The following is a 56497-nucleotide window of genomic DNA, read 5'->3' as shown; positions in this document are numbered from 1 at the left end:
TACACCAGCGCCCCGGGCGGTCTCACGGCGGCGCTGGCGGACGACCACCGGGCGACGGAGGAGGTGCTGCTCGCCTCCGGCCTGCCGTACAGCCTGCTGCGCAACGGCTGGTACCACGAGAACTACACCGAGAACCTGGCGCCTGTGCTGGAGCACGGTGCGGTGGTCCAGGCCGCCGGCGACGGCCGCGTCTCCTCGGCGGCGCGCGCCGACTACGCGGCCGCCGCGGTCGCGGTGCTGACCGGCGAGGGCCACGAGAACACGACGTACGAGCTGGGCGGCGACGAGGCGTGGGGCTTCGCCGAGTACGCGGCCGAGCTGAGCCGTCGGACCGGCCGGGAGATCGCCTACACCCCGGTCTCCGGTGAGGCCCTCACCGGCATCCTGACCGGTGCCGGGCTGCCCGGCCCGCTGGCCGCGATCCTGGCCGGCGTGGACGCCTCCATCGAGAAGGGCGAGCTGGTGATCACCAGCGGCGACCTGGCCCGTCTGACCGGCCGCCCGGCCACGCCGCTCGCCGAGGCGATCACCGCCGCGCTCAAGGGCTGATCCGACCCGGCACCCTCGCCTGTCATGACCGTATGGCGATACGGGCATGACAGCGAGGGCGCTCGGCGCTACCTTCGTTCTGGCGTGCGTGGGTGGGACGGGCTCCCGCGTGCGGCGTGGCGACAAGGAGGGGCCGTGGCCGGGACGTCCAAGGGTGAGCACCGCATAGGCCTGCTGAACGGCTTCGCCGCCTACGGCATGTGGGGCCTGGTGCCCCTGTTCTGGCCCCTGATGAAGCCCGCCGGGGCGATGGAGATCCTCGCCCATCGCATGGTGTGGTCCCTGGTCGTCGTCGCCGTCGCCCTGCTCTTCGTACGGCGCTGGTCCTGGGCCGGACAACTGCTGCGCCAGCCGCGCCGGCTCGGGCTCGTCGCCGTGGCCGCCGCCTTCATCACCGTGAACTGGGGCCTCTACATCTGGTCCGTGAACTCCGGGCACGTGGTCGAGGCCGCCCTCGGGTACTTCATCAACCCGCTGGTGACCATCGCGATGGGCGTGCTGCTGCTGAAGGAGCGCCTGCGGCCCGTGCAGTGGGCGGCGGTCGCGACCGGTCTCGCCGCCGTCGTCGTCCTGACCGTCGGCTACGGCCGCCCGCCGTGGATCTCGCTCGTCCTCGCCTTCTCCTTCGGCACCTACGGCCTGGTCAAGAAGAAGGTCGACCTCGGCGGCGTCGAGTCGCTGGCCGCCGAGACCGCGATCCAGTTCCTGCCCGCCCTCGGCTATCTGCTGTGGCTCGGCGCGCACGGCGACGCGAGCTTCCTGAACGGCAGCGCCGGACACGCCGCCCTGCTCGCCTCCACCGGCCTCGTCACCGCCCTCCCCCTGGTCTGCTTCGGCGCGGCGGCGATCCGCGTGCCGCTGTCCACCCTGGGCCTGCTGCAGTACCTGGCCCCCGTCTTCCAGTTCCTGCTCGGCGTCCTGTACTTCCACGAAGCCATGCCACCCGAGCGCTGGGCCGGCTTCGCGCTGGTCTGGCTGGCGCTGCTCCTGCTCACGGGCGACGCACTGCGCTCCGCACGCGGACCGAGGAAGCCTGTGGAGGTACCCCGGGTGGACACACCCGGCGCGACACCTGTGGAGGCCTAGCCCCCGCCACACCCTCAGCGCGTACGGGTTGCCAGCACCGTGCACTAGGCTGATCAACTGCCTTGAACGCAGGGCGACAAGGCGACAGCGTTACGGGGATCGGGCGACGGCGCGATGGACTTGGCACAGCCGGCAGCAGCCGCCGCCTGGGCGGCGACGGGGGCGATGGGGCCGAACGCGGCCTACCGCAACCAGACATTGCAGTACGGCGACGCCGCCTCCTCCGCGTACGCGGCCGTCTACGGCTCCCTCAGCCGCCGCCGCATCCCGGTCACCGCCGTGCCCGCCCGCGTCCGCAGCGACATCACACCCGAGGTCCGACTGGCGAATTCACCGTCCTCACGGTGACGTCCGAACTACCCGTAGGCGGCTTCTCGCCCGACACGCCCGTGTTCCGCGGTCCGGGCAAGAGCGAGACGGCGTGGGCTCCGATCCTGGAGAAGGAGACCCCGCGGCTGCCACTTCAATCATCCGGAGCCCCTGACGGTCCGGGAGCTGAGGAAATTCTTCAAGAACCGCCACACCAGTCTGGAGCCAAACGAATGACCAGTACATTCGTCCTCCGTCCCAACGTGCCCGGACGGACGGCGAACGCCAACCTCGCCGTACAACACGTGTACGCCCCGGGCGACGGCACGGTCACGGTCCATCTGGTCGTCGCCGCAGCCATCGAACAGACGATCACGCTGGAAATCGGGATCTCACTTCTCGGTTCCCCGTGTGAACTTCACAAAGGAGAGCGATGACTAAAGTGGAATTTTACGTTTCGGCCGACGTCGAGGCCGACGGCCCGGTGCCGGGACCGTTCTCGATGTCCAGCTTCGGCCTGGCGGTCGCGGGTGTCCACGACGGCGCAGGGTTCCACGTAAGCGACCCGACCGAGCGTACTTTCTATGCGGAACTAAAACCGATCAGCGACGACTACGATCCGGAGGCACTGGCGGTCAGCGGCTTGGATCGCGGCAGACTGGCCCGGGAGGGACAGACCCCCGCCCAGGCCATGAACGCTGCGGCCGACTGGCTCGCGGCCGTCTCGGACGAACTGTCCGCCACTCCGGTGTTCGTCGCCTACCCGCTGGGCTACGACTGGATGTGGATGTACTGGTACTTCATGCAATTCGCCAGCAATGGCTCCCCCTTTGGTCATTCCCGCTGCCTGGATCTCAAGACCCTGTACGCGGCCAAGTCCGCCTCGCCGATCACTGCGTCGACGAAGCGCTCGATGCCCCGGCATCTGCTCTCTTCGCACCCTCATACGCACAATGCGCTGGACGACGCGATCGAGCAGGCTCAGCTGTTCCAGAACGTCATGCGGTGGAACGGAGTCCAACCCTAGGTCGAGAAGCATCCAGACGGTCGCCCGGATCGAAGCCGCAAGCACCCCGAGTCGCTGTTACGTTGACCACCATGTCGACGCAGACACCCGCCGAGTCCCCCGTCCCGCTGCACTGGAAGCTCGTCATCGACGCCTCCGACCCGCACGAGCAGGCCGACTTCTGGGCCGCCGCGCTGCACTACACGGCCGAGGACAACAGCGCCCTGATCGAGCGACTGCTGGACCAGGGCGCGTTGCCCGGCGAGGCCACCGTCGAGTACCACGGCCGGCCCGCCTTCCGTGACCTCGTCGCCGTACGGCATCCCGACGACCCGTACGACCCGCAGACCGGTACCGGCCTCGGACGGCGGCTGCTGTTCCAGCGCGTGCCCGAGGCGAAGACGGGGAAGAACCGGCTCCATCTCGATGTGCACGCCGGTGCCGAGCGGCGCGCGAGCGAGGTGGCACGACTGGAGGCGCTGGGCGCGCGGGTGCTGCGCGAGGTGAAGGAACCCGCGGGTGAGTGGGTGCTGATGGCGGACCCGGAGGACAACGAGTTCTGCGTGCAGTAGCCCGTGGCCCTGCCGCCCGGCTACTGCTGCGTGGCGCGGGCCGCCCGGTCGGTCAGGCGGACCATGCGGGCGCGGGCCGACTCCAGCGGACGCAGGTCCTCCGCGGCGGGGCCCGGCTCAGTCGTGAGCTCCGTCCACAGCTCGATCAGGTCCCGGCCCAGCCGCAGTCCCTCCTCGGGATCACGGACCGCGCGCCACGCGGTCGCCGCGCTCAGCACGTTGCCGTAGGCGGCCTCGGCGTACCGCTCCTGCCGGCGCAGCCGGGCGAGGTCCAGGGACAGCTGGAAGGCACGGGCCGTGTCGCCCCCCAAGTAGGCGATGTACGCGGCCAGTTCCCGCAGATGCAGCACCTCGGCATGGCGGGGGCCCAGCACGGTGGACGCCTCGGTGACCGTACGGTCGGCGAGTTCCGCCGCCGCCTCGATACGGCCGGCCCGCACGGCTTCGTTGATCCGCGTCATCGGCTCGGTGAGCAGCTCGGCCCCCTCCGCGGTCTCGGTCACGGGCCCGTCTCCGAGCACCTCCTCGGCAACGGCGTCGAACCCGCGGGCGGGAGTGTGGGTGGGGGCGGGGGCAGGGTCGGCGAGGGAGGCCATGAGGGTGGAGGCCGGGAGTGCGTACGCCGTGGAGGCCGAGGGAGCGGGGGCGTCGGCCCTAGGCCCCGGCCCGGACTCCGGCGCCTCCTCGACCGGCATGACCGGCGCGGGACCGAACTGTCCCGTCGGCACGTGCACCATCCACGCCGGCAGGGGCTCCGGCTCCTCCACAAGCGGCACGTCCCGAGCGCGGTCCGCCGCAGCCACGCCTGCCGGTGACACCACGTCGGCCGCGCCCGCCGCGGCCACGCCGACGGGTGCCGCCACGTTCACCGCGCCCGCGCCGCTCGCCGCGTTCGCCTTGTGCGCCGCGGCCACCCGTACGGCCCGTCCCGTGACCCGGCTGGAGCCGTCCGCCGAGACCTCCAGGGGGACCACACAGCCGGTGCGGTCGTCGTGGATGGTGGCGCGTATGGGGGCGCCGAGGCTGATGGCCAGGCGCTGGAGGTGGTTGAGGACGGCCTGCTGGATCTCCTCGCCCGGCGCCGCGATCACCGACGTTCCGCCCACCGACGCGCCTCCCGCGCCGAACACCCGCACGGCCACCGCCGCCGGATGCACCGCGGGCTGCTGCACCCGCTTCTTCTCGAAGCTGAGTCGGGCCATCGGTTTTCCCTCACTCCCCCGGCGTGGCGATCCGGTCGCACCCCTTGTCTCGTACCAACCAGTCTGTCCCCCGGGTACGGCTCCCGCGTAACCACGACGTCACAGGCTCGTCCCAGATACGGAGGCCGCCCGGCCGGCAGCGGTCACCTCCGCGGGCCGGGGGCCGGCGAAGCGCCCGGCGCGGGGGCACGGTTCGGGGTGGCTGGGCCGCCCGCCGGGGACGCCGTCCGCCGGGACACCGTCTGCGCCGCCGACAGTGCGTGGAGCTGCGCAGGTGACGCCGCGGAACGCAACCGGGCCGCCACGGCCGACGGCATACGCGCGCCGGCGGAGAGATCGCCCGAGACCTGCGAGCGGAGCATGCCGACCCGGGCCAGATGGGCCTGCTGCTGTTCCGGGGACAGCGACGCCGCGCTCGTCTCCACAGCCGCCCGCACGGCGGCGGGATGTGTGGGTACAGGCGCGGCACCACGTGCGGGTACCCGCTGCGGATCGAATCCCGCGGCACGCAGCGCGGCCGCCCGCGCGCGCAGGGTGGGTGGCGCGGACTCTGGCGTGCGCGCCACCGGCCGGTCCCTCCTGGCGCCGTTTCCCGGCGCGAGCGGCGTTCTGGCCGAGAGGGTGCGCCAGCTCACGGTCCCGGTGAACTCGTTGACGGTCACCTCGACCCGCGGCCGGGCGGGGCGGCGGCGCAGGCGTGCGGCCTCAGCCCGGCGGCGGGTGTGCTCGCCACCCGGGGGGCCGACGTGGTCAACGGCCCTGGGCATGGGGGGTTCCCGTCGGTGTCTGAGCGGTGGACCGTGCGCGAGCACGTTCGGCGAGGCGGCCCATACGGGCGCGAGCCGCCTCGAGTTGCGCGGGATCGGCTGCCGCGGGGCCGCCGCCGGCGGCCAGTTCGCCCCACAGGGCGATCAGTTCCTGGCCTAGGGCCAGTCCCAGCGCGGGATCGCGCACACCACGCCAAGCCGCGGCGGCGCTCTGCACGTTGGTCAGGGCCCGCTCGTCGTTGTGGCGTCGGCGGATCTGGGCGACCTCCATGGACAGGGCGAAGGAGCGGCGCGCGTCACCCGCCAGGAAGGCGATGTACGCGGCCAGTTCGCGCAGTTGCAGCACTTCCGGGTGGTCTGCGCCCAGCGCCTGCGCGGCCGACGCGATGGTCTGCTCCGCCATCGCCGCGGCCGACTCGATCCGGCCCATGCCGACCGCCTCGTTGATCCGGCGGACCGGCTCCGCGAGGAGCGACGGGGCCGTGGCCCCTGCGGGCACGGCATCCTGCGGGGGCGGCGTTGCGGCGTGCGCGACCGGCGCTCCCACGGGTGCGAGCGAGGCGGCCTGCGCGGAAGTGACCTGGGCAGCAGGGGCCGCTTGCGCGGGCATCGCCGCCTCGGCGGGCGCTGGAGCGGGCCCGGGAGGGGCCGCCTGCGCCAGCGGATCGGCCTGCGCGAACGCCGTGGTCTCGGCGGCCGCGCCGTAAGGAACGGGCTGCGGGGCCACGGGGGATGCCGCTGGGGCTCCTGTGTCTGCTTCCGCCACGGACTGCTCGGGCGCCGGATCCGGCACGGCCCGCAGGACACGCGTCGCCTTGCCCGGCCCGGGGTGCGGATCATCCGGTACGGCGGCTGGCACTGCCGCAGCGGGTGTCGCGGCCTGAGACATCGCCGGCGCGCCGGCCGTGGTCAGCGAGATCGGCCCGGCCAGCAGGACCGGCTCTCCCGCGAAAGCGCTTGAGCCGTCGGCCGCGACCTGGATCGGCGTGCTGTACCCGATCCGCTCGTCGTGAACCGTCGCGGCAACCGCGTACCCGGTCGCGAGCACCAGGCGGTGCAGGTAGTTCAGCACCGCGTCCTGGGTGGTCTCGCCGGGTCCCGCGGTCACCGGCAGGCCTCCCACCGTGGCACTTCCGTCGGCCGAGACGTGAACCTCCATGGGGCGCAGCCCGGGTGAGGACGGCTGTTCCTGTCCAGGCCCGTCCTTCTGCCGCTTACGACCGCTGCGACTGAATCTGGACATCGGTTACCTCACTGGGCGGAAGAGTCGGAGGACGAGCCGGCGGACGCCGGCGACGTATCAGCGCTCGGCGGTGTCGCGGCCACGACGACCATCACGTCGTCCACGCGCCATGGTGCCCCGGCGACTGAACGTACCAGCTTGACGTAGGCATTCAGCCGCGGTCCGGTGCCGGTCCAGCCGTCCCGGCCGTGCGCGGTCCCGCGCACGACGAGGGACCGGTAGGCGACCGTCTTGCTGTCCCGCGGCGCGTCGTCCTCCAGTTCGCTGCTCACGGTCACGGTGGTCCAGGCGTGGTGCTTGGCCCAGGTGTTCCATTCGACCCCGGGGCCGCTCGCGGGTTGGTACTGGCGCTCATCGGCCGCCTTGCGTTCCGTGAACCAACGGGAGGCGCGGAGCACCGCGTCGTGTGGGCTGGTGTCGTACTTGGTGTCGTAGCTGTATGCCAGTTCGGCCCATGCTTTGGCCACGACACTGGCGTCGGTGCCGTTCACGTTGCCCGGGTGCGCGACATGCGCGTCGGGGCCCAGGGCCTTACCGGACGGCACGGGGGCCTTGGGGACGAAGGAGGGTCCCGCCGACGCCGTAGCACCGTGCTTAGCGTCGTCCACGCGGTGGTCGGGCAGTCCACACGCCGACAACAGGGCGAAGCCGGAGACAGCTGTGAGCAGGCCAGCCACCGAGCGCTGCCCGGCTCCTGCGAAGCGTGTCCTCATCATCTCCTCGCCTCCTGTCCCGTCACTTCAGTCCCAGCCACGGTGCGGGATCCACATATTGCCCGTTCACCATGACCTCGAAGTGGGCGTGCGGACCGGTCGAGAAGCCGGTGGAGCCCACCGCTCCGACCTGCTGTCCGACCCTGACCTGCTGTCCCACGGAGACGCTGATGGCCGACATGTGGTTGTACGTCGTGGAGATCTGCTTGCCGTCGATGGTGCCGTGTGAGATCACCACGCGGTTTCCGTAGCCGTTGGCCCAGCCCGCGGACGTCACCTTGCCGTCCCGGGCCGCGAGGAACGGCGTGCCGGCCGGCACGCCGAAGTCGATGCCGGTGTGCAGCTTCCACACATGCAGGATGGGGTGCATTCGCATTCCGAACGGCGAGGTGACCGGCGGGTTTCCGCTCAGCGGCATCGCCATCCTCTGGCCGTCGGGCAACTTGCCGCCGCCCTGCGTGTCGCCGACCGACTCGTACTTGGGTATCAGCGACTTGATTCGGACAACATAGTTCTGCGTCTCGGTGTACGGCGGCATGCCGTGGAACTGCCGGATCCGGTCCGGCCCCGCGTTGTACGCCGCCAGTGCCAGATCCAACGTCTCCCCGGATGCCTCTCCGTGTGCCTTGTATCCTTCGACGTCCTTGGCGAGAAAACAGTCGTAGCGCCCCTGCGCCATGATCGCGTCGGCGGCGTCGAAGGGCGAGGCGACACCGTTGCCGTCCTCGTCCTTGCCCCAGGTCGTCCAGGTGCCGGGCATGAACTGTGACAGGCCTTGAGCCCCCACCGGCGACACCGCGTCAGGGCGCCAGCCTGACTCGGCCTCTATCTGGGCGGCGATGACAGCCGGCTTGATGACGTCACACTGGGCGCCGGACTTGAGGATCCACGGAACGTACTCGGGTTTCACCGCACCGCTCTTCAGACCTCCACTCACACCATTGACGTCGGCCTGGGCGTCACCGCTCCCGTTGCCACTGGCCCCGACTATGAGGATCAGCGGCAGGACGACCGCGGCAACGCTGCCGCCCACCACCCAGGCGGCCACTCCTCCCCCGTTGTTCGACATCCGCTCCCCCTGCGTCAACTTGCGTCGCCCAGAGACCTGTTGAGTCTCACCGGACACAGACCGGATCCGAGTATCCAGCCGGTCACAAATTTGCACCAAGGCCTCACCCAGTGCTACCTGTCACTCTTTCATCGGCGAAAATCAGGCGGCGAAGCCACATCGCACCACGGGGGAGCGGAGTTGACTGTGCGAATGAGCCCACCGGGCGGCCCGGAGATCTGGATTCGCGGACCTGTCGCCAGCGCGCCCTCACAGCCGAACCCCCTTACGCAAGGCACACAAGTGGCGTTCCCCAAACGGACGTTAGCCTGGGTGGCAGCGCACGGCGGTGCTGGCGCCTCCACGCTGTCGGCGGTCTTCGGAGGAATCGACCTGGGACGTTCCTGGCCCAGGCCGGACCGCGGCGAACCGGACTCAGTGGTGCTGGTGGCCCGCACGCACGCCGCCGGGCTGCAAGCCGTGTCACGCGCACTCGACCTGTTCCGGCGCGGTGAGCAGCCACCCGGCATCGAGTTGATCGCCGTCGCCCTGATCGCTGATGCGCCAGGACGGCTGCCCCGGTCACTGCAGCAGCGGATCAAGGTGATCGGTTCGGTGGTGCAAGTCCACCGGGTGCCATGGGTGTCCGCCTGGCGTACCGGAGACCTCACAGTGCCCGCCCCGAGGGATACATCCGGGCTGGCCGCTCTGGTCGCCCAAGACGCACGCGCGAGGAGCAACGGATGAACGCGGGACTGCTGATGGCCGGCGACTACACCCCGCCGTCCACGGCCACCACCCCACTGGACACCGTCCTCGGATACCTGGCCTGGCTGGTCACTGCGGCGGGCGTGGCGGGCTTGATGATTGTCGGCACCCGCATGGCCATCGCGCTGAAAACAGGTGACGCCGAAGAGCATCTGAAGGAGTTCCTCATCGTGCTCGGCGCATGCGTCATCGCAGCCTGCGCGGGTCCCATCGTGCAGTTCGTGGGCCTGGACTTCTGGAACATCAGCAAGTGACAGAGCTAGGCAGCGGCTCGGAGCGACCGCCGGCTCGCCCTCTGCCCAGACACCTCGCCGGGCAGCGGAGGATCACTACGGCTGTCTGCTGTAAGCCACTTGGCTCTCAGGGCTCACTAGATCCTTATAAAGCAATGCACTTGACGCTCGAACAGTTACTCGGCCGCACGGCCGACCCGATCGGGGAGAGTTCATGATCCAGGCGCTCGCAGTCAAGGCGCACACCTACCTCATTCTCGCGGACGGCGGTGTCCCGCAACCCAGCCGAAACGCCCCTCCGAAGCTCACCGACAAGGTGAATACGGTCCTCGGTCTTCTCGCCTGGGTCGGTACCGCTGCGGGCGTGGCAGGTGTGCTGATCACCGGCGCGATGATGGCGGTCTCCATGCGCCGTGGCGAGGGCTCGGAGCACATGGGCCGACTCGGGATGGTTCTCGGTGGGTGTGTCCTGGTTGCCACCGCTGGTCCCGTCGTCCAATTCGTCTTCACCTGACCCGACTCAGACTCGACGGAAGGAGTGAGGCATGTTGAATTCCGGCCGGCCTCGCAGGGGCAGCGGAGAGTGGGAGCAGCCGTTCTGGCAGCAACGGGGCTGGATCCTGTCGGCCGGATTCCTTCTGGTGCTTGTGGTCCTCGGCGCCTTCGCTCTGATGACTCACGGCAGCGGCGGAACACGTGGCCTTGCCCATTCCCCTACGCCCAGCGGGACCAACGCCCAGGGCGGCGGGGGCGGAAGCCAAGGTGACCGGCCCGCCGGATGCCACACCGACGACAGCGACCAGGCGAGGCCCACGGCACCGCCGAAGGACGTCTCCTGGAAGGCCAACGGCACGGACCTCGTACCGGTGTCCAGGACTGCGGGTCCACTCAAGTTCGACGGCTCCATCTGGTCCTGTTTCGCCCATACGCCCACCGGCGCTGTGTTCGCCGCTCATGCCATCGGCGACCACTTTGCCTTCCCGGGATGGCGTGAGGTCGTCGAGCGGCAGGTCGTACCCGGCCCAGGGCGTGACGAGTTCGTCGCCGAGCGGTCCAAGGACAAGGACCAATCCCTGTCCGGCCAGCCACGCGGCATCACTTACACCGGCTTCTCGGTCCTCTCCTACAACAAACAGCAGGCGACGGTGATGCTCCTGGCAGGTGTGCCGGGCGCCAGCAAGTACGGGTCTCTATCGATGACGCTGCGCTGGCGGGACGGGGACTGGAAGGTGGTTGCCGACTCGGACGGCACCATCTTCAGCGGTGTATCGCGTGTGGACGGCACAGACGGCTTCGTCACCTGGGGGGCCTGAGATGGCAGGGTGCCACAGCATAACCGGATGCATCGGCGACGTCATCACGAAACCCATCGAAGCGGGCGGCCAGGCAGTCGCGGGCGGCGCGGTGAAGGCTTTCGCCGACGCGATCGGTACGGCTACCTCGGAGACGCTGCAGGCCCTCAACGGCGTCTGGATGGACATCACCGTCGGGGATCCCAGCAACAGCTCCACGAACATTCACGACGTGACCAGCTGGCTGGTCGGGTATGTAGCCGTGGCGAGCCTACTCATCGCCGCGATCAAGATGGCCCTCGACCGCAAGGGGCAGCCCATGAAGCAAGCCTTCACGGGAATGTGGAAGGTCCTTTTGGTCGGCGGGCTCGCGGTGCCCGTGGTACGCGCACTCACCGACGCCTCCGACGCATACGCCCGGGACATCTACGCGAAATCCGACCTCGGTGAACGGGCGGACAGGATACTGGGCGTGGCGAACCTAAGTGCGCCCGGCCTGATTCTGATCTTCGGCCTGCTGGTCATGCTGTCGTCCTTCGTGCAGATATGCCTCATGTACATCCGCATCGGTGTGCTGATCATGCTGGTGGGCACGCTGCCGCTAGCTGCCGTCTCGTCCATGACCGGGTGGGGCGAGGGCTGGTGGAAGAAGCACATCGGCTGGCTCTCGGCCTGGGTGCTCTACAAACCTGCCGCCGCATTGATCATCTATTCGGCGACGGCCCTGACTCACAGTGCGGATGAGCAGAAGAACAACCCGGGGCACCTCAACCAGACCATCGCCGGCATGGGCATGCTCATCCTCTCGGTCTTCGCCCTTCCCGCCCTGCTGAAGCTGATCGTCCCCGCCACAGCCGCGCTCGGCAGCACGTCCGGCGGCACGGTCACGCTCAACGCCGTCAACAACCTGGCCAGCGGGGCCGTCAGCATCGCCTCCGGCGGCATGGGCGGAGGCGCGGGCAGCCCCGGCCCGAAGGGCTCGCCGTCCGAAGGGGGCGCTGCCCCGGCTCCTGCCCCGACCGCGGGCGGCGGCGCGGGGGCCGGCGGCTCCGCGGGTGCCGCGGGCGGAGCGGCTGCCGGTGCCGCGACCGGGGGCGCCACCGTGGCCGTGCAGGCCGCCGCCGTGGTCGCACAGACCACGGTCGCCGCGGCGTCCGAGGTGGTCAACTCCCTGGACGACAACGACGGGATGAAGGGCCACAACCAGTAGCACCCCGCCGGCCACTCCTCGGCGGCCAGGTCCCACGAACCGGGGCCCGACCGCCTTCCTCCCAGCGCTGAAGCCGGACTCCCCCCACCGCTGAAGCCGGAAGACCAGAAGAAGGGAACCCATGTCCTTCGACGCCCTGACGCGTCCCACCTACGGGAACTGGCGACGCCCGCGCCGCCCCGGTTTCGGCCCACTCGGGCTACTCGGAACCGTGGTCGCCTTCGGCGGTCTCGTCGTGGCGCTGCTGGCTTCGCTGGTCTCCCTCGCGGCGGCGATCGTGGTGCTCATCCCCACGGCCTTCGCCCTCGCCCCACTGGCGCTGCGCACGGCGGACGGCCGCAACATCTACCAGCTCCTCACCCTGCGCATCGGCTGGATGAAGCGCAAGGCGAACGGTTCCACCACCTACATCTCCGGGCCCCTCTCCCGGCGCCCCGGCGGCCGGTTCCAGCCCCCGGGCCTGCTCGCCCGTACCAAGATGCACGAGGGCCGGGACGCCTACGACCGCCCCTTCGGCGTGATCCACCACCCGGGCCGCAACCTGTACACCCTGGTCCTGGCCTGCGAGCCCGACGGCGGCTCACTCGTCGACCCCCAGCAGGTGGACATCTGGGTGGCGTCCTGGGGTGACTGGCTGTCGCGGCTCTCCCACGAGCCAGGTCTGCGCGGCGCCCAGGTCGTCGTGGAGACGGCCCCCGACACCGGTACGCGGCTCGCCGCGGAGGTTCTGCCCCGTATCTCCCCCGACGCACCCGCGGCCGCCCGCGCCGTGATGGAGGAGGTCGTCGAGCGCTACCCGACCGCCTCCTCGGAGATGCACACGTACATCGCCCTCACCTACGGCCCGGCCGGCGGCCCCAAGCGGGACGCCGACGACGTCATCACCGACCTGTCCATGCGGCTTCCCGGGCTGCTGTCGGGGCTGATCGCCGCGGGCGGCGGTGCCGCGTACCCGCTCTCCGCCGAACGCATCGCCGAGGTGGTGCGGGTGGCCTACGACCCCGCCGTCGCACCTGACGTCCTGAGCGTCCGCGCCGAGCAGACGACCACCGGTGTGGAGTGGGAGGACTCCGGCCCCGCAGCCGCCGTCGAGACCGTCTCCGCGTACAAGCACGACTCGGGTGTCTCCCGCACCTGGATGTTGACGCTCGCCCCACGCGGCACCGTCCGCTCCAACGTGCTGCGCGGTCTGCTGGAGCCGGCGCCCGGCACCCGCCGCAAGCGGGTCTCGCTGGTCTACCGGCCGATCGATCCAGCGACCTCCGCCCGCATCGTGGAGGCCGACCGCCGGGCCGCGCACTTCATGGCGTCGTCGCGCGGTGGCCTGGTCCAGGCCCGCGCCAGCTCCGAGATCCGGGCGGCCGAGCAAACCGCGGCCGAGGAGGCCTCCGGGGCCGGACTGGTCGAGTTCTCCCTGATGGTGACGGTCACCGTCGACAACGAGGACGAACTCCATGACGCGGCGATCACCGTACGCAACCTCCAGGCGTCTTCCCGCATCCTGATGCGCCCGGCCGACCGCATGCAGGCGTCCGCGTTCACCTGCACCCTGCCGGTCGGCATCCTGCCCTGGCAGCACACCCTCGTCCCATACCAGATCAGGGAGGCTCTGTGAGCGGCAAAGAACGGCGTCCGCAGCGCCCTTCCGTGGCCCCACCGCGAGGCTGGTACGGGCCGGGTGGCGGCCAGGTCGGCCATCTCGACCCGCCCACGATGTGGCGCGCGACGACCGTGCAGGCGTGCGGTCTGTGGCCGTTCGCCGCGGGTTCGGGTGCCCCGATGACAGGCGTGCCCCTCGGCCAGCACCTGCACACCGGTGCGACCGTGTGCGGCGACCCCATCTCCTGGTTCACCCGGGCCCGGTACATCTCCAACCCGTCGCTGTTCATGCTCGGCATGCCGGGTCTGGGCAAGTCGACGCTGGTCAACCGGATCCTGATCGGGCTCGCGGCGACCGGCGTCACCCCGCTGGTGCTGGGTGACCTGAAGCCCGACTACGCCGACACCGTGCGGGCCCTCGGCGGCCAGGTGATCTCCATCGGGCGCGGTGTGGGCGGCATCAACGTGCTCGACCCCGGCGCGATGGGCCAGGCCGCAGCGAAGATCGGCGGCGAGGCGGGGAAGGTCCTGGCCGCCGAGGCACACGGTCGTGTCCTCAACATGGTCGCCGCCCTGATCACGATCGTGCGTGGCCGGCCGATGGACGACCACGAGCAGTCGGTGCTTTCAGCCTGCCTGCACTACCTGGCCGAACGAGCCAGACCCGGCCGCGCCCCCCTTCTGCCCGACCTGCTGCGGGTGCTGGACGAGGGCCCCGACCGGGTGCGCGCGGTCACCCTGGACCGCGGAAACGTCACCCGCTACCAGGAAGCCGTCGACCCACTGCACCGCTCGCTGCTCGGTGTTCTCGACGGCCCGCTGGGCGACACGTTCGCCTCCGAGACGTCCACCAGGATCGACCCGGCCTCGCCCGCCGTGTGCGTGGACATCTCCCGGATCGGCGAGGCCGACACCCAGCTGACCGCGGCGGCGATGCTCGCCGCCTGGTCCGACGGGCTCGGGACGGTGGCCGCCGCGCACGCGCTCGCGGACGCCGGACTCGCCCCGCAGCGCTGGTTCTTCACCGTTCTGGACGAACTGTGGCGACCACTGCGCGCAGCCTCCGGCATCGTCGAGCGCATCGACGCCCTCACCCGCCTCAACCGCTCCCTCGGTCTAGGCGACGCCAAGATCACCCATACCCTCAAGGACGCCGAGGCACTGGGCAGCGAGGCCGACCGGGCGAAGGCACGCGGTTTCGTGGAGCGGGCCGGCATGGTCGTGTGCGCGGGACTGCCACGCACCGAGATGCGCGAACTGGGCGAGATCGTAGGGATGTCGGAGCGGGAGATCGAGCTGGTCTCGTCCTGGTCGTCACCGCCCGGCTGGGCCAGCACCGGAGGCCACGAGGAACCGCCCGGCCGAGGCCGTTTCCTGATCAAGGTCGGTGGCCGTCCCGGTATCCCGATCAAGGTGTCCATCACCGACACGGAACGCAACCTGCACAACACCAACACCCGCTGGACCGGGAACGGACTGAACCTGTCGAAGCGGACGGAGGCCTCGAGATGAGTGCGCCGCGCCCCACACGCAAGGGCAACTCCTCCGGGGACGACCTTCTGCCCTGGATCATTCCGGGCGGCGCCGCCCTCGTCGGCGGTGCCTTCGCGGGCGCCTGGCTGGGCGGCACGCTGGGCGCCGCCGTGTCCGGCGCGGGCTGGAACCCGCCGCCGTTCTCGCTGAAGACGCTGCAGACCCTGGTCGAGCACGGCCCACAGGGGTTATGGCCAAGCACGTCGAGCGGAGCGGTGACGGCCGGCATCGCCACGGTCTTCGGCCTCTTCGTCGCCCTCGTCGTGCTGCTGATCGTGCTCCTTCGGCGCCGCACGTCCCGCCCCAGCGGCCTTGCCGGCCGCAAGGAACTGGCCGGCCTGCTGCCCAAGGGGGCTGCGGCACGCGCCCGTGACCTGCGGCCGTCCCTGTCCAAGGCGGCCAAGGTGCTCCCCGACGAGTCGGGAAACCTGCTGGGCAATCTGGAGCCCAACGGCCCCGAGCTGCGCTCCAGCTATGAGGACGTGGAACTGGACCTGATGGCACCGCGCGCGGGCAAGTCCACCGGCATCGCCGTACCCCGCGTCCTGCGCGCCCAGGGCAGTGTGCTGCTCACCTCCAACAAGGCGGATGTCTACAGCGTCACCCGAGCCGAACGCGAACGCGTCGGCCAGGTCTGGGTGTTCGACCCGCAGGGCATCGCGCACACCCCGCGCGCGATGTGGTGGGACATGCTCGCCGACGCCACCACCATCGAGGGCGCGCGGCGCCTCGCCGGCCACTTCGTGGGCGCGGTCAACGACGACGCCTCCAAGCGGGACTTCTGGATCTCGGCCGCACAGAACACCCTCACCGCCCTCTTCCACGCCGCCAACCGTGGTGAACGAGGGGTCGGCGAGGTACTCGCCTGGCTCGCCGACCCGGCCGACCGCACCCCGATCGACCTGCTGCGCGACGCGGCCATGCCCGCCCTCGCCGACCAGTTGCAGGGCACCGTCCAGGGCGCCGTCGAGACCCGGGACGGCATCTACGAGACGGCCCGCCAGTGCGTGGCCTGCCTCCTGGACCCGGCCATCGCCGCCTGGGTGACGCCTGATCCGCGGATGCCGCAGTTCCGGCCGGAACAGCACGTCCTGTCCAAGGACACCCTGTACCTCCTTTCCAAGGACGGCGGCGGGTCGGCCGCGGGCGTCATCGCGGCGGCCGCGGACTCGGTCCTGCGCGCCGGCGTGGTCGCCGCCGAGCGCCTGGGCGGCCGTCTCGACCCGCCGATGACGGCGGTCCTGGACGAGGCCGCCAACGTCTGCCGCATCTCCGACCTGCCCGACCTCTACTCCCACCTCGGCTCGCGCGGCATCAACATCGTGACGTTGCTGCAGAGCTACCGGCAGGGCGTGCGCGTCTGGGGCGAGGCCGGAATGGACGCGCTGTGGGGTGCGGCCACCATCAAGCTGCTGGGCGCGGGCCTCGACGACGCCGACTTCGTCGAGAAGGTCTCCCGCCTGGTGGGCGAGCACGACGTGTCCACGGTCAGCTACTCCAAGAGCAAGGACGGCCGCTCCCGGTCCACCTCGTACCGCCTGGAGCGCATCCTGCCCGCCGACCGTATCCGTGCCCTGCCCAAGGGCACCGCTCTCCTCCTGGCCACCGGCATCAAGCCGGCGCTGATCCGGCTGCGCCCCTGGTACGCCGAGCCCGGTGCCGACCGTATCCAGGCCGCCGCCCAGGCCGAGGTGAAGGCCATCACCGCCCGCGCCGCAGAGAAAGCATTCCGATGACCACAGCACAGGAACAGCCGGCGGCACCGCCGTTCATCCTCTACCTGGACGGCGCGGAGTACGCCGAGGAAATGCGCAACCTGGCCCTGTGGGTGGCCGACCTCCTGCTGCCCGTGTACGGCCGCGAGGTCACCTCTCAGCAGCCCTGGTGCTCCCGCTGGTGGGAGCACCTGGAGGCCGTCGCCCGGCTGCACGCCCTGTGGCTCGCCTGGCAGGAGTACACCGACCCGGCGGCGGGCGTCTCCGGCCCCGCCCTGTGGCACCGGGACCATCTGGGCCCCGTACTCTCCGAGCTGCGCTCCCCCACGGGCCCGTTCGCGGGCTGCAAGGAGGGAAGCCACCGGGCGAAGGCGGTTCCGGTGGTGGAGGCGTACGACGGCTGACACCGGACAATCGCTGCTTGGTCCCGGCGGCCCCGCGTCGGCCGGTGACGTGCAGCAGGGACGCGAGGGAGATGACGCATGGCTGCCCGGAGACTCCGCAGAAGACCAGTCGTCTCCCCCGCGCTCCGAGCACAGGCCCGCGCGGGCACCGCGCCCGTGATCGCTGGGACGCGGGCGTGAGGTGGACGCCCGGGGCGCCGCGAGCGAACGCTGTGACGGCGGAGTCCGCTGCGGAACCGCACACGCCGCGGTTGGTGCGCCAGGGATCGACGGTACGGCCCCAGCGGTCAAGTCCCCGGGCCTGCCGAGCGGTTCCCGGACCTGGCCCGGCCGCCGGCCTGGTCCCGCTGGTGACCGGCAGCGGCGGAACGGGGTCGGTACGGGCTCCCGGCCCGCGTCGTGCGGCCCCGGGTTCCCCGAACCCGGCCCCGGGCCGTTCGCCTTCACTCATGCCGCCGACCGGCGACTCACGGACGTGGATGCCGGACGATTCGTACGGCCCGAATCCCCGTCGTGCTTTCGGCCCCGGCCCCCGCCTGGTTCGCCCTTCACAGTCCCGGCGCCCTACCTCCGCGCGGGCGGAGTGCATCAGCGCCGTGCCGCCGACGGCTCGCCGAACTCCCCCGCCATGTCGACGTGCTGAGTGCGGTGGACTCGCACGGCGTCGACGGCGAGCATGAGACACGGATGATCAAGATCACAAAGCAGCCGGAACCGGCCTGGGAGAGGAACATGACGCACGATCAGACAGGTTTGGCCTTCGCCTACGAGCAGCTGTACTCGGCGGCGGCTCGGATGCTGTGGTCGCAGGAGACCCCGGATTGGCGCTGGACGGAACAGGATTCAGAGTTCGGGTGGCCGCCCGAGAGGTGCGCTGCCTGGCAGGCGCTGGAGGACTGCCTGCTTGCAGGGGAGACGGAGGAGCCGAGGGTCGGTGAACCGTCCGACCCCGCACGGCACCTCATCACGCGCCGTGCGCCAGGCGGTGAGGACCGGCCCCTCGGCTTCCAGGAAGCCCACGAGGACTGGACGACCCGTCTGAACGCCGACCCCGGGTATCTGGTGGATGAACAATTGCAGCCTGGCGCCTGCGTCATGACCACTCCTGGTCGGCACTTGCGGACCGTCTCCGCGTTGCGTGAACTCGCCTACCGGCTGGCCCCCGGTCGGCCCCCGGTGACCATCGGCCCCGAGGCCGCACGGTTGAGCACACTCGCCCATGAAGCAGCCAACGCACTTCGCGCTCCCCTGGGCACATCCGCCTCCCCCCCCTGGGCGCCAGGGACCGAGCCTTGGGTCATCCCCGCTTCCCACACCGTCAGCGACGTGCCCGACCTGCCGATGCGCCTGGAAGACCTGCGAGCGGCGGCATGGCGGGCGGCCGAGGCCGTCCCAACTCCAGAGGAGCTGAAGGCGAGTGGGGACTTCTCTGTGATGTTGGAGGCTTCGATCGCCGCGTCCGACGTCCTCGCCCTCCTCCAAGGCCGTCCTGCACCCATCTGGCGCGAGCACGTCGACGGAATCGACCCTGCGCATGACCTGGTATGGGGTTCGTCCACGGACAGCGGGCAGCGACAGCCCAAGAGCATGGAGATTCGGGCCGAAGACTGGGCCCAGTCCTTCGCCAGCGGGCCCGCGCCCTGGACACCCACCGAGTACCGGTACCCGCCTGAGCGTCACTTGGGCGCGCAAGAGGTGGTCCTTTCAGCAACCCGCGCGGTCGTCTTCGCCGAGCTGCTCGACGAGCTGGCCGCCCGCCTCCGCCCGGGGCTGCACACCGGCCGAATCCATTACAGCGTCTATGACCTGTGCTACTTCATCGACAAGCGCTTCCGGCGTGAGCTCGGCGCTCACATCGGACTGTGAGGGCGCGGCCCATGTCAGACGAACGGCGTCAGAGGATCCTCGTGCTGTGCGATCTGAGCGGCATGGGGCTGGGCGGTGTGCCCGTCTTCAACGAACAGATCAGCATGGCCCTCGCAGCCCGCGGCCACGACGTCACTCTTCTGACTGTCACGCCGGTGAACGACGGCCACGAGGGGGTGAAGCTCCACACCGTGGAACCGCCGAAGGGACAAGTCGAGGGACGCCATTGGCTGGAACAGCAGTGCGCCACGAAGCGCCCGACAGTATTCGGGCTGCCAGACCCGAACCAGCAGCCGTTCGACCTCATCATCGGTCACTCACGCTTTTCGGGCCCGGCTGCCGTAGCCATCCGCGACAGCTGGTACCCCAACGCACGGGTCGCTCACTTCCTGCACACCAGCCCTGAACGGCTGCCCTTCTTCAAGTACGTTGGCGATGCCGGGAAAGCGACGGAGAAGGCGGCTCGGGACTCGGGCATCGAGCGTGTGGTGATGGCCCGCGTCGACGTGGTTGTGGGAGTGGGACCCCTGCTGACAGACGAAGCCAAGCGGCTGGCCGCCACGAACCAACAGGTGCCGAGTGCGCACGAACTCGTCCCGGGCACCGTGATCGAACCCCTCGTCCAGCACGCTCAGCGGCAGGAGGGCCCCCTTCAACTCCTGGGCCTGGGACGAGCAGGCGACACTCTCAAAGGATTTGAGGACGCAGCCCAAGCCGTGAAACTGCTGAACGCCCGCGGGTTAGCCGCTCATCTCACGATTCGCGGTGCTCCAAAAGAAGACCTTGCGAGGCTCCAGGAAGAACTCAGGGAACATGGCGGCGAGCACGTGACCGTGCTGCCGTTCTCCACGCACCGTGATGCGCTCAAGAACGACATCCGGCAGGCCGACGCCCTCATCATGCCCTCCAAGCACGAGGGTTTCGGCCTGGTCGCCACGGAGGCACTGGGCCACGGCGTCCCCGTACTGGTCAACGAGGACAGCGGCGCCGCACGCTTCCTGCAGGACGCGAACCGGGTGCCTTCACAGCTGGGCGCTCCCTGCGTAGTCCCCGAGCCCGCCAACCCGGCCCACCGCATCAGGGCATGGGCGAAAGCCATCCGGCAGCTCAAGGAGCAACTCCCCCAACGCACCGAGGACGCAGCCCAGCTGCGCGAGATCCTCAAGTCGTACTCCTGGGAACACGCGGCCGACTCCCTCGTCCAGGCCTCCACCACCGCTCCCGCCCCTGCCACAGGGCCCGGAGCACCGGAGCAGGCACGCGCCACGGTGCAAGGACCCGAGGGAACGGTCGTCCAGACGACTACCCAGACGATCCAGACATCCCAAACCATAGAAACAACGCAGGCAACGCAAACCACCCAGTCCACCGCCCCCCAGTCCCCCCTCGCCAAGGCCGCAGCGCTCACCTCACGCGGCCGGAGCACCACCGGCGTCACGCCGCAGGGGACCAAGGGTGTCGGGGGCCCGGGGCAAGGGCCCGCCAACGCCGCCCGGCCGCAGCCGCAACAGCCGCCCAAACCGCAGGGTCCTTCGCGATGACCGCTCACCCGGCCTGACGGCCCCCGCGCCGTCAGGCCGCATGGGTGATCGCCCCACACGACGAGGAAGAGGAAGCGCGCGATGCAGTGGACGGTCCACGGTGAACGCACGATCCATGACACCCCCTGGGTGCGCCTGTGCTCCCTGGACGTCGAGCAGCCCGATGGCGCGCGGGTCGACTACCACGTGGTGCGGCTGCGCGATGTCGCGGTGCCGGCCGCCGTCGACGACCGGCAGCGCGTCCTGATGATGTGGCGCCATCGCTTCGTCACGGACACCTGGGCGTGGGAGCTGCCCATGGGCCTGGTCGAGGACGGCGAGGAGCCCGTGCAGGCGGCCGCCCGGGAGCTGGAGGAGGAGACGGGGTGGCGTCCGGGATCACTGCGGGAGCTGGTGTACGCGGAGCCCGCGGCCGGCATCACCGACGCCCGTCACTTCGTGTTCCTTACGGACGACGCGCGCCGGATCGGGGCCCCCACCGAACGCAATGAGTCCGACCGCCTGGAATGGATCCCGCTCTCCCGGGTTCCCTCGATGATCGCCCGCCGTGAGATCGTCAGCGGCGCCACGCTGGTCGGTGTCATGGCCCTGCTGGTCGGCGGGGACCAGCAGCCATCGGACGGCGGCGCAGGGCACAGCACCACGGAATGACATGACACCTCGGAGGGAACACCACATGCACAGCAAGCGGATGACCGTCGCGGCGACCGCCCTGGCCGGGGCGTTGCTCGCCGGTTGCGGCTCCGGGAACGGCGGTTCGGGCAGCGGTACCGGGCAGCAGGGGTCCGGAGGGGGCGGGGGCGCCGCGCCGGTGAAGCTCTCCGTGCCCTCCGCCTACGACGGCGGCAAGGGCTGGGACCAGCAGATCGACTGGGTTCCGAAGGACACTCTCGCCGAAGCCGACCCAGTGGCGACGGACGGCGAGTCGGTCGCCTACATCATCCGCTCCGGTAGTGGCTACGCGGTCCAGGCGCGGGACGGTGCCACGGGCAAGGTGCGGTGGACGAGTGCGCCCTTCCGGACGCCGCCGGTGGACGACTCGAACGCTCAATGGGCCATGCCCACGCCCCGGCTGACGGCGGTCCGGCAGGGCGGTCGCGCTTACTTCGCCGCCTGGGCGGTCGGGCAGAAGCCCGGTGACGCTCTCACCGAGAGTCAGGAGGTCACGCAGGTGGGCATCTACCCCGCGGATGCCTCCGGCAGTTCGGTGAAGCCGCTGCACCAGGTCTCCGTCCCCGACGACAGACCGCGATCGGACTTCGTCCAGGTCCGGGACAGCGGGACGGGGCTGCTGATCACGTGGCAGTCCTCCGTCCAGAAGAGCGTGGCCGTCGACGCGGTGACCGGTGCGGTCAAACGGTACGACGGCGACTTGAGCAAGGTGCTTCCCCACTGCCCGCAGAACTGCGTGGGTGACACGGTGGTGGGCGTCACCACGAAGGGTCCCGTCGTGAGCGGACCGTCGGGCGGCCTGACCGTGCCCGGCGGATGGACCGGCGAGGACATCGCCCCCAAGGGCGTTGACGGTGCCGGCTCCGGCACCGTCTTCGGTGTCCGTAACGGCATGTTCGTCGCCTACTGGCGGCAGGCGGCCGACAACGGCGGTTCCGTGTGGTCCGCGCACGACATGGAGAGCGGCCGGCTGCTGGCGAGCACGAAATGCGCAGAGAGCGACGACGCCAATCCCGGCCCGACCGTCACCTCGCCGAACGGCGCGTACATCGCCTCCAATTCGGTCGTCTTCGACGTGAAGAAGGGCAAGGGGCTGTGTCTGGCCGGTGACAGCGCGCAGCGCACCCTTGAGATCACCGCCCTCGCCGACGACGGCACCGCCTACGCCGTGAACGACGTCTACGACGACATCGACGCATCCAGGGAGATCTCCACCAAGCCCGCCGCCGCGCTGAACGTGCGCACCGGCTCACGGACAGCCCTGCCCAAGGGCACGATGGCGCCCGTCGCCACGCTGAAGAACGGAGCCGTGTTCATCCAGCGGGAGAACGGTTCCGGCCTGCGCGTCTCGGTGCGGCAGAAGCACTGAGGACGGACCAGGGTCCGCCCTCGGCGGCGGGCCCTGGCTCTGGCTCTGACTCTGGCCCTGGCTCTGACCCTGGCTCTAGATAGCTGCATGTGCATATAATGCACATGCAGTTTATTGTCGTACGCCGATCAGCCGGGGGTAGTCATGACGACACGCCGCTTCCTCTTCCTCCTGGGCAGTTCCCGTGCCGAGGGCAACACCGAGCTGCTCGCTCGCCGGGCCGCCGAACAGCTGCCCGGTGATGTCGAACAGCGCTGGATACGCCTCGCCGAGCACCCGCTGCCCGACTTCACGGACCTGCGGCACGACAGCGACCACGCCCGGCCGCCCGCGGACAGCTCCACCGGCCTGCTGCTGGACGCCACGCTCGCGGCCACCGACATCGTGATCGCCTCGCCGCTGTACTGGTACTCGGTGTCCGGCTTCACCAAGCGCTACCTGGACCACTGGTCCGGCTGGCTGCGCACCCCGGGCCTCGACTTCAGGGCGACCCTGGCCGGCCGCACCCTCTGGGGCATCGCGGCGCTCGCCGACGACGAGCCGTCCGTCGCCGACCCCTACGTCGGCACACTCAACAACTCCGCCGCCTACATGGGGATGCGCTTCGGCGGAGTCCTGCTCGGCAACGGCAGCGCACCCGGCGACGTACTGAAGGACACCGAGGCGCTGGCACGCGCGAAGAGCTTCTTCGCCCAGGAAGCGCCCCTCGCCCGCTTCCCCCACGAGAGGGCCGCCGGCTAGGCCCTACGCGCTGATGTCCTTCGTCGTGAACCGCGCCCAGGCCGCCGACCCGAACACCGCCGCGTACAGCGCCTGCAGGCCGAGGTTCTTCACCAGATCGTCCCAGTAGACGGGGTCGCGCATCAGGTCGGCGAAGGACAGCCAGTAGTGCGGGAAGAAGTACGGCTGCAGCGCGTGCAGCTGGGGTATCTGGTCGAGGATCTGGACCGTGATGAGCAGGCCGACGGTGGTCGCCATCGCCGCGATGCCGCTGCCCGTGAGCGTCGACACGAACAGGCCGAGCGCCGCCACGCCGACCAGTGAGGCGGCGACCACGAGAGCGATCAGCAGGGCCCGGCCGAGGCCCTCGGCGAAGCTGATCCGAGTGCCCGAGATCGTCGTGAGATCGCCGAGCGGGAAGAGCAGCACACCGACGATCAGGGCGGAGACGGCGACGACCAGCGTGGCCAGCACACAGAAGGCCATCACGGTCGTGTACTTGGTGAGCAGCAGCCGGGTGCGGCCGGCCGGGGCGACCAGCAGATAGCGCAGGGTGCCCGCCCCCGCCTCGCCGGCTATCGCGTCGCCCGCGACGACCCCGACGGCCATCGGCAGGAAGAACGGCAGCGTCGCCGCCAGCGCCGTGAACACCAGGAACAGGCCGTTGTTGGTGATCTGAGTGATGAACGCGGGGCCCTGGCCGCTGTGGTCCGCCGCCCCGCCTCGCGTCTGGATCTTGACCGCGATCCCGACCAGGACCGGCACCGCGGCCAGCACGCCGAGCAGAGCGAGCGTGCGCCAGCGCCGTATGGTCGTGACCAGTTCGCTGCGCAGCAGCCCCAACGTCCACAGCGGGCTCGGCCGCCGCAGCGCGGTCGCCGGGATCGTCTCAGCCCGCGACATCGAAACCCTCCCCCGTCAGTGCCACGAACGCGTCCTCCAGCGAGGCCCGTACGAGCGTGAAACCGCGCACGCGCACCCCCGCCGCGACCAGGGCGGCGTTCACCTCGGCGAGGTCCCGTGCGGGCGGTTCGCCGCTGATCCGGTCGCCGTCGGCGATGACGTCCCCGACGCCCTGCTCCTTCAGCACCCGGGCCGCCTCGGCCGGATCCGGGGTGGTCACCACCAGCCGGCCGCGCGCCCCGGCGGCCAGGTCGGCCACCGCCCCCTGGGTGACGAGGCGGCCGCGCGCCATGACGGCCGCGTGGGTGCAGACCTGCTCGATCTCGTCGAGGAGGTGGGAGGAGAGGAAGACGGTCGTGCCGTCGGCGGCCAGCTCCCGGATCAGGGTGCGGATCTCCCGCATGCCCTGCGGGTCGAGGCCGTTGGTCGGCTCGTCCAGGACGAGCAACCGGCGCGGCTGGAGCAGCGCCGCGGCCAGGCCGAGCCGTTGCTTCATACCGAGCGAGTACGCCTTGGCCTTCTTGCCGGCGGCAGCCGTGAGGCCCACCCGGTCGAGGGCGGCCGCGACCCGGACGCGCCGGGTCCGGGGGTCGGCGGTCGGGTCCGCGGCGTCGTAGCGCAGCAGGTTGTCCCGGCCGGAGAGGAAGCCGTACAGGGCCGGGCCCTCGATGAGCGCGCCGACCTGCGGGAGAACGGCACGGGCCGCCCGGGGCATCGGGCGGCCCAGCACGCCGGCCGTGCCCGCCGTCGGCTCGATCAGACCCATCAGCATGCGGATGGTGGTGGTCTTGCCCGAGCCGTTCGGACCGAGGAAGCCGAAGACGCTGCCCGCCGGAACGGTCAGGTCGAGGCCGTCGACGGCGAGCTGTCCGCCGCGGTAGCGCTTGGTGAGGCCGCGGGTGACGATGACGCTCGTCTCCGCCTGACCCGGGGCACACCGCTCCGCGTCCCCGGTGTCCCCCGCCTCCCGCCCCGCGGCGGACGGTTCGTCCATCGGCTCCCCCTCGACTCGTCCTGCCCCCTGAAGGCCCCGAAGGATCAACGCACGGTCACGGCTGGTCGTGCCCGAGCGGGGCTACTTTCCCGTGTCCGCCGCCTTCACCAGGGCGTCCTTGGTCACCGCGCCGGCGTAGGCCTTGCCGTCGTCCGTGATCAGGACGTTGACCAGGCGGGTGGAGAAGACCGTGCCCTTGCCGAACTTGCCGGAGACCTTCTCACCGAGCGAGCCGAGGAAGCCACCCAGGTCACCGCCCTTGGATCCGGACGGCAGGCCGCCCTTGGCGCCGGTGTCGAAGACCGCGACGGACGTCCAGCCCTTGCTGAGGACGTCGGCGCCGTTGAGGCCCTTGCCGAACCCGTCCGGCTTCGGCGCGTGCCGGCGCGCCGCGGGGCCCTGCTGCTTCTCCTCCGTCACCTTCGCGCCCTTGGGCGGGGTGAAGGTGAAGGCGGAGGCGGCCGGCCGCGCGAAGGAGACCTGGGTGAAGCCCACGTTGAGGACCGCCGCGCCGCCGCTCTTCGGGGTCAGCGTGAACTTCAGCGGCATGCCCGTCTTCGCGTCGACGGCGATGCTGATCGCGCCGACCGTGGTGCCGGACTGCCTGGGCTTGATGAGCAGCTTGTAGGCGTCGCGGCCGGCGACCTGCTCGGTGCCGTCGACGGTGACGGACGTGGTGTCGTCCACCGACTTCAGCGCCTCGTCGGCGAAGTCCTTGGGCGTGGCCGGGGGCTCGGCCCTGTGGTCCTTGCCGGCGTCGGCCGAGGTGCTGTGGTAGACCTCGTTGCTCTTGCTGTCGTAGCCCCACACGTCCTTGCCGTGGTGGATGAGGCTGTACTCGGAGCCGCTCTCCAGCAGCGACAGCTTCTGCTTCTCGGGGCCGTCGGTCGCGACGCGCAGGGTGTGCGCGCCGGAGACCAGCGAGGTGAGCTGGGACCGCGGGTCGGCGGAGGAGCCGTCGCCGGAGCCCCTGGCCGCCCCCGATGCCAGGTTGCCCCCCAGGCCGCCGAGGTCGGGCAGTCCGAGGTCGGTGCTGATCCGCACGGTGCCGGACAGCTGCTGCACGTCCGACTTGGCGATCTTCTCGATGAGCTGCTGTGCGCTGATCCTGGGCAGGTCGGGGTCCCCGGAGGCGGCGAGCGCCGGGACCAGCCCGATCGTGGCCGCCGCCACCCCCACCACCGCGACCGGGACCGCGTAGCGGGCGGCCTTGCGGCGTCCGGCGTGCGGGGTTTCCTCTCGCGCGCCGTCCACTGCGTCGTCGGTTTCGTACGGTGCCATGTGTGCCTTACCTCCGTCGTCGGCGGCGGCTGTCCCCACGCTGGTCCACCAGAGCCGCCATTCTCACCCGAATCGGTGAGGAGTGGTGATGTCCGTGGTGTCCATCTCACCAAATCGGCCATGAGGAAGCGTCAGACCTCGGAGCCAAGTCCGTGTACGCCTGCGGTATGACACGCAGGGGCCGCGACTCCCCCGACCCGTAGGGGTCTCACCGGAACGGAGGGGTCCGTCTGGGGGCACGCGCATCGCGACAAGCCGCGCACAAGGGCCCGCGCATCGGGGCTGGCCCCAGGGGAGCGCGCGCATCGCGACAGGCCGCCCACGGGGGCACGCATCGCGACAGGCCGTGGCCGGGCCCTGCCACCGGCCCGTAGGGGGGTCGTGCGGGGCCGTGGAGCCGTGCGGGGCCGCGCCGGGACCGTACGGCCGGTTGCTGCCGCGAGGCGCGACCCTCCGGGGACCCGCCGGGGATCAGCCGGCCCGGTGCACCACCGCGTCGCACAGCTCCATCAGCGCCGCCTTGGCGTCGCACTCCCGCAGCGGTGCCAGTGCGGCGCGGGCCTCCTCCGCGTACCGGACGGTGTCCCGGCGGGCCTGCTCCAGCGCGGGGTGAGCGCGCAGCGCGGCCAGTGCCTCGGCGTGCCGGGCGTCGTCGCTGAGGTCGGAGTCCAGCAGCTGGCACAGCGCGATGTCCTCGGCCAGCCCCAGCCGGGCCGCCCGCTCGCGCAGCCGCAGCACGGGCAGCGTCGGAATGCCCTCGCGCAGGTCGGTTCCCGGGGTCTTGCCGGACTCGTGCGAGTCGGAGGCGATGTCCAGGACGTCGTCGGCGAGCTGGAAGGCGACGCCGAGCCGCTCGCCGTACTGGGTGAGCACGTCGACGACCGTCTCGTCGGCGCCGGACATCATCGCGCCGAACCGGCACGAGACCGCCACCAGCGAGCCCGTCTTGCCGCCGAGGACGTCCAGGTAGTGCTCGACCGGGTCGCGGCCGTCCGAGGGACCGGCGGTCTCCAGGATCTGGCCCGTGACCAGCCGCTCGAACGCGAGGGCCTGCACCCGGACGGCCTCGGGGCCGAGGTCGGCGAGGATCTGGGAGGCCCGGGCGAAGAGGAAGTCGCCGGTGAGGACCGCGACCGAGTTGCCCCAGCGCGTGTTGGCGCTGTCCACGCCGCGCCGTACGGCCGCCTCGTCCATGACGTCGTCGTGGTACAGCGTGGCCAGGTGGGTCAGCTCGACGACCACGGCCGACGGCACGATGCCCGGCGCGTAGGGGTCACCGAACTGGGCCGCGAGCATCACGAGCAGCGGCCGGAACCGCTTCCCGCCGGCTCGCACGAGGTGCTGCGCGGCCTCCGTGATGAACGGGACCTCACTCTTGGTGGCCTCGAGCAAGCCTTCCTCGACAGCCGCCAATCCGGCCTGGACATCGGCTTCCAGAGCCTGGTCCCGCACGCTCAGCCCGAACGGCCCGACGACGGTCACGAGGGGTCTCCTGTCTGCTGGTGTCTGCTGGCGATTACACGGTTTGTCGATAGGTCGCTGCCATCACTCAAGTCAGCGTATCCGGTCCTCTTTCGATCACCGATAGCGCCCACCGGTCCAGCCCGGGCGGTATCAGGTCATGACCGGTATGTTTTTGATCAAGGACTAAGAACGGACATTTATCGACTTAACAGGAATACGTCCAATTTGTCTCGAACTAAGGAGCGGGCGGAGTAACGCCCGGCCGGCCCCACCGGCATCCCTTTCGCCACCTTCCTGCACGCTCCGCGCGCACGGCCGCTTCATCACGAGAACGACCGGCACCGTTTCACGGGTTCCACCACCGAGCCGATCCACCCGAATCCCCCATGTCCGATTTGAAGCACTTTGCCATTTCGTGAGTTGGGTCACGGGCACCCGGTGGCACCCCACCCCCGCCGCACCCCGCTTCTCCCCTTGCCCCGCTGGCGAGTTGAAGGTTGGCAACCGCAAAGGATCAAGTGCCTCATAGGGCATAGATCAAGGTCAAATAGGACGTTGTGTGAATCCGGTACTTGTTCCCGACATGTGCTCTCGCATACGTTCCGGGCCGTCGGGCGGACGCCTAATCCTGCCGCCGCCCACGTAACCCATCGACGAACTCATTCGTACGGCAGGAGCGGGGGAACCAGGTAAGTCGCCGGACCGGACGACACACGTCGCACCGGAACGGCTAGGGGTAAAGCCGTGCCTTCCCGGGCACGGCCGGGCACCTCCCCGCCCGCACCCGACAGCTCACCTCGCAGGCGACGGAGAGGAACTTCCCCATGCCTGCTGCCGCTCAGCACCGCCGCACCCGCCTCGTCCGCGCCCTCGCCGCCGTCGGCACCGGTGCCGCCGTCCTCGCCCTGCCGCTCATCGGGGCGACCAGCGCTTCCGCCGCGGCCCCGGCCGCCACCACGGCCTCCACCACCCCCGCCGGCTACCCGAACACCCTCGACGGCTGGATCCGCGAGTCCCTCGCGATCATGGGCCAGAAGGGCATCCCGGGCACCTACAACGGCATCTACCGCAACGTCATCCGGGAGTCCTCGGGCAACCCGAACGCCATCAACCTCTGGGACTCCAACGCCGCCAAGGGCATCCCGTCCAAGGGCCTGCTCCAGGTCATCGACCCGACGTTCAACGCGTACCACGTGGCCGGAACCTCCTTCAACATCTACGACCCGGTCGCGAACATCACCGCCGCCTGCAACTACGCGGCCGCGCGCTACGGGTCGATCGACAACGTCTTCGGCGCGTACTGACAGTCCCGCGGGCCGGCAGGACACCGGCCGCCCGGCACGTTCCCGCACCTGACGGACGGGGGCGTGCCGGGCGGCCGCCGTGTCTCCACCGGGCCCGCGCCGGACGACCGCGTACTGATGTGCCGGTCAGTCGGTCGAAAACAGTCTTTCGAGGACGGCGGCGATCCCGTCGTCCTCGTTCGACAGGGTGATCTCGTCGGCCACCGCCTTGAGTTCGGGGTGTGCGTTGGCCATGGCGACCCCGCGCCCGGCCCACTCGAACATCGGGATGTCGTTGGGCATGTCGCCGAACGCCAGGGCCTTCGGTGCGGCGATCCCGAGCCGTTCGGCGGCCAGTGCCAGACCGGTCGCCTTGGTCACCCCGGACGGCTGCAGCTCCACGGTCCCCGGCCCCGACATGGTGACCGTCGCCAGCGAGCCCACCACCGCGCGCGCGACGGCCGCCAACTCGTCGTCGGAGAGCTCGGCGTGGCGCAACAGCACCTTGCTGATGGGCTCGCACCACAGGTCGTCGCGCCGGCCGACCTGCACGGCGGGCAGGGTCGGGTGCGGCATCAGATAGCCCGGCTCGATGAGCGTGAGCCCGTCGACGCCGTCCTGGTCGACGGCCGCGTAGACCTGCCCCACCTCGGCCTCGATCTTGCCGAGCGCTGTCTCGGCCAGCTCCCGGTCCAGCCGGACCGACCACAACAGACGGCCGGACCCGGCGTCGTAGACCTGCGCGCCCTGCCCGCACACCGCGAGCCCCGTGCAGCCGAGGTGCTTGAGCAGCGGCCGTACCCGCGGGGCCGGGCGGCCCGTCACCACCAGGTGCCGGGCACCGGCCCGCACCGCCCGCGCGAGCGCGGCGAGCGACCGGTCGGAGACGGTGTCGTCGCCGCGCAACAGCGTTCCGTCCAGGTCGGTGGCGATCAGTGCGTACGCGGGGGAAGCTGCCATGATCAGAGAATACGGATACCGCGCCCCGCCGACTCATCTTGTCGTCCTGCGTACTTACGTACTGGTCCGCCCCAACCGGTGGCACCTGACTCCCTGATGGCGGTGTCGATACGAGGGGACGTGCCGGTGAGCGCGCGGACGACTGCTTCTCGTCGTAGTGGCCGGCTAGCCGCCCCTCCGGTCCGTCGGCTGCAGCGCACCCCGCGTCACCCCGGGAGGGCGCCTCGTCCCGGGCGGCGACGGCGGGTGATCCGCTCCTCGCTCGTGCCCGCCTCACGCGGATCCGCCCGCATGGGCGTGCCCGCACGCGCCGCGTCCGTCGCTCCGGCCGGCCCGCAACCCGATGATCCCCTCTCCCTCCTGCGGCGCGGTGGCTGTCCCTCGCCTGCACCGCGCCGCCGTCAGCCGGGCGGGGAACGCGACGGCCCGGGCCGGATCAGCCCGGGGCCTCAGCCGTGGGCCGCCGCCAGGTGTTTCGCCAGACGTGGGGAGGCGAACTCCGTACCGCACACGAAGCGCATCACCGGGCCGTACGACGACGCCGCCGGCAGGCCGGTGAAGTACAGGCCGGGGACGGAGGAGACGCAGCCGGGGCCGAGCCGGGGCGTGCCACGGCTCACCGCGAGCCCGGTGCGCAGTTCGTGGCCGAGGAAGTCCATCGCCGCGATGTCGACCCGGTAGCCGGTGGCGGCGATGACGTGGTCGGCGGTGAGCCGCTCGGTGTGCCCGCCATGGGTGCGGACGGTGAGGACGGGGCTGCCGTCCGGCGCCTCGGCGGCCACGACCCGTTCGACGTCCTCCACCTGTACGGCGCTCTGGAAGCGCTCGCGCAGCCACCACGCGCCGAGCGGTCCGAGGACCCGGCGGACCAGGAAGTGGCGGGTGGCCTCGGGCAGATAGCGGTAGGGGTGCGGGTAGTAGCTGAGCGCCCACAGCGACCAGGCCCGGCCGAACGGGGACTCGGGGCGCAGCTTCGGCTGGTCCCAGGGCGGGGCGCCGAAGGCGACCCGGCCGCGGCCGCGCGCGACGACACGCACGCGTGCCCCCGCCTCGGCGGCCAGCACCGCCGTCTCCAGCGCGGACTGGCCGGCGCCGATCACGATCAGCTCCTTGCCGTCGAAGCGGCCCAGGTCGTGGTGCTGGGAGCTGTGCGAGACCGGGCCCGTGGGCGCCGGTCCGTCGGCCGCCGCTCCGGCCAGCTCGGCCGGGAGGTGCGCCAGGCCCGACAGGCCGGTGGCGACGACGACGGCCCGCGCGGTGAACATCTCACCCGAGTCCAGCTTCAGTTCGAAGCCGCCGCTCTTGTCGCGGTCCACGGAGACGACCCGCACCCGCTCCAGGCCGGGGACCAGCTTCTGCTGGAACCACTCGCCGTAGGCGATGAAGGTCTCCACCGGGATGATGTCCTCGTCGGTCGCCAGGCGGCGGATCCCGGCCGCGTCGCAGTAGTCGGCAAGGGTGTGGCCGGGCTGCGGGCAGTCGAGGTTGGAGGCGACGGGCGTCGACTTCAGAAGCATGCCCTCGGGCATGTGGTCGCGCCAGCTGACCATGGGGTCGCCGAAGACGCGGACGGGGATGCCGCGCGCCCTCAGATGGGCGGCGGTGGACAGGCCGAACGGCCCGGCCCCGATGACTGCAACCGGTCGAGTCACGAAGTCCCTCCCCAGGACACGGTGCGCCACACGTGGTGGCCTTGCCTACTTCGTGGAGGTGCCGCTGCCGCGGCGGTTGGTCCGCCACAGCTGATAGAGGTGCTTCGCGCCCGGGCGCACGAAGCGGGCGAGCATCGTGAGGAACGGCAGCGGGTCGTCACCCGCGAGCCAGGCCAGCTCCGTCCCGCTCGCCTTCGCCGGCGCGTGCGGCGTCGTATAGCCGCTGCGGCGGTAGGCGAGGAGGGCGGGCAGGTCGATGTTCTCCACGATGTAGCGGTGACCGGCCCGCTGTTCCCCCTCCGGAACGGGGCGGCCGGTCAGGTTCAGGTGCATGGCGCGTACCACGTCCACACCCGACTCGTTCTCGAAGAGCCGGAACTGGGCGCCCATGCGCGGGTTGAAGTCGAGGAGCTTGTACTGTCCGTCGCGCCGGTCGAAGCGCAGGTCGAGGTCGATGATGCCGCTGTAGCCGATCTGCTTGATGAAACGCGCGGTGAGGTCGGTGAGTTCCGGGTTGTCGACGACGTACGCGTTCGCCGTCATGCCGGCGTGCGGCGGCCACGAGCGGACCTTGACACCGGTGAACAGGGCGAGGGGGCTGGAGTCCTGGTCGAAGCAGGCGTGCACGATCCAGTCCTCGGCCTCCTCGCGCGGCAGGTACTCCTGGAGGATCACGCCCGGCCGCGAGCCCCAGTCGCGGGCGAGGGTGAGCAGGCCCTCGCGGGTGGCGATCCTCGTGGTGCCGCCCACCGCGGGCCGCGTGCGCCGTACGAACGCCTCCCGGTTCTTGGCCACCACCGGGAAGCGGGCCGTGTCGGCGAAGGCGACGATGTCCTCGTACGTCTCCGGGAACGCCGACGCCGGGGCGGCGATGCCGTGCTCCACGCACAGTTCGTGCAGGCCCTGCTTGCTGGCGAGCCGGCGCGGCAGCCCGGGGTCCACGCGCGGAAAGAGAAAAGATCCGGCCAGCTCCTCCTGATGCTCGGCGATGAGTACGGCGGCCTCCTCGTCGGTCGGGACGAGGACGGTCGGGCGGCCGATACGGCGGCCGACGCGCAGCAGGCCCTCGACCAGGTGGCCGGGATCCTCCGCCCCGGTCGTCGGCCACACAAATGCCTTCTTCAGGTAGCGCGAGGAGGCCGCGGGTGTGTACGCGTCCTCGGTGATGGCATACATGGGCACGCCGAGCCGGCCCAGGCTGCGGATCGCGCCGACACCTCCGTGGTGCAGCGGATAGTCACCGAACTTGACGATGAGTCCGGGCACCTCGCGGTCCGCTTCGAACGGCACACTGACGGCGTTTTCGGCCACGGGTCCCCCCACGTGTCCCCCAAATGGAACGGACCCACCCCGTCCGTGTCCCCCAAAGGACGCTAAGCCGGAATTGCCGCCTCCGACAAGGCTTATCCGGACATTGCGAACTCTTTAGGCAGGGTACGAGCAACCTTTCGAGCCTTCTCCGCCTCACGTAGTGGCGTGCGGCGGCGTATGTCGCGGCGCGCCTCGGTGCGCGCCGCGACGCCCTTCGGCACCCGCTGCGGTGCCCTCGGAACCACACCTTTCGGACACCCCCCGAGGGCGCCGCCCAGGGCACTGCCCAAGACATGCATCACAGCCGTAACGTGTGGCGCGATCACATGGAACGCATCGCCATGCATGGCCCGGATGAGAGTGAGGCAGCACCACCATGCCCCCCTTCGACGTCCCCGAGGGCGACCCCTTCGGCCCGCACAACCTTCCCTATGGCGTGTTCTCGCCCTCCGGCAGCACGGAGCGGAGGGTCGGTGTCCGGCTCGGGGACCATGTCCTCGACGCGGGCGCCGCGGCCGCCGCCCTCCGCTCCCCCCACCACGCGCTGCTCGCGCGCCCCACCCTCAACGCGCTGCTTGCCGCCGGCCGCCCGACCTGGTCGGAAGTACGGCGCGCCGTCACGGCCTGGGTCACGGACCCCGCCCACCGCGAGACCGTCGAGCCGCTGTTCCACCCCCTGTCCGAGGTGACCCTGCACCTGCCCTTCGAGGTGGCGGACTACGTCGACTTCTACGCCTCGGAGAACCACGCCCGCAACGTCGGCCAGATCTTCCGCCCGGACGCCGGGGACTCCCTCACCCCCAACTGGAAGCATCTGCCGATCGGTTACCACGGCCGCTCCGGCACGGTCATCGCCTCCGGCACGGACGTCGTACGGCCTTCGGGGCAGCGCAAGGCCCCGGCCGACCCGGCACCCGTCTTCGGCCCGTCGATCCGGCTGGACATCGAGGCGGAGGTCGGCTTCGTCGTGGGCGTGCCGTCCACGCTGGGCAGTCCGGTGGCGCTGGCCGACTTCCGCGACCACGTCTTCGGACTGTGCCTCCTGAACGACTGGTCCGCGCGGGACATCCAGGCCTGGGAGTACGTCCCCCTCGGCCCCTTCCTCGGCAAGTCCTTCGCCACCTCGGTGTCGGCGTGGATCACCCCGCTGGAGGCGCTGGAGCACGCGCGCGTGGCGCCTCCGCAGCGCACGCACCCGCTGCTGCCGTACCTGGACGACGCGGCACCGGGGATCGAGCCCGGCGGTTACGACCTGCACATCTCTGTCGCTATCAACGGCCATGTGGTCTCCGAGCCGCCGTTCTCGACCATGTACTGGACCGCCGCCCAGCAGCTCGCCCACATGACGGTGAACGGCGCCTCACTGCGCACGGGCGACCTGTACGGCTCGGGCACGGTGAGCGGTCCCGAGGAGCGCCAGCGCGGCTCGCTGCTGGAGCTGACCTGGAACGGCCGTGACGCCCTCGAACTCCCGGACGGCAAGCGGACCTTCCTGGAGGACGGCGACGTGGTGACCCTGTCGGCATGGGCCCCGGGGCCGGACGGACGCCGTGTCGGCCTGGGAGAGGTCAGCGGGCGGGTCGTGCCGGAGTGAGGGGCGCCGGAGTGGGCGGCACCTTGTAGCAAGGAGTTGACACAAGTCTGCCGGGTCGAGCATCTTGTACTCACCGCTTGATACAAGCGGTGAGTACAAGTCGTGCTTTCACGGGGGACTTCCATGACCGATCTCGACATGACCGTCCCGGCGACCGCCTCCCGGGCACCGGCCGACCGCTATGCCCGCTGGACCGGCGTGGCCACGGGCGCCCTTACGGCCTGCTGGCTGTCCACGCTCGGCCACGGCGACGGCGTGCTGTACGCCACCCCGGCGTTCGGCCTGTGCGCGGTCACCGGCGTCCTGACGGGCGACACGCTGACCGCACCGGCCCGGGGAGCCGTCCGCACCGCCGGACTGGCCCCGCGCCGGGTCCGCGACTACGTACCGCCCCGGACGACCTTGCTGCTGATCGTCCTCGCGGTCGCCCTGGTGGCGCTCCTGGCCGCGGCAGGCTCGGTGGCCTCACCGGACGACCTGGGACGGGCGGGCCGTGCACTCACCCTGACCTGCCGGGGCATGACCGAGAGGCACGGCCCCTGGCCCGGGTTCTCCTACGGCCTGCCCATGCTGGCCTCCCTCGCCGTCGCCACGGGCGGCTGCGGCTGGTCCCTGCGGCGGATCGCCACCCGGCCCGGCGACGAACAGTCCCGCCGCGACCGCTCACTGGCGATCGTGGCCGCGTGGGGGGTCGTCGTCTCCACATCCCTGCTGGGCGCCGCCGCGACCGCCTCGGGCGCCCTGACAGACATGACGTGCGACGGCACGGCGGGCACCATGGCCAACGCGCTTCTGCTGCCGCTCGCGCTGGTGTCCCTGGTGACCGCGCCGTGGATGCTGTTCACCATCTGCTCGCCCCGGGCGGCACGGCGCCGCCGGACGGACCGAGGGGCGCGCCGGTGAGCGACGCCGCCGTACGGGTCGACACGGCCAGCCCCGTCCCCCCCTACGAGCAGATCCGCGCCCAGCTCGCCGCCCTGATCAACAGCGGCCGGCTGGCCGAGGGCGAGCGGCTGCCGACGGTGCGGCAGCTGGCCGCGGACCTCGGCCTGGCGGCGGGCACCGTGGCCCGCGCCTACCGCGAACTGGAGGCGGCCTCCCTCATCCGGACCCGGCGCGGCGCGGGGACTCGGGTGGCTCCGCCGCCACCGGGCGCCCACCGCCGCGACACGGCGGAACTCACCGACGGGACCAGGGACTACGTGGCCTGGGCACGAGCTCTGGGATTCACGGAGGACGACGTGCTGGAGGCGGTGCGGCAGGCCTTGCGGGGACGGAAGACGTAAGGCCTTCGCGCTCCAGGGAGCCGGGCGAGCACCCGCGCGGAACAACAGGCGGTCGAACTCGGGACCGATCAGCGCCGAGACCTGACTCGCGCCGCCCCTCACCGTCATACTGGGCGGACACGCACCACACGACGCGCCCTCGGCGCGCCGCCGCACCACCGACACCCGCGCAACTCTCCGACCAGGAACCGGAGCCCCGGCATGACCGTCTGCCTGCTCCTGCTGAGCGCCGTCGCCCTGACCGCCGCCCTGCCGGCGCCACGCGCGCTGACCCGTGCGGCCTGGACCGAGCGGGAACCGGTGGTCGCGCTGTGGGTGTGGCAGTGCCTGGTCGCCACCGTCCTGCTGTGCTGCCTGGCGGCACTGGTCCTGGGCACGGCGGCCGTCTTCCACACCGTCCGCGACCACGTCTTCGCCCCCGCACCGCCCTCCGTCACCGCCGCCTACGACCTCTCCTCCGCGCCGGTCTGGGCCGCCGCCCTCACCGTGCTGCTGGCCTGCGGAGCCGCCTGGACGACGGCGATGCTGGCCCGGGAACTCGTCGAGGCCCGCCGCAGCCGCGGCCAGGCCCGCGCACAACTGCGGGAACGCGCCCCCGACCTGCCGGCCGGCCTGCCCGCGGCGCGCGGCCCGATGCTGGTACTGGAGGACGAATACCCGGACGCCTGGTGGATGCCGGGACACCCCCCGCAGCTGGTCGTCACGACGGGGGCGCTGCAGCGTCTCACCGACCACCAGCTGGACGCCGTCCTCACCCACGAACGCGGGCACGCGCGCGCCCACCACGACTGGCTGCTGCACCTGTCCACCGCGCTCGCCACGGGCTTCCCGCGCGTGCCGCTCTTCGCGCACTTCTGCGACCAGACACACCGCCTGGTGGAGCTGGCCGCCGACGACACGGCGTCCCGGCGCTGCGGCCACCTCACCACAGCCCTCGCGCTGATCGAGCTGAACCAGCACCGGGGTGTCCTGTCCTGCGACTCCAGCCGACGCCTCCTCGGCGAGCGCGTGGACCGCCTGCTGGAACCGCCACCAAGGCTGCTGCGCCGGCACCGGGCCCTGACGACGACGGTGGCCGCCCTGGTGCCGCTGCTGCCGCTCCTGATCACGTTCGCGCCCGGCCTGACAGCACTGTCCTGACCTGCCCACCGGGTGGCAGATCTTCCCGCCCGAAGCCGGAAAACCGCAGCTCAGCGCCGTATCCCACACACCCTCACCTGGCGCAACACTTCGGCAACACCGCATTCCCTACCCCGTCGGTATGGTTTCAGCCATGCCACCCACCGACCGCCCCCGAGACCATGCCGGTCAAGGCGCCGCGACCACCGTCGCCGCCCACCGCGCGCGTCGACGGCTGCGTGCGGACCGGGCCCGGCAGCTCGCCGACCTGCTGCGCCACCAGATCCTCGCCGGCGCCTTCCAGAACGGCCCCCTCCCGCACGAGTCGACCCTCGCCACCGACTACCGCGCCTCCCGGAACACCGTCCGGCAGGCCCTGGACCTCCTCCGGGCCGAAGGCCTGGTGGACCGGCTGCCCGGAGTCGGCACCGTGGTCGTCGCCCAGAAATACCCGCACGGGCTCGACCGCCTGATGGGCCTCGCGGAAACCCTCCGCGAACACGGCCGCGTCACCAACGAGGTCCGCACGATGGGCCCCGCACCCGCACCCGCCCCGGTGGCCGACCGCCTCCGCCTCCCCGCAGGCACCGACGTCCTCTACATCGAACGCCTGCGCCGCCTGAACGGCCTCCCGCTCTCCCTCGACCTCACCTACATCCCGCTCGACATCGGCACCGCCCTGCTCGGCGCCGACCTGGAGAACACCGATGTCTTCCGCCTCCTGGAAGCCATCACCGGCCAGCGCCTCGGCCACGCCGAGATCACCCTGGAGGCGGTGAACGCGGACACCCACTCCGCCGCCGTGCTCCAAGCGCCGCGCGGCGCCGCCGTACTGATGCTGGAACGCCTCACGCACCTCGCCGACGGCCGCCCCGTCGACCTGGAGTTCATCCGCTTCCGCGGCGACCGGATCACCATGAGCGGCCTGCTCCACCGGTCGTAACACGCCCCCTGCCTGCACGTTTCCTGGAGACAGCCATGCCCTTGGCGCCCCAGCGGGCCGACGTGCCCGTGACCATCGACGAGTCGAAGTGCATCGACGGCTGCACCCTCTGCGTGGACATGTGCCCGCTCGACTCCCTGGCCATCGACGAGACCAACGGCAAGGCGTACATGCACGTCGACGAGTGCTGGTACTGCGGCCCGTGCGCGGCCCGCTGTCCCACCGGAGCCGTCACGGTCAACATGCCCTACCTGCTGCGGTGAGAGGTACAACCACCATGAAACGAACGGCAGTCGCCGTATCCGCCGTCGTGCTCCTCCTTCCCCTGTCCGCCTGCGGCGGCAGCGCCGAAGCGGGCAGCGGCTCCACGGTCACCGTGACCGTCGGCTACCAGTCCAAGACCATCAACACCGTCACCGCCGGCACACTGCTGCGCTCCCTCGGCTACTTCGAGAAACAGCTCAACGCCCTGCACGACGGCCACACCTACAAAGTCGACTGGCAGGACTACGCCACCGGCGCGCCGATCACCGCCCAGATGACCGCCGGCAAGATCGACATCGGCTCGATGGGCGACTTCCCGCTGCTGCTCAACGCGGCCCGCGGCAAACAGCTCGGCCGCCCCACCCACCTGGTCTCGGTGACCGGCTACAACCTGCGCGGCGGCCTGAACACCGTCGTCACCGCGCCCGGTTCCAAACTCACCTCTCTGAAGGACCTGCAGGGCAAGAAGGTCTCCACGAGCATCGGTTCCGCCGCGGACGGCACCCTCGTACGGGCTCTGCAACGCGCCGGCATCGACCCGGACAAGGGCATCTCCAAACTCAACCAGCAGCCCGCCGTAGGCGCCTCGGCGCTCTCCTCCGGCAGCGTGGACGCCCTGTCGCAGTTCGTCGCCTGGCCGGGACTGCTCGCATACCAGGGCAAGGCCAAGGCCCTGTACGACGGTGCCCAGCTGAACCTGCCCACGTTCCACGGCGTGACCGCCCGCGAAGACTTCGCCAAGCAGCGTCCGGCCGTCCTTGAGGCCTTCCTCAAGGCCCAGGCGGAGGCGACGGACTACCTCCACGCCCACCCCGTCACCGCCTCCGAGAAGGTCGCCGAGGCCACGGGCCTGCCCGCCGAGGTGGTCTACCTCTACAACGGCGCCCACGGCATCGCCACCTTCGACCCGGCGGTCAAGCCGCAGCTCGTCTCCGCGCTCAAGCAGGACGTGTCCGTACTGAAAGCCGCCAAGCTGACCGGCGACATCGACGTGAACTCCTTCGTCGACGACCAGTACGTCAAGAAGGCCCTCGCCGCCTCCTACGCCAAGCGCCTCACCGCCGCACCCGCGCCGGCCGCGAGCGAGGTGTGGCCCAAGGGCAGCGAGAAGACCGTCTCCTTCAAGTCCACGAAGGAACTTCTGGCCTACGTGGCCGGGCACAAGGACGGCGTTCGCGCCGCCTACGTGCCCGACGCCACCACCGGCACCCTCTGGTTCGCCGACAAGGCGGTGTGGGTGGCGAACGGAAACCAACTGCTGCCGTTCGTCACCCCCGCGACCGCACAGGCCTACGTCACCGCCCACGGCGGCGCCCGTACGGTGTCGTACAGCGCAGCACTGGAGCGGGCCTCATGACCCGGCGGCCTCTGGCCCGGTATGCGCTGCGGACGGCCTCGCTGGCCGTGTTCCTCGGCCTGTGGCAGGTGCTGACCAGCCTGGACGTGGACCTGTGGCTGCGGTTCTCGCAGTTCCCGACCGTCACGGACGTGGCTCGCGCCTTCGCCGACCGGCTCTCCGGCGGCGACTACTGGACCGACCTCACCGACAGCCTCACCCGCATCCTCACCGGCTTCGCCCTGGCAGCCGTCCTGGGCGTGGCGGCGGGCGTGCTCGTGGCCCGCTCGCGCCTCGCCGAGGATCTGCTCGGCCCGGTGCTGGAGGTGATCCGCCCGATCCCGGCGATCGCCCTCGTACCCGTCGCGATCCTGCTCTTTCCCTCCAATGAACAGGGCATCGTCTTCATCACCTGCACCGCCGCCTTCTTCCCGGTGCTGGTCTCCACCCGGCACGCGGTCCGCGCGCTGACGCCCGTCTGGGAGGAAGCGGTGCGCACCATGGGCGGCGGCCGGCTGCGGATCCTCGGCTCGGTGGTGCTGCCGGGCGCACTGCCCGGCATCTTCGGCGGCCTGTCGGTCGGCATCGGCGTGTCGTGGATCTGTGTGATCTCCGCCGAGATGATCTCCGGGCAGTACGGCGTCGGCTACCGCACCTGGCAGGACTACACGGTGGTGAACTACCCGGGCGTCTTCGTCGGCATGGTCACCATCGGCATCCTCGGCTGGGTCACCTCCACGGCCGTGGAACTTCTCGGCCGGCGCCTGACGCGCTGGCTGCCCCGCACGTCGTACGTGCCCGGTGGCCGCACCCGCGCGCCCCGACCCGCCCCCGCCCCCGCCCCCGTGCGAGCAGACGGCGATCCCGAGCAGCAGACCCAGCCCGAGCAGCAGCGCCAGAAGGACACCGAGGAGGCCCGTGATGAGCACCTCGTCTGAGACCGTCGCCGCACCCGTCGCGCCGGCGTCGGCTGCCGCCCGCGGCACCCGGCTCGTCTTCCGTTCCACCGTGCTCGGCCGCCCGGACGCGCCAGTGCTGTACGACGTGGACCTCGACGTCTCCCCCGGCGAGATCCTCACCGTCGTCGGCCCCTCCGGCTGCGGCAAGTCCACCCTGCTGCGCACGCTCGCCGGGCTGTTGCCTCCGCTGGGCGGCACGGCCGAGGTGGACGGAGCCCCGCTGACGGGGCCGTCGGCCGACCGTGCGCTCGTCTTCCAGGAGGACGCGCTGCTGCCCTGGCGTACCTTGCGCGGGAACGTCGAACTGCCGCTCGCCATCAGCGGCGTACCGCGCTCCGAGCGCCGTGCGCGGGCCGAGTCCTGGCTCGCCCGGGTCGGACTCAGCGCGCAGGCCGGGCAGTTGCCGCACCGGGTCTCCGGCGGGCAGCGCCAGCGCGCCCAGTTGGCACGCGCTTTGGCCGACAGTCCGCGCGCCGTCCTCATGGACGAGCCCTTCGGCGCCCTCGACGCCCAGACCCGCTCCGGCATGCAGGACCTGCTGGTGGAGGTGCTGCGCGGCACGGGCGCGACCATCGTCTTCGTCACGCACGACGTCGACGAGGCCCTCTTCCTCGGCGACCGCGTGGCCCTGCTCGGCTCCGGCCGGGTGGTCGCCGTACGCGATGTGCCCGGGCCCCGTGACCGTGGGGCCGTGGACGACCCGGCCCGTGTGGCCCTGCGCCGCGACATCCTCACCTCGCTCGGCTCCTGAAAGGCACCCCGGTGACCACCCCCGCGTCCACTTCCCTGGAGATTCCCGCCGTCGCCGACGCCGAGGAGCTGACCTGCGACGTCCTCATCATCGGCGGGGGCACCGCCGGCACCATGGCCGCCCTGACCGCCGCCGAGCGCGGCGCGGACGTGCTGCTGCTGGAGAAGGCCCACGTCCGCCACTCCGGCGCGCTCGCCATGGGCATGGACGGCGTCAACAACGCGGTCATCCCCGGCCGCGCCGAACCCGACGACTACGTCGCCGAGATCACCCGCGCCAACGACGGCATCGTCGACCAGTCCACCGTCCGCCAGACCGCGACCCGCGGGTTCGCGATGGTCCAGCGGCTGGAGTCGTACGGGGTCAAGTTCGAGAAGGACGAGCACGGTGAGTACGCGGTGCGCCAGGTGCACCGCTCCGGCTCGTACGTACTGCCGATGCCAGAGGGCAAGGACGTCAAAAAGGTCCTGTACCGGCAGCTGCGGCGGCGCGAGATGCGGGAGCGGATCCGGATCGAGAACCGGGTGATGCCGGTCCGGGTCCTGACGGCCGGGGGACAGGCCGTGGGCGCCGTCGGCTTCAACACCCGCACCGGCGCCTTCGTCACCGTCCGAGCGGGCGCGGTCGTCCTCGCCACCGGCGCCTGCGGCAGGCTCGGCCTGCCCGCCTCCGGCTACCTGTACGGCACCTACGAGAACCCCACCAACGCCGGCGACGGGTACGCCATGGCCTACCACGCGGGTGCCGAGCTGACCGGTATCGAGTGCTTCCAGATCAACCCGCTCATCAAGGACTACAACGGTCCCGCCTGTGCCTACGTCGCCAACCCCTTCGGCGGCTACCAGGTCAACCGGCACGGCGAGCGCTTCGTCGACTCCGACTACTGGTCGGGGCAGATGATGGCCGAGTTCGCCGCCGAGGTCGCCAGTGACCGCGGCCCGGTCTACCTCAAGCTCAGCCATCTCCCCGAGGAGTCCGTCTCCGCCCTGGAGTCGATCCTGCACTCCACGGAGCGGCCCACCCGGGGCACCTTCCACGCCGGCCGCGGGCACGACTACCGCACCCATGACGTCGAGATGCACATCTCCGAGATCGGCCTGTGCGGTGGCCACTCCGCCTCCGGGGTCCGCGTCGACGACCACGCCCGTACGACCGTTCCCCGCCTGTACGCCGCCGGCGACCTCGCCTGCGTCCCGCACAACTACATGATCGGCGCGTTCGTCTTCGGTGACCTCGCCGGTGCGGACGCCGCCCAGTACACGGCGTACGAGGGTGAGCTTCCCGCGGACCAGGTGCGGGAGGCGCACGAGCTGATCTACCGCCCGCTGCGCAACACGGACGGCCCGCCGCAGCCCCAGGTCGAGTACAAGCTGCGCCGTTTCGTGAACGATTACGTGGCACCGCCGAAGTCCGGTGCGCGGCTCTCCCTCGCCCTCGAGGCCTTCGAGCGGATGCGCGCCGACATCGCCGCCATGGGTGCCCGCACCGCGCACGAGCTGATGCGCTGCGCGGAGGTCACCTTCATCCGTGACTGCGCCGAGATGGCCGCCCGCGCCTCTCTCGCCCGCACCGAGTCGCGCTGGGGCCTCTACCACGACCGTCTCGATCACCCCGGCCGCGACGACGTCTCCTGGTTCCACCATCTCGATCTGCACAAGTCCCCCTCTGGTGCGATGGAGTTCACGGCCCGGCCCGTGGCTCCCTATCTGGTCCCGGTCGAGGAGTTCACGCCGGTCGGCGGTTCCTCCCGGCGGTTGGGCGAGGTACATGCCGAGCACGTGGCCACGGCCGGGCCGCGCGAGGTGGCGCCGGTCGCCGCGGGACCCGCGTCCGCGCGGGCCACCGCTTCCGCCGACCGGTCCGGCGCGCCGGGCACCGCCTCGCCCCGGCTGCTGCAGTTGCTGGAGCTGGCCGAGGCCGACCCCGAACTCGGCCTGGTCGAGCCGTACCTGGCCGACTCGGATCCTGCCGTCCGGCGTACGGCCGTCTCGGTCCTCACCGAGACCGCGCCGCCCGGCACCGGGCAGGCCCTGGCCGGTGCCCTCGCCGACCTTGACGCCGAGGTCCGCGCGACCGCCGCGGCCTCACTGCGCGAACTGGTCGAGACCCTGCCGCCCGAACCCGCTCTGGGGACCGCCCTCACCGATACCGTCACCGCAGCCGATCCGGTGGTCCGCGCCGCCGCCCTCGATGTGCTGCGTGCTCTGCGGCTCGGCAACGCCAGGGTGTTCGCGGCGGCGCTGGACGATCCCGTCATCGCTGTACGTACCGAGGCCGTGCGAGCGCTCGTCTCCGTCGACGCGGTCCGGCCGCTGGCGGGTGCCGTGGACGATCCCTCCCGGGAGGTCCGGGTCACCGTGGCCAAGGCCCTGGCCGCCGTCGACCTGGCGACGCTCACCGAGGCCGACCGCGGGTTGCTCACCACCACCCTGGAGCGGCTCACGGGGGACGCCGATCCTTTGGTGCGCGGTGCCGCGTTCGCCGCACTGGCCGGCACCGGCTGCCCGGCCCCGCTCGCCGCCCGAGCCGTGGCCGCGCTGTCCGATCCGGCCTGGCAGGTCCGCTCCGGCGCCGCCACCGCGCTGTCGGCCGCGTCCGCCGGCGCCGCCGTCCCCGCCCTGGCCAAGGCGCTGGCCGATCCGAACGCCGACGTGCGCAAGGCGGCGGTGCTGGCCCTGACCCGGCACCGGGCCACAGCGGAGGCACGCGCGGCCCTCGCCACGGCCACCAGCGACTCGGACGCGGACGTCAGGGCCTACGCGGCGCGGGGGCTGTGACCCCGTACCCAGCGGCTCCTGCACCCAGCGCCGGCCCGCGACGGGCTATATCCAGTCGTCGGGCTCCGGCTCCGCGTCCGGCTCCGGCCAGTCGGCGTCCGGTGCGTCGCCGGCGGCCGGGGCCGCCCCGTCCAGGGAAGCCAGCGCGGCCAGCACACCCTCCCCGTACGTCGCCAGTTTCTTCTCACCGACGCCGCTCACCGTGCCCAGCTCGCGCACCGAGCCCGGCCGCCGGCTGACGATCTCCCGCAGGGTGGCGTCGTGGAAGATGACGTACGCCGGTACGCCCTGCTCGCGAGCCTGTTCGGCGCGCCAGGCGCGCAGGGCCTCGAAGGCGGGCAGCAGCTCGTCGGGCAGTTCCGCCGCGGCGGTCCTGGCCTTGCGGTCGCCGCCGGATGCGCCCGCCGACCTCGACCGGGAGGCGGCCGGCTTCTTCGGCTCCTTGCGCAGCGGCACCTCCCGCTCGCTGCGCAGCACCGAGCCGCTCGCCTCGGTGAGCGCCAGAGTGCCGTACTCGCCCTCGACCGTGAGCAGTCCCTGAGCCAGCAGCTGCCGGATGGCACCGCGCCACTCGGCCTCGGAGAGGTCTTGTCCGATGCCGAAGACGGACAGCTGGTCGTGGTCGAACTGGATGACCTTGCCTGTGCGCTTGCCGAGCAGGATGTCGACGATCTGCAGGGCGCCGAACTTCTGCCCGCGCTCCCGCTGCAGCCGCACCACCGTCGACAGCACCTTCTGCGCGGCGATGGTGCCGTCCCAGGTCTCCGGTGGGGTGAGGCAGGTGTCGCAGTTGCCGCAGCCCGCGGCGTCGGGTTCCTGGCCGAAGTAGGCGAGCAGCTGGCCGCGGCGGCAGCGGGCCGTCTCGCACAGCGCGAGCATGGCGTCGAGGTGGGCGGCGGCCCGGCGGCGGAACGCCTCGTCGCCCTCGCCGGACTGGATCAGCTTGCGCTGCTGGATGACGTCGTTCAGGCCGTACGCCATCCAGGCCGTGGACGGCAGTCCGTCGCGGCCGGCGCGGCCGGTCTCCTGGTAGTAGCCCTCGATCGACTTGGGCAGGTCCAGGTGGGCGACGAACCGTACGTCCGGCTTGTCGATGCCCATGCCGAAGGCGATCGTCGCGACCACGACGAGGCCGTCCTCGCGCAGGAAGCGGGACTGGTGGGCGGCGCGCACAGCCGCGTCCAGGCCCGCGTGATACGGCACGGCGTCGATGCCGTTGGCGGTCAGGAACTCCGCCGTCCGCTCCACCGAGTTGCGTGACAGGCAGTACACGATGCCGGCGTCGCCCGCGTGCTCCTGCCGGAGGAAGGCGAGCAGCTGCTTCCTGGGGTCGGCCTTGGGCACGATCCGGTACTGGATGTTGGGGCGGTCGAAGCTGGCGACGAAGTGGCGGGCCGTCGGCAGGTTCAGCCGCTGGGTGATCTCCTGGTGGGTGGCCCGGGTGGCCGTGGCGGTGAGGGCGATCCGCGGGACGTCCGGCCAGCGCTCGCCGAGGAGGGACAGGGTGAGGTAGTCGGGGCGGAAGTCGTGGCCCCACTGGGAGACGCAGTGCGCCTCGTCGATCGCGAAGACGGAGATCTTGCCGCGGGAGAGGAGGTCCAGCGTGGCGTCCAGACGCAGCCGCTCGGGCGCCAGATACAGCAGGTCCAGCTCGCCGGCCAGGAACTCGGCCTCGACCATCCGGCGCTCGTCGAAGTCCTGCGTGGAATTGATGAAGCCGGCCCGCACGCCGAGGGCGCGCAGGGCGTCCACCTGGTCCTGCATGAGCGCGATCAGCGGGGAGACCACGATGCCCGTACCGGGTCTGACCATGGCCGGGATCTGGTAGCACAGCGACTTCCCGCCGCCGGTGGGCATGAGGACGACGGCGTCGCCGCCCGCCACCACATGCTCGATGATCGCTTTCTGCTCGCCCCGGAAGGCCTCGTATCCGAAGACCCGGTGCAGCGTGGCCAGCGCCTCGCTGTCGGCCGCGCCCGGCCCCTCGGTCACCTGTGGCATCTCGCTGATCCCGCCCGTCACGCCCATTGTCCTGTCCCCCGCCGGTCCCCCGTGTGTCGTCTGTCGACCGCTGCATCCACGATAGGGGTCCGGACCGACAGCGGTGGACTTATCCACAGGCCGGGGAACGCCCGTGCGAGCCCGGCGCGTCCTCGGGCGGACCAGTGGGCGTCATCCCATCGGGCTTCCTGGATGGCCCGGCGGCGACCCCAGGGGCATGCTGCTCGGGCGGGAGAAGCGGAGGCCACCCCGCACGGATCGCCACTCGACGCCAGCTCCCGTGCCCGGCCGCGTGCCCTTCCAAGGAGCTCCGCCCGATGCCCGCTCACCTCGCCGAGGTGACTTGTTCTTCGTGTGGAACCCCGACGTGAAGTGCCCCTGTCCCGGAGCACCCGCCTGACGGCATGCGGCGGCCCCGGTTCCCTGGGGAGCCGGGGCCGTCGTGGGGGACTCAGCGCACGAACACTCCCGCCTGGCTCGCCAGGTCGAGGAAGTACTGCGGGGCCACGCCGAGCACCAGCGTGACCGCGACGCCCGCGGCGATCGCCACCATGGTCAGCGGGGACGGTACGGCCACGGTGGGGCCCTCCGGCCTCGGCTCGCTGAAGAACATCAGCACGATCACGCGGATGTAGAAGAACGCGGCGATCGCCGAGGAGATCACACCGATCACCACGAGCGGGGCCGCGCCGCCGGCCGCCGCCGCCTTGAACACGGCGAACTTCCCCGCGAAGCCGGAGGTCAGCGGGATACCGGCGAAGGCCAGCAGGAACACCGCGAAGACGGCCGCCACCAGGGGTGACCTGCGGCCGAGACCCGCCCACTTGGACAGGTGGGTCGCCTCGCCACCCGCGTCGCGCACCAGCGTGACCACCGCGAAGGCGCCGATCGTCACGAAGGAGTAGCCGGCCAGGTAGAAGAGGACCGACGAGACGCCGTCCTTCGAGGTGGCGATGACACCCGCGAGGATGAATCCGGCGTGCGCGATGGACGAGTACGCCAGGAGCCGCTTGATGTCGGTCTGTGTGATCGCGACGATCGCGCCGCCGAGCATGGTGATGATCGCGACGGCCCACATGACCGGACGCCAGTCCCAGCGCATTCCGGGCAGAACGACGTACAGCAGGCGCAGCAGCGCGCCGAACGCGGCCACCTTCGTCGCCGCCGCCATGAAGCCGGTCACGGGCGTCGGCGCGCCCTGGTAGACGTCCGGCGTCCACATGTGGAACGGCACCGCGCCCACCTTGAACAGCAGACCCATCACGATCAGTGCGCTGCCGAGCAGCAGCAGCGCGTCGTTGCCCATGGTGTTGGCGAGTGCCGGGTCGACGTTGGTGACGGTTCCGTCGACGACCTGGGCGATGCGCGCGTACGACACCGAGCCGGCGTAGCCGTACAGCAGGGCGATGCCGAACAGCGTGAACGCCGAGGCGAACGCGCCGAGCAGGAAGTACTTGACCGCGGCTTCCTGCGACATCAGCCGCTTGCGGCGGGCCAGCGCGCACAGCAGGTACAGCGGCAGGGAGAAGACCTCCAGGGCCACGAACAGGGTCAGCAGGTCGTTGGCCGAGGGGAACACCAGCATGCCGGCGATCGCGAAGAGCAGCAGCGGGAAGACCTCGGTGGTGGTGAAGCCGGCCTTCACCGCGGCCTTCTCGCTGTCGCTGCCGGGTACGGAGGCGGCCTGTGCGGCGAAGGAGTCGACGCGGTTGCCGTGCGCCGCCGGGTCCAGGCGCCGCTCGGCGAAGGTGAACAGGCCGACCAGGCCTGCCAGCAGGATCGTGCCCTGCAGGAACAGGGACGGGCCGTCGACCGCGATCGCTCCCATGGCCGCGATGTGCGCCTTGGTGGTGCCGTAGCCGTCGGCCGCGAGTCCGACCACCGCGGCGAACGCGGCGCACAGGGCGACGACGGACACGAACACCTGCGCGTAGTAGCGGGCCTTGCGCGGGAGGAAGGCCTCGATGAGCACCCCGACCAGCGCCGCGCCGACGACGATCAGCGTCGGCGACAATTGTCCGTATTCGATCTTCGGCGCGTCGATCTTCGAGATCGGATCGGCCGCGGTTGTCCACAGGCTGTGGACGGCTGCTGCGCTCACTTGGCCGCCTCCACCTCGGGCTTGGGGTCCTTCTTGTGTACGTCGGACATGGTCTGCTTGACCGCCGGGTTGACGATGTCCGTGACGGGCTTCGGATAGACGCCCAGGAAGATCAGCAACACGATCAGCGGGGCGACCACCACCAGCTCACGCGCGCGTAGGTCGGGCATGGCCGACACCTCCGGCTTCACCGGGCCCGTCATCGTCCGCTGGTACAGGACGAGGGTGTAGAGCGCGGCGAGGACGATGCCGAAGGTGGCGATGATGCCGATCACCGGATGACGCGTGAACGTGCCGACCAGGACCAGGAACTCACTCACGAACGGGGCGAGTCCGGGCAGGGAGAGAGTGGCGAGACCGCCGATCAGGAAGGTGCCGGCGAGCACCGGGGCGACCTTCTGCACGCCCCCGTAGTCCGCGATGAGCCGCGACCCGCGCCGGGAGATCAGGAAGCCCGCGACCAGCATCAGCGCGGCCGTGGAAATACCGTGGTTGACCATGTAGAGCGTGGCGCCGGACTGGCCCTGGCTGGTCATCGCGAAGATGCCCATGATGATGAAGCCGAAGTGCGAGATCGACGCGTAGGCCACCAGGCGCTTGATGTCCCGCTGGCCGACGGCGAGCAGCGCGCCGTAGACGATGCTGATGAGCGCCAGTACGAGGATGACGGGCGTCGCCCACTTGCTGGCCTGCGGGAACAGCTGGAGGCAGAAGCGGAGCATCGCGAAGGTGCCGACCTTGTCGACGACCGCGGTGATGAGGACGGCGACCGGGGCGGTGGACTCCTGCATGGCGTTGGGCAGCCAGGTGTGCAGCGGCCACAGCGGCGCCTTCACCGCGAAGGCGAAGAAGAAGCCCAGGAACAGCCAGCGTTCCGTGCTCGTCGCCATGTGCAGCGAACCGCTCGCACGGGCCTGCGCGATCTCCTGGAGGCTGAAGTTCCCGGCCACCACGTAGAGGCCGATCACCGCGGCCAGCATGATCAGGCCGCCGACCAGGTTGTACAGCAGGAACTTCACCGCCGCGTACGACCGCTGTCGCGAGGCCGCTTCCTCGCCCTGCGCGTGGGCGCGGTCTCCGAAGCCGCCGATGAGGAAGTACATCGGGATGAGCATGGCCTCGAAGAAGATGTAGAAGAGGAAGACGTCGGTGGCCTCGAAGGAGATCACCACCATCGCCTCGACGGCCAGGATCAGCGCGAAGAAGCCCTGCGTGGGGCGCCAGCGGCTGCTGCCCGTCTCCAGCGGGTCGGCGTCGTTCCAGCCGGCGAGGACGATGAAGGGGATCAGCAACGCGGTCAGCGCGATCAGCGCCACCGCGATGCCATCCACGCCCAGCTCGTACCGGACCCCGAAGTCCTTGATCCAGGCGTGGGATTCGGTGAGCTGGTAGCGGGCGCCGTCCGGGTCGAAGCGGACCAGGACGGTGACCGCCAGGGCGAGGGTGGCGAGCGAGACGAGCAGCGCCAGCCATTTGGCGGCGGTGCGCCACGCGGCCGGTACGGCGGCCGTGGCGACGGCCCCGACGGCCGGGAGCGCCGCCGTCGCTGTCAGCAAAGGAAAGGACATCGGTATCAGACCGCCCTCATCAGCAGGGTCGCGGCGACCAGGAGTGCCGCGCCGCCGAACATCGAGACCGCGTAGGAGCGGGCGAAGCCGTTCTGGACCCGGCGTAGCCGGCTGGACAGGCCGCCGAAGCCGGCCGCCGTGCCGTTGACGACGCCGTCGACCAGGGTGTGGTCGACGTACACCAGGGAGCGCGTCAGGTGTTCGCCGCCGCGTACCAGGACGACGTGGTTGAAGTCGTCCTGGAGCAGGTCGCGGCGTGCCGCGCGGGTGAGCAGCGAGCCGCGCGGGGCGACGGCCGGGACGGGCTTGCGGCCGTACTGGGCCCAGGCGATGCCGACGCCGATGATCAGGCACACCATGGTCGCCCCGGTGACCGTCCAGGCGCCGACCGGGGAGTGCCCCTCGCTGTAGCCGGTGACCGGCTCCAGCCAGTGCAGGAAGCGGTCGCCGATGCTGAAGAAGCCACCGCCGAGGACCGAGCCGACGGCCAGCACGATCATCGGGATCGTCATGACCTTCGGGGACTCGTGCGGGTGCGGCTCGGCGTGCTCGCCCTGGTGCTCCGCGGCGGGCTCCGCGCTCGGGGCCTCCGGGGAGCGAGTGGGCTGGTTCTTCCAACGCTCCTCTCCGAAGAAGGTCATCAGCATCACGCGCGTCATGTAGAAGGCGGTGATGGCCGCGCCCAGCAGGGCCACGCCGCCGAGGATCCAGCCGTCGGTGCCGCCCTTGGCGAAGGCCGCCTCGATGATCTTGTCCTTGGAGAAGAAGCCGGACAGGCCCGGGAAGCCGATGATGGCGAGGTAGCCGAGGCCGAAGGTGACGAAGGTGACCGGCATGTACCTGCGCAGGCCGCCGTACTTGCGCATGTCGACCTCGTCGTTCATGCCGTGCATGACGGAGCCGGCGCCGAGGAACAGCCCGGCCTTGAAGAAGCCGTGCGTGACCAGGTGCATGATCGCGAAGACGTAGCCGATGGGGCCGAGGCCCGCGGCCAGGACCATGTAGCCGATCTGCGACATGGTCGATCCGGCCAGTGCCTTCTTGATGTCGTCCTTCGCGCAACCGACGATCGCACCGAAGAGGAGCGTGACCGCGCCGACCACGGTGACCGCGAGTTGCGCGTCGGGGGCCGCGTTGAAGACGGCTCCGGAGCGGACGATGAGGTACACGCCCGCCGTCACCATCGTCGCCGCGTGGATCAGGGCCGAGACCGGGGTCGGGCCCTCCATGGCGTCCCCGAGCCAGGACTGCAGCGGCACCTGGGCGGACTTGCCGCAGGTGGCGAGCAGGAGCATCAGACCGATGGCGGTGAGCCTGCCCTCGGAGGCGTCACCGGCGTGGCTGAGGACCGGCCCGAAGGCGAAGCTGCCGAAGGTGGTGAACATCAGCATGATCGCGATCGACAGGCCCATGTCGCCGACGCGGTTGACGAGGAAGGCCTTCTTCGCCGCGGTGGCCGCGCTGGGCTTGTGCTGCCAGAAGCCGATCAGCAGGTACGAGGCGAGGCCGACGCCCTCCCAGCCGACATACAGCAGCAGGTAGTTGTCGGCGAGGACGAGCAGCAGCATCGCCGCGAGGAACAGGTTCAGATAGCCGAAGAAGCGTCGGCGCCGCTCGTCGTGCTCCATGTACCCGACCGAGTACAGGTGGATCAGCGAGCCGACACCCGTGATGAGCAGGACGAATGTCATCGACAGCTGGTCGAGGCGGAAGGTGACGTCCGCCTGGAAGCCGGCCACCGGGACCCAGCTGAACAGATGCTGCGTCAGGGTGCGGTGTTCGGCTCCCTTGCCCAGCAGGTCGGCGAAGAGTACGACACCGATGACGAAGGAGACGAACGAGAGCAGCGTGCCGATCCAGTGGCCGACGGCGTCGAGCCGCCGGCCGCCGACCAGGAGGACGGCCGCTCCGAGCAGGGGCGCCGCGATGAGCAGCGCGATCAGGTTCTCCACGATTCTTCCGACCCCTTACAGCTTCATCAGGCTGGCGTCGTCGACCGAGGCCGAGTGGCGGGTACGGAACAGCGACACGATGATCGCGAGGCCCACCACGACCTCCGCGGCGGCGACGACCATCGTGAAGAAGGCGATGATCTGGCCGTCGAGGTTGCCGTGCATCCGGGAGAAGGCGACGAACGCGAGGTTGCAGGCGTTCAGCATCAGCTCGATGCACATGAAGACCACGATCGCGTTGCGCCGGATCAGTACTCCGGTCGCGCCGATCGTGAACAACAGGGCGGCGAGGTAGAGGTAGTTGACCGGGTTCACTTCGACGCCTCCTCGGGCCGCTTGAACGTCGCCGGTTCGATCGCCGTGCGCTCCAGGCGTTCCTCCGCGCGCTGTTCCAGCGCGTGCAGGTCGTTGAGCGCCTCCGCGGACACGTCACGGACCTGGCCGCGCTCGCGCAGCGTCTTGCTGACGGTCAGCTCGGACGGGGTGCCGTCGGGGAGCAGGCCCGCGATGTCGACCGCGTTGTGCCGGGCGTAGACACCCGGGGCGGGCAGCGGAGGTACGTGGGTGCCTTCACGGACACGCTGTTCGGACAGCTCGCGCTGGGTCTTGGCGCGCTCCGTGCGCTCGCGGTGGGTGAGCACCATGGCGCCGACGGCGGCCGTGATCAGCAGGGCGCCGGTGATTTCGAAGGCGAACACGTACTTGGTGAAGAGGAGGGAGGCGAGGCCCTCCACATTGCCGTTCGCGTTCGCCTGGCCGATGCCGTCGAACTCCTTCAGGGACGCGTTCCCGAGCCCGGCGAGCAACAGGACGCCGAAGCCGGCCCCACACAGAAGGGCCAGCCAGCGCTGGCCCTTGATGGTCTCCTTCAGCGAGTCCGCCGCCGTCACGCCGACGAGCATCACCACGAACAGGAACAGCATCATGATCGCGCCGGTGTAGACGACGATCTGCACGATTCCCAGGAAGTAGGCGCCGTTGGCGAGGTAGAACACCGCGAGGATGATCATGGTCCCGGCGAGACACAGCGCGCTGTGCACGGCCTTCTTCATGAAGACGGTACACAGGGCGCCGATCACCGCGACCGTGCCGAGGACCCAGAACTGGAACGCCTCACCGGTGGAGGTGGTGTAGGCGGCGAGGTGCGTCATCATCGGCCGATCACCTCCTCCGAGGCCGGCTCGTCCTCACCGAAGGTCGACGCGGCCTCCTGCGGGACCTCGCCCTTGGAGTGCGCGACCTGGCGGACCGTGCCGGGCGCGGCATGTGTGACCAGGCCCCGGTAGTAGTCCTGTTCGTCGGTCCCCGGGAAGATCGCGTGCGGTGTGTCGACCATGCCCTCTTCGAGGCCGGCGAGGAGCTGCTCCTTGGTGTAGATGAGGTTGGCGCGGCTGGAGTCGGCCAGTTCGAACTCGTTGGTCATCGTCAACGCGCGCGTGGGGCACGCCTCGATGCACAGCCCGCACAGGATGCAGCGGGCGTAGTTGATCTGGTAGACGCGGCCGTACCGCTCGCCCGGCGAGTAGCGCTCCTCGTCGGTGTTGTCGGCGCCCTCCACGTAGATGGCGTCGGCGGGGCAGGCCCACGCGCACAGCTCGCAGCCGACGCACTTCTCCAGGCCGTCCGGATGGCGGTTGAGCTGGTGCCGTCCGTGGAACCGCGGAGCCGTGGTCTTCTTCTGCTCCGGGTACTGCTCGGTCAGCCGCTTCTTGAACATGGCCTTGAAGGTCACGCCGAAGCCGGCGACGGGGTTCTGGAAACCGGGCTTGGTCTCCTTCGGCTCCTCAGCCATCGGACGCCTCCTTTCCATCCGAAGATCCGTCACTGACAGTGTCCGATCCGCCACTGACAATCAGCTCCCGCTCGCGGCGCGGGCGGCGCCTCGGCACGGGCGGCAGTTCCTGTCCGGGGAGCGGCGGCACGGGGAATCCGCCCGCCATCGGGTCGAATCCGGCCTGCTCGGCGGTGGACTGTCCGGCCGCCCTCGCCCTCTCGCGGAACATGTCGGCGACGAAGGAGATCAGCAGAAGGGCGAGGACTCCGCCGCCCACGTAGAGGGCAATGTCGGCGAACTCGTAGTGCTCGTTGCGCAGGGCCCGTACGGTCGCCACCAGCATCAGCCAGGTCACGGAGACCGGGATGAGGACCTTCCAGCCGAGCTTCATCAGCTGGTCGTAGCGGACGCGTGGGAGCGTGCCGCGCAGCCAGATGAAGAAGAACAGCAGCAGCTGGACCTTGATGACGAACCAGAGCAGCGGCCACCAGCCGTGGTTCGCGCCCGCCCAGACGGAGCTGATCGGCCAGGGGGCGCGCCAGCCGCCGAGGAACAGGGTGGTCGACACGGCCGAGACCGTCACCATGTTCACGTACTCGGCGAGCATGAACATCGCGAACTTGATCGACGAGTACTCGGTGTTGAAGCCGCCGACCAGGTCACCCTCGGACTCCGGCATGTCGAAGGGGGCGCGGTTGGTCTCGCCGACCATCGTGACGATGTACAGGATGAAGGAGACCGGCAGCAGCAGGATGTACCAGCGGTCGTGCTGCTGCTCCACGATCGTGGAGGTCGACATCGACCCCGAGTACAGGAACACGGAGGCGAACGCGGCACCCATGGCGATCTCGTAGGAGATCATCTGCGCGCAGGAGCGCAGGCCGCCGAGCAGCGGATACGTGGATCCGGAACTCCAGCCCGCGAGGACGATGCCGTAGATGCCGACGGAGGCGACCGCGAGGACGTAGAGCATCGCGATCGGCAGGTCGGTCAGCTGCATCGTGGTGCGGTGGCCGAAGATCGAGATTTCGTTGCCGGCCGGGCCGAAGGGGATCACCGCGATCGCCATGAAAGCCGGGATGGCCGCGACGATCGGCGCGAGGACGTACACCACCTTGTCCGCGCGCTTGACGATGAGGTCTTCCTTGAGCATCAGCTTCACACCGTCGGCGAGCGACTGGAGCATGCCCCAGGGGCCGTGCCGGTTGGGGCCGATGCGCAGCTGCATCCAGGCGACGACCTTGCGCTCCCAGACGATGGAGAACAGCACGGTCACCATCAGGAAGGCGAAGCAGAACACGGCCTTGATGACGACCAGCCACCAGGGGTCGCGGCCGAACATCGAGAGGTCTTCAGCTGCGAGGTACGGGCTCATGCCTCCACCTCCTTGGGGGCCGGTTCGGCGGGTGCCGCCGGGCCGATGCGGACGAGGGAGCCGGGCTGCGCCCCGGTGTCGGAGGCGACGCCCGTGCCGGCGGAGTTCAGCGGGAGCCACACCACCCGGTCGGGCATATCGGTGACCCGCAGCGGGAGTGCGGTGCTGCCCGCGGGGCCGGTGACCGCGAGGAGGCCGCCGTCCTCGACGCCCGACTCGGCGGCTGTCGCCGCGGACACGCGCGCGTACGCGGCGTGCCGGGTGCCTGCGAGTGCCTCGTCGCCCTCCTGCAGGACACCCTGGTCGAGCAGCAGCCGGTGTCCGGCGAGCACGGCCTCGCCGGCGGCCGGGCGGGGCAGCGCGCCCGCGGACTCCTGGGGTTCGGCGGCGCGCGGACCGTCCCAGGAGCCGAGCCGGTCGATCTCCGCGCGCGTGGTGCGCAGATCCGGCAGGCCCAGATGGACGTCCATCGCGTCGGCCAGCATCTGCAGCACGCGCGCGTCGGCCGGTGCCAGGCGACGGGTCATCTGCTCGGGCTTGAGGGCGGCCTCGAAGAATCGCACCCTGCCCTCCCAGTTGAGGAAGGTGCCCGCCTTCTCGGCGACCGCGGCGACCGGCAGGACGACGTCGGCGTATTCGGTGACCTCACTGGGCCGCAGTTCCAGTGACACCAGGAAGCCGACGCTGTCGAGTGCCTCACGCGCGCGTGCCGGGTCGGGCAGGTCGGCGACCTCGACCCCGGCGACCACGAGTGCCGACAGTTCGCCGGTCGCGGCGGCCTCGACGATGTGGTGGGTGTCGCGGCCGTAGCGCAGCGGGAGTTCGGCGAGGCCCCAGACGGCCGCGACCTCCTCCCGCGCGCGCGGGTCGGTCGCCGGGCGGCCGCCCGGCAGCAGCGACGGCAGCGCGCCCACTTCGATGGCGCCCCGCTCACCGGCCCTGCGCGGGATCCACACCAGCTGGGCGCCGGTCGCCGTGGCGGCCCGTACGGCGGCGGTGAGGCCGCCGGCGACCGAGGCGAGCCGCTCTCCTACGACGATGACCGCGCCCTCGGTGCGCAGTGCCTCGGCGGCCCGGGTGCCGGGCTCGTCCAGGCCGACGCCGCCGGCGAGGGCGTCCAGCCACTCGGTCTCGGTGCCCGGCGCGGCCGGCAGCAGGGTGCCGCCCGCCTTCTGCAGGCCCCGGGTCGTGTGCGTGGACAGTGCGAACACCTGCTGCCCGTGCCTGCGCCAGGCCTTGCGCAGCCGCAGGAAGACGCCGGGCGCCTCCTCCTCCGACTCGAAGCCGGCCAGCAGCACGGCCGGAGCCTTCTCCAGGGAGGTGTACGTGACCCCCGTACCGTCGAGGTCCCGGCCGTGGCCGGCCACGCGGGACGCCAGGAAGTCGGCCTCCTCACCGCTGTGCACGCGCGCGCGGAAGTCGATGTCGTTCG

At 70.9% G+C, this 56497-nt stretch carries 52 protein-coding genes and 1 riboswitch (2 of these 53 running past the window's edge); of the genes, 31 read left to right on the top strand and 21 right to left on the bottom strand.

What is annotated here, in order from left to right:
• From IE244_RS33275 to IE244_RS33250, 6 genes are all read left to right on the top strand, one after another.
• Nucleotides 1–549, top strand: the 3' portion of a protein-coding gene (locus IE244_RS33275) for an SDR family oxidoreductase (protein WP_191877286.1). 306 nt of this gene lie to the left of the window's left edge; the window shows 549 of its 855 coding nt (coding positions 307–855); its start codon lies off the left edge, out of view; it ends in the stop codon at nucleotides 547–549.
• A gap of 135 nt (nucleotides 550–684) precedes the next feature.
• Nucleotides 685–1635 (top strand): EamA family transporter RarD, encoded by a 951-nt coding sequence (gene rarD / locus IE244_RS33270; protein ID WP_191877285.1) that lies wholly within the window; start codon nucleotides 685–687, stop codon nucleotides 1633–1635.
• A gap of 114 nt (nucleotides 1636–1749) precedes the next feature.
• Complete coding sequence (locus IE244_RS33265) at nucleotides 1750–1983, top strand: hypothetical protein (protein ID WP_191877284.1); 234 nt, start codon at nucleotides 1750–1752, stop codon at nucleotides 1981–1983.
• A gap of 194 nt (nucleotides 1984–2177) precedes the next feature.
• On the top strand, nucleotides 2178–2381 hold the full coding sequence (locus tag IE244_RS33260; RefSeq protein WP_191877283.1) for a hypothetical protein: 204 nt from the start codon (nucleotides 2178–2180) through the stop codon (nucleotides 2379–2381).
• Nucleotides 2378–2971, top strand: coding sequence for a 3'-5' exonuclease family protein (locus IE244_RS33255; protein ID WP_191877282.1), 594 nt, complete (start codon nucleotides 2378–2380; stop codon nucleotides 2969–2971). The genes IE244_RS33260 and IE244_RS33255 overlap by 4 nt, the downstream gene beginning before the upstream one ends.
• Before the next feature lie 71 nt (nucleotides 2972–3042).
• On the top strand, nucleotides 3043–3522 hold the full coding sequence (locus tag IE244_RS33250) for a VOC family protein (RefSeq protein ID WP_191877281.1): 480 nt from the start codon (nucleotides 3043–3045) through the stop codon (nucleotides 3520–3522).
• A gap of 20 nt (nucleotides 3523–3542) precedes the next feature.
• Here the strand turns inward: IE244_RS33250 and IE244_RS33245 are convergent, their stop codons facing one another.
• The 5 genes from IE244_RS33245 to IE244_RS33225 form a co-directional block, all read right to left on the bottom strand.
• A complete protein-coding gene (locus tag IE244_RS33245; RefSeq protein WP_191877280.1) occupies nucleotides 3543–4724 on the bottom strand; it encodes a hypothetical protein in 1182 nt (393 codons plus the stop codon).
• Between the two features lie 143 nt (nucleotides 4725–4867).
• The gene (locus IE244_RS33240; protein ID WP_191877279.1) at nucleotides 4868–5491 is read right to left on the bottom strand and encodes a hypothetical protein; all 624 of its coding nucleotides are present in this window, start codon (nucleotides 5489–5491) and stop codon (nucleotides 4868–4870) included.
• Nucleotides 5475–6599, bottom strand: a complete 1125-nt coding sequence (locus tag IE244_RS33235; RefSeq protein WP_191877278.1) for a tetratricopeptide repeat protein — start codon at nucleotides 6597–6599, stop codon at nucleotides 5475–5477. The genes IE244_RS33240 and IE244_RS33235 overlap by 17 nt, the downstream gene beginning before the upstream one ends.
• Nucleotides 6600–6742: 143 nt before the next feature.
• A complete protein-coding gene (locus IE244_RS33230) occupies nucleotides 6743–7450 on the bottom strand; it encodes a peptidase associated/transthyretin-like domain-containing protein (RefSeq protein WP_191877277.1) in 708 nt (235 codons plus the stop codon).
• A 19-nt stretch (nucleotides 7451–7469) separates the two neighbouring features.
• Entirely contained in the window at nucleotides 7470–8495 is a 1026-nt protein-coding gene (locus IE244_RS33225; RefSeq protein WP_229854513.1) for a peptidoglycan DD-metalloendopeptidase family protein, read from the bottom strand.
• A 303-nt stretch (nucleotides 8496–8798) separates the two neighbouring features.
• Here IE244_RS33225 and IE244_RS33220 point away from each other — a divergent pair, with 303 nt between their 5' ends.
• The 14 genes from IE244_RS33220 (at nucleotide 8799) to IE244_RS33155 (ending at nucleotide 23438) form a co-directional block, all read left to right on the top strand.
• Entirely contained in the window at nucleotides 8799–9242 is a 444-nt protein-coding gene (locus IE244_RS33220; protein WP_308436305.1) for a DUF6668 family protein, read from the top strand.
• On the top strand, nucleotides 9239–9517 hold the full coding sequence (locus IE244_RS33215; RefSeq protein WP_191877275.1) for a hypothetical protein: 279 nt from the start codon (nucleotides 9239–9241) through the stop codon (nucleotides 9515–9517). The genes IE244_RS33220 and IE244_RS33215 overlap by 4 nt, the downstream gene beginning before the upstream one ends.
• 193 nt (nucleotides 9518–9710) lie before the next feature.
• The gene (locus tag IE244_RS33210) at nucleotides 9711–10010 is read left to right on the top strand and encodes a hypothetical protein (RefSeq protein ID WP_191877274.1); all 300 of its coding nucleotides are present in this window, start codon (nucleotides 9711–9713) and stop codon (nucleotides 10008–10010) included.
• A 31-nt stretch (nucleotides 10011–10041) separates the two neighbouring features.
• Nucleotides 10042–10809, top strand: a complete 768-nt coding sequence (locus tag IE244_RS33205) for a DUF8175 domain-containg protein (RefSeq protein WP_191877273.1) — start codon at nucleotides 10042–10044, stop codon at nucleotides 10807–10809.
• A 1-nt stretch (nucleotide 10810) separates the two neighbouring features.
• On the top strand, nucleotides 10811–11998 hold the full coding sequence (locus IE244_RS33200; RefSeq protein ID WP_191877272.1) for a hypothetical protein: 1188 nt from the start codon (nucleotides 10811–10813) through the stop codon (nucleotides 11996–11998).
• A gap of 121 nt (nucleotides 11999–12119) precedes the next feature.
• Complete coding sequence (locus IE244_RS33195; protein ID WP_191877271.1) at nucleotides 12120–13613, top strand: SCO6880 family protein; 1494 nt, start codon at nucleotides 12120–12122, stop codon at nucleotides 13611–13613.
• Nucleotides 13610–15109 (top strand): putative type IV secretion/conjugal transfer ATPase, encoded by a 1500-nt coding sequence (locus IE244_RS33190; RefSeq protein WP_229854512.1) that lies wholly within the window; start codon nucleotides 13610–13612, stop codon nucleotides 15107–15109. Before IE244_RS33195 ends, IE244_RS33190 begins: the two co-directional genes overlap by 4 nt.
• Nucleotides 15106–16866: a type IV secretory system conjugative DNA transfer family protein gene (locus IE244_RS33185; RefSeq protein ID WP_191877270.1), complete on the top strand. Its 1761-nt coding sequence runs from the start codon at nucleotides 15106–15108 to the stop codon at nucleotides 16864–16866. Before IE244_RS33190 ends, IE244_RS33185 begins: the two co-directional genes overlap by 4 nt.
• Entirely contained in the window at nucleotides 16863–17249 is a 387-nt protein-coding gene (locus tag IE244_RS33180; RefSeq protein WP_191877269.1) for a DUF4913 domain-containing protein, read from the top strand. Before IE244_RS33185 ends, IE244_RS33180 begins: the two co-directional genes overlap by 4 nt.
• 687 nt (nucleotides 17250–17936) lie before the next feature.
• On the top strand, nucleotides 17937–19115 hold the full coding sequence (locus IE244_RS33175) for a hypothetical protein (protein ID WP_191877268.1): 1179 nt from the start codon (nucleotides 17937–17939) through the stop codon (nucleotides 19113–19115).
• 11 nt (nucleotides 19116–19126) lie between these two features.
• Nucleotides 19127–20656, top strand: coding sequence for a glycosyltransferase family 4 protein (locus IE244_RS33170; protein ID WP_191877267.1), 1530 nt, complete (start codon nucleotides 19127–19129; stop codon nucleotides 20654–20656).
• A gap of 81 nt (nucleotides 20657–20737) precedes the next feature.
• A complete protein-coding gene (locus IE244_RS33165; RefSeq protein ID WP_191877266.1) occupies nucleotides 20738–21307 on the top strand; it encodes an NUDIX hydrolase in 570 nt (189 codons plus the stop codon).
• Between the two features lie 25 nt (nucleotides 21308–21332).
• Complete coding sequence (locus IE244_RS33160; protein ID WP_191877265.1) at nucleotides 21333–22697, top strand: hypothetical protein; 1365 nt, start codon at nucleotides 21333–21335, stop codon at nucleotides 22695–22697.
• Between the two features lie 144 nt (nucleotides 22698–22841).
• A complete protein-coding gene (locus IE244_RS33155) occupies nucleotides 22842–23438 on the top strand; it encodes a flavodoxin family protein (RefSeq protein ID WP_191877264.1) in 597 nt (198 codons plus the stop codon).
• A 3-nt stretch (nucleotides 23439–23441) separates the two neighbouring features.
• Here IE244_RS33155 and IE244_RS33150 read toward each other — a convergent pair whose 3' ends face one another.
• The 4 genes from IE244_RS33150 to IE244_RS33135 all read right to left on the bottom strand — a co-directional run bounded on the left by IE244_RS33150 (nucleotide 23442) and on the right by IE244_RS33135 (nucleotide 28077).
• Nucleotides 23442–24320: an ABC transporter permease gene (locus IE244_RS33150; RefSeq protein WP_191877263.1), complete on the bottom strand. Its 879-nt coding sequence runs from the start codon at nucleotides 24318–24320 to the stop codon at nucleotides 23442–23444.
• Nucleotides 24307–25314 carry an ABC transporter ATP-binding protein gene (locus IE244_RS33145; protein ID WP_191877262.1) on the bottom strand — a complete coding sequence of 336 codons (1008 nt, stop codon included), beginning with the start codon at nucleotides 25312–25314 and terminating at the stop codon, nucleotides 24307–24309. Before IE244_RS33145 ends, IE244_RS33150 begins: the two co-directional genes overlap by 14 nt.
• An 81-nt stretch (nucleotides 25315–25395) precedes the next feature.
• Nucleotides 25396–26595 (bottom strand): LolA family protein, encoded by a 1200-nt coding sequence (locus IE244_RS33140; RefSeq protein WP_191877261.1) that lies wholly within the window; start codon nucleotides 26593–26595, stop codon nucleotides 25396–25398.
• Between the two features lie 471 nt (nucleotides 26596–27066).
• Nucleotides 27067–28077, bottom strand: coding sequence for a polyprenyl synthetase family protein (locus tag IE244_RS33135; protein WP_191877260.1), 1011 nt, complete (start codon nucleotides 28075–28077; stop codon nucleotides 27067–27069).
• A gap of 623 nt (nucleotides 28078–28700) precedes the next feature.
• A riboswitch (cyclic di-AMP (ydaO/yuaA leader) is annotated at nucleotides 28701–28880 on the top strand.
• A 3-nt stretch (nucleotides 28881–28883) separates the two neighbouring features.
• On the opposite strand from IE244_RS33135, the gene IE244_RS33130 reads away from it, so the two are divergent.
• The gene (locus IE244_RS33130; protein ID WP_191877259.1) at nucleotides 28884–29363 is read left to right on the top strand and encodes a transglycosylase SLT domain-containing protein; all 480 of its coding nucleotides are present in this window, start codon (nucleotides 28884–28886) and stop codon (nucleotides 29361–29363) included.
• Between the two features lie 126 nt (nucleotides 29364–29489).
• On the opposite strand, the gene IE244_RS33125 is transcribed toward IE244_RS33130, so the two are convergent.
• The 3 genes from IE244_RS33125 to IE244_RS33115 form a co-directional block, all read right to left on the bottom strand.
• A complete protein-coding gene (locus IE244_RS33125; protein ID WP_191877258.1) occupies nucleotides 29490–30302 on the bottom strand; it encodes an HAD family hydrolase in 813 nt (270 codons plus the stop codon).
• A gap of 449 nt (nucleotides 30303–30751) precedes the next feature.
• Complete coding sequence (locus IE244_RS33120; RefSeq protein WP_191877257.1) at nucleotides 30752–31954, bottom strand: FAD-dependent oxidoreductase; 1203 nt, start codon at nucleotides 31952–31954, stop codon at nucleotides 30752–30754.
• 45 nt (nucleotides 31955–31999) lie between these two features.
• Nucleotides 32000–33244, bottom strand: coding sequence for a carboxylate--amine ligase (locus IE244_RS33115; protein WP_191877303.1), 1245 nt, complete (start codon nucleotides 33242–33244; stop codon nucleotides 32000–32002).
• A 397-nt stretch (nucleotides 33245–33641) separates the two neighbouring features.
• Here IE244_RS33115 and fahA point away from each other — a divergent pair, with 397 nt between their 5' ends.
• The 10 genes from fahA (at nucleotide 33642) to IE244_RS33065 (ending at nucleotide 44294) form a co-directional block, all read left to right on the top strand.
• Nucleotides 33642–34859: a fumarylacetoacetase gene (fahA, locus tag IE244_RS33110; protein ID WP_191877256.1), complete on the top strand. Its 1218-nt coding sequence runs from the start codon at nucleotides 33642–33644 to the stop codon at nucleotides 34857–34859.
• A 123-nt stretch (nucleotides 34860–34982) separates the two neighbouring features.
• The gene (locus tag IE244_RS33105; protein ID WP_229854505.1) at nucleotides 34983–35762 is read left to right on the top strand and encodes a hypothetical protein; all 780 of its coding nucleotides are present in this window, start codon (nucleotides 34983–34985) and stop codon (nucleotides 35760–35762) included.
• Complete coding sequence (locus tag IE244_RS33100; RefSeq protein WP_191877255.1) at nucleotides 35759–36145, top strand: GntR family transcriptional regulator; 387 nt, start codon at nucleotides 35759–35761, stop codon at nucleotides 36143–36145. The genes IE244_RS33105 and IE244_RS33100 overlap by 4 nt, the downstream gene beginning before the upstream one ends.
• A gap of 201 nt (nucleotides 36146–36346) precedes the next feature.
• On the top strand, nucleotides 36347–37285 hold the full coding sequence (locus tag IE244_RS33095; RefSeq protein ID WP_191877254.1) for a M56 family metallopeptidase: 939 nt from the start codon (nucleotides 36347–36349) through the stop codon (nucleotides 37283–37285).
• Between the two features lie 133 nt (nucleotides 37286–37418).
• Entirely contained in the window at nucleotides 37419–38207 is a 789-nt protein-coding gene (locus IE244_RS33090) for a GntR family transcriptional regulator (protein WP_191877253.1), read from the top strand.
• Between the two features lie 35 nt (nucleotides 38208–38242).
• Nucleotides 38243–38470: a 4Fe-4S dicluster domain-containing protein gene (locus tag IE244_RS33085; protein WP_031166915.1), complete on the top strand. Its 228-nt coding sequence runs from the start codon at nucleotides 38243–38245 to the stop codon at nucleotides 38468–38470.
• A gap of 14 nt (nucleotides 38471–38484) precedes the next feature.
• Nucleotides 38485–39828 carry an ABC transporter substrate-binding protein gene (locus tag IE244_RS33080; RefSeq protein ID WP_191877252.1) on the top strand — a complete coding sequence of 448 codons (1344 nt, stop codon included), beginning with the start codon at nucleotides 38485–38487 and terminating at the stop codon, nucleotides 39826–39828.
• A complete protein-coding gene (locus IE244_RS33075; RefSeq protein ID WP_229854503.1) occupies nucleotides 39825–40745 on the top strand; it encodes an ABC transporter permease in 921 nt (306 codons plus the stop codon). Before IE244_RS33080 ends, IE244_RS33075 begins: the two co-directional genes overlap by 4 nt.
• Entirely contained in the window at nucleotides 40729–41517 is a 789-nt protein-coding gene (locus tag IE244_RS33070) for an ABC transporter ATP-binding protein (RefSeq protein ID WP_191877251.1), read from the top strand. Before IE244_RS33075 ends, IE244_RS33070 begins: the two co-directional genes overlap by 17 nt.
• An 11-nt stretch (nucleotides 41518–41528) precedes the next feature.
• Nucleotides 41529–44294, top strand: coding sequence for a fumarate reductase/succinate dehydrogenase flavoprotein subunit (locus IE244_RS33065; protein ID WP_191877250.1), 2766 nt, complete (start codon nucleotides 41529–41531; stop codon nucleotides 44292–44294).
• A gap of 45 nt (nucleotides 44295–44339) precedes the next feature.
• On the opposite strand, the gene recQ is transcribed toward IE244_RS33065, so the two are convergent.
• The 9 genes from recQ to IE244_RS33020 all read right to left on the bottom strand — a co-directional run.
• Nucleotides 44340–46322 carry a DNA helicase RecQ gene (recQ, locus tag IE244_RS33060; protein ID WP_191877249.1) on the bottom strand — a complete coding sequence of 661 codons (1983 nt, stop codon included), beginning with the start codon at nucleotides 46320–46322 and terminating at the stop codon, nucleotides 44340–44342.
• Between the two features lie 424 nt (nucleotides 46323–46746).
• Nucleotides 46747–48396, bottom strand: a complete 1650-nt coding sequence (gene nuoN, locus IE244_RS33055) for an NADH-quinone oxidoreductase subunit NuoN (RefSeq protein WP_191877248.1) — start codon at nucleotides 48394–48396, stop codon at nucleotides 46747–46749.
• Entirely contained in the window at nucleotides 48393–49964 is a 1572-nt protein-coding gene (locus IE244_RS33050) for an NADH-quinone oxidoreductase subunit M (protein WP_191877247.1), read from the bottom strand. Before IE244_RS33050 ends, nuoN begins: the two co-directional genes overlap by 4 nt.
• A gap of 5 nt (nucleotides 49965–49969) precedes the next feature.
• Nucleotides 49970–51916: an NADH-quinone oxidoreductase subunit L gene (gene nuoL / locus IE244_RS33045; protein ID WP_191877246.1), complete on the bottom strand. Its 1947-nt coding sequence runs from the start codon at nucleotides 51914–51916 to the stop codon at nucleotides 49970–49972.
• A gap of 15 nt (nucleotides 51917–51931) precedes the next feature.
• Nucleotides 51932–52231, bottom strand: coding sequence for an NADH-quinone oxidoreductase subunit NuoK (gene nuoK, locus IE244_RS33040; protein WP_028420845.1), 300 nt, complete (start codon nucleotides 52229–52231; stop codon nucleotides 51932–51934).
• Entirely contained in the window at nucleotides 52228–53070 is an 843-nt protein-coding gene (locus tag IE244_RS33035) for an NADH-quinone oxidoreductase subunit J (protein WP_191877245.1), read from the bottom strand. The genes nuoK and IE244_RS33035 overlap by 4 nt, the downstream gene beginning before the upstream one ends.
• Nucleotides 53067–53708: an NADH-quinone oxidoreductase subunit NuoI gene (gene nuoI / locus IE244_RS33030; RefSeq protein ID WP_191877244.1), complete on the bottom strand. Its 642-nt coding sequence runs from the start codon at nucleotides 53706–53708 to the stop codon at nucleotides 53067–53069. The genes IE244_RS33035 and nuoI overlap by 4 nt, the downstream gene beginning before the upstream one ends.
• Complete coding sequence (nuoH, locus tag IE244_RS33025) at nucleotides 53701–55065, bottom strand: NADH-quinone oxidoreductase subunit NuoH (RefSeq protein WP_191877243.1); 1365 nt, start codon at nucleotides 55063–55065, stop codon at nucleotides 53701–53703. Before nuoH ends, nuoI begins: the two co-directional genes overlap by 8 nt.
• On the bottom strand, nucleotides 55062–56497 hold the 3' portion of the coding sequence (locus IE244_RS33020) for an NADH-quinone oxidoreductase subunit G (RefSeq protein WP_191877242.1). 1069 nt of this gene lie beyond the right edge of the window; the window shows 1436 of its 2505 coding nt (coding positions 1070–2505); its start codon lies off the right edge, out of view; its stop codon occupies nucleotides 55062–55064. The genes nuoH and IE244_RS33020 overlap by 4 nt, the downstream gene beginning before the upstream one ends.

This window comes from Streptomyces filipinensis (assembly GCF_014649495.1).
GTDB classification, from domain to species: domain Bacteria; phylum Actinomycetota; class Actinomycetes; order Streptomycetales; family Streptomycetaceae; genus Streptomyces; species Streptomyces filipinensis.
Note: the sequence above shows the minus strand (reverse complement) of the source record. Positions and strands in the feature narration are given on the sequence as shown.

What these genes read in the sequence shown, in the direction of transcription:
- IE244_RS33265 (WP_191877284.1), top strand. Translation starts at nt 1,750, where the DNA reads ATGGACTTGGCACAGCCGGCAGCAGCCGCCGCCTGGGCGGCGACGGGG.
- IE244_RS33260 (WP_191877283.1), top strand. Translation starts at nt 2,178, where the DNA reads ATGACCAGTACATTCGTCCTCCGTCCCAACGTGCCCGGACGGACGGCG.
- IE244_RS33255 (WP_191877282.1), top strand. Translation starts at nt 2,378, where the DNA reads ATGACTAAAGTGGAATTTTACGTTTCGGCCGACGTCGAGGCCGACGGC.
- IE244_RS33250 (WP_191877281.1), top strand. Translation starts at nt 3,043, where the DNA reads ATGTCGACGCAGACACCCGCCGAGTCCCCCGTCCCGCTGCACTGGAAG.
- IE244_RS33245 (WP_191877280.1), bottom strand. Translation starts at nt 4,724, where the DNA reads ATGGCCCGACTCAGCTTCGAGAAGAAGCGGGTGCAGCAGCCCGCGGTG.
- IE244_RS33240 (WP_191877279.1), bottom strand. Translation starts at nt 5,491, where the DNA reads ATGCCCAGGGCCGTTGACCACGTCGGCCCCCCGGGTGGCGAGCACACC.
- IE244_RS33230 (WP_191877277.1), bottom strand. Translation starts at nt 7,450, where the DNA reads ATGATGAGGACACGCTTCGCAGGAGCCGGGCAGCGCTCGGTGGCTGGC.
- IE244_RS33215 (WP_191877275.1), top strand. Translation starts at nt 9,239, where the DNA reads ATGAACGCGGGACTGCTGATGGCCGGCGACTACACCCCGCCGTCCACG.
- IE244_RS33210 (WP_191877274.1), top strand. Translation starts at nt 9,711, where the DNA reads ATGATCCAGGCGCTCGCAGTCAAGGCGCACACCTACCTCATTCTCGCG.
- IE244_RS33205 (WP_191877273.1), top strand. Translation starts at nt 10,042, where the DNA reads ATGTTGAATTCCGGCCGGCCTCGCAGGGGCAGCGGAGAGTGGGAGCAG.
- IE244_RS33200 (WP_191877272.1), top strand. Translation starts at nt 10,811, where the DNA reads ATGGCAGGGTGCCACAGCATAACCGGATGCATCGGCGACGTCATCACG.
- IE244_RS33195 (WP_191877271.1), top strand. Translation starts at nt 12,120, where the DNA reads ATGTCCTTCGACGCCCTGACGCGTCCCACCTACGGGAACTGGCGACGC.
- IE244_RS33185 (WP_191877270.1), top strand. Translation starts at nt 15,106, where the DNA reads ATGAGTGCGCCGCGCCCCACACGCAAGGGCAACTCCTCCGGGGACGAC.
- IE244_RS33180 (WP_191877269.1), top strand. Translation starts at nt 16,863, where the DNA reads ATGACCACAGCACAGGAACAGCCGGCGGCACCGCCGTTCATCCTCTAC.
- IE244_RS33175 (WP_191877268.1), top strand. Translation starts at nt 17,937, where the DNA reads ATGATCAAGATCACAAAGCAGCCGGAACCGGCCTGGGAGAGGAACATG.
- IE244_RS33170 (WP_191877267.1), top strand. Translation starts at nt 19,127, where the DNA reads ATGTCAGACGAACGGCGTCAGAGGATCCTCGTGCTGTGCGATCTGAGC.
- IE244_RS33165 (WP_191877266.1), top strand. Translation starts at nt 20,738, where the DNA reads ATGCAGTGGACGGTCCACGGTGAACGCACGATCCATGACACCCCCTGG.
- IE244_RS33160 (WP_191877265.1), top strand. Translation starts at nt 21,333, where the DNA reads ATGCACAGCAAGCGGATGACCGTCGCGGCGACCGCCCTGGCCGGGGCG.
- IE244_RS33155 (WP_191877264.1), top strand. Translation starts at nt 22,842, where the DNA reads ATGACGACACGCCGCTTCCTCTTCCTCCTGGGCAGTTCCCGTGCCGAG.
- IE244_RS33150 (WP_191877263.1), bottom strand. Translation starts at nt 24,320, where the DNA reads ATGTCGCGGGCTGAGACGATCCCGGCGACCGCGCTGCGGCGGCCGAGC.
- IE244_RS33145 (WP_191877262.1), bottom strand. Translation starts at nt 25,314, where the DNA reads ATGGACGAACCGTCCGCCGCGGGGCGGGAGGCGGGGGACACCGGGGAC.
- IE244_RS33140 (WP_191877261.1), bottom strand. Translation starts at nt 26,595, where the DNA reads ATGGCACCGTACGAAACCGACGACGCAGTGGACGGCGCGCGAGAGGAA.
- IE244_RS33130 (WP_191877259.1), top strand. Translation starts at nt 28,884, where the DNA reads ATGCCTGCTGCCGCTCAGCACCGCCGCACCCGCCTCGTCCGCGCCCTC.
- IE244_RS33125 (WP_191877258.1), bottom strand. Translation starts at nt 30,302, where the DNA reads ATGGCAGCTTCCCCCGCGTACGCACTGATCGCCACCGACCTGGACGGA.
- fahA (WP_191877256.1), top strand. Translation starts at nt 33,642, where the DNA reads ATGCCCCCCTTCGACGTCCCCGAGGGCGACCCCTTCGGCCCGCACAAC.
- IE244_RS33105 (WP_229854505.1), top strand. Translation starts at nt 34,983, where the DNA reads ATGACCGATCTCGACATGACCGTCCCGGCGACCGCCTCCCGGGCACCG.
- IE244_RS33095 (WP_191877254.1), top strand. Translation starts at nt 36,347, where the DNA reads ATGACCGTCTGCCTGCTCCTGCTGAGCGCCGTCGCCCTGACCGCCGCC.
- IE244_RS33090 (WP_191877253.1), top strand. Translation starts at nt 37,419, where the DNA reads ATGCCACCCACCGACCGCCCCCGAGACCATGCCGGTCAAGGCGCCGCG.
- IE244_RS33085 (WP_031166915.1), top strand. Translation starts at nt 38,243, where the DNA reads ATGCCCTTGGCGCCCCAGCGGGCCGACGTGCCCGTGACCATCGACGAG.
- IE244_RS33080 (WP_191877252.1), top strand. Translation starts at nt 38,485, where the DNA reads ATGAAACGAACGGCAGTCGCCGTATCCGCCGTCGTGCTCCTCCTTCCC.
- IE244_RS33075 (WP_229854503.1), top strand. Translation starts at nt 39,825, where the DNA reads ATGACCCGGCGGCCTCTGGCCCGGTATGCGCTGCGGACGGCCTCGCTG.
- IE244_RS33070 (WP_191877251.1), top strand. Translation starts at nt 40,729, where the DNA reads ATGAGCACCTCGTCTGAGACCGTCGCCGCACCCGTCGCGCCGGCGTCG.
- recQ (WP_191877249.1), bottom strand. Translation starts at nt 46,322, where the DNA reads ATGGGCGTGACGGGCGGGATCAGCGAGATGCCACAGGTGACCGAGGGG.
- IE244_RS33050 (WP_191877247.1), bottom strand. Translation starts at nt 49,964, where the DNA reads ATGTCCTTTCCTTTGCTGACAGCGACGGCGGCGCTCCCGGCCGTCGGG.
- IE244_RS33035 (WP_191877245.1), bottom strand. Translation starts at nt 53,070, where the DNA reads ATGATGACGCACCTCGCCGCCTACACCACCTCCACCGGTGAGGCGTTC.
- nuoI (WP_191877244.1), bottom strand. Translation starts at nt 53,708, where the DNA reads ATGGCTGAGGAGCCGAAGGAGACCAAGCCCGGTTTCCAGAACCCCGTC.
- nuoH (WP_191877243.1), bottom strand. Translation starts at nt 55,065, where the DNA reads ATGAGCCCGTACCTCGCAGCTGAAGACCTCTCGATGTTCGGCCGCGAC.